Annotated in this window: 47 protein-coding genes, 1 tRNA gene and 1 riboswitch (2 of these 49 cut by a window edge); of the genes, 21 read left to right on the top strand and 27 right to left on the bottom strand. The window is 63.0% G+C overall.

The genetic code is table 11. From position 1 onward, the window contains the following. A protein-coding gene (locus tag NKI73_RS12980; RefSeq protein ID WP_352630120.1) for a ceramide glucosyltransferase crosses the window boundary here: on the top strand, window positions 1–707 show its 3' portion. 445 nt of this gene lie to the left of the window's left edge; 707 of the gene's 1,152 nt are visible here — the last part of the coding sequence; the start codon falls outside the window, past its left edge; the stop codon is at window positions 705–707. Window positions 708–721: 14 nt separating this feature from the next. On the opposite strand, the gene NKI73_RS12975 is transcribed toward NKI73_RS12980, so the two are convergent. Further along, entirely contained in the window at window positions 722–1,909 is a 1,188-nt protein-coding gene (locus NKI73_RS12975; protein WP_352630118.1) for an O-succinylhomoserine sulfhydrylase, read from the bottom strand. Between the two features lie 57 nt (window positions 1,910–1,966). Continuing rightward, window positions 1,967–2,044: riboswitch (SAM riboswitch) on the bottom strand. A 98-nt stretch (window positions 2,045–2,142) separates the two neighbouring features. Between NKI73_RS12975 and NKI73_RS12970 the strand changes: the two genes are divergently transcribed. Next, window positions 2,143–3,237 (top strand): 2'-deoxycytidine 5'-triphosphate deaminase, encoded by a 1,095-nt coding sequence (locus NKI73_RS12970; RefSeq protein WP_352630116.1) that lies wholly within the window; start codon window positions 2,143–2,145, stop codon window positions 3,235–3,237. Window positions 3,238–3,336: 99 nt separating this feature from the next. Further along, window positions 3,337–4,110, top strand: a complete 774-nt coding sequence (locus NKI73_RS12965; RefSeq protein ID WP_352630114.1) for an ABC transporter substrate-binding protein — start codon at window positions 3,337–3,339, stop codon at window positions 4,108–4,110. Window positions 4,111–4,315: 205 nt separating this feature from the next. On the opposite strand, the gene araD1 is transcribed toward NKI73_RS12965, so the two are convergent. The 4 genes from araD1 to chvE form a co-directional block, all read right to left on the bottom strand. After that, complete coding sequence (gene araD1, locus NKI73_RS12960) at window positions 4,316–5,308, bottom strand: AraD1 family protein (RefSeq protein WP_352630112.1); 993 nt, start codon at window positions 5,306–5,308, stop codon at window positions 4,316–4,318. A gap of 219 nt (window positions 5,309–5,527) precedes the next feature. Continuing rightward, window positions 5,528–6,820, bottom strand: a complete 1,293-nt coding sequence (mmsB, locus tag NKI73_RS12955; protein WP_352630110.1) for a multiple monosaccharide ABC transporter permease — start codon at window positions 6,818–6,820, stop codon at window positions 5,528–5,530. Further along, a complete protein-coding gene (mmsA, locus tag NKI73_RS12950; protein ID WP_352630109.1) occupies window positions 6,817–8,349 on the bottom strand; it encodes a multiple monosaccharide ABC transporter ATP-binding protein in 1,533 nt (510 codons plus the stop codon). Before mmsA ends, mmsB begins: the two co-directional genes overlap by 4 nt. 122 nt (window positions 8,350–8,471) lie before the next feature. Continuing rightward, window positions 8,472–9,542, bottom strand: a complete 1,071-nt coding sequence (gene chvE / locus NKI73_RS12945; RefSeq protein ID WP_224699047.1) for a multiple monosaccharide ABC transporter substrate-binding protein — start codon at window positions 9,540–9,542, stop codon at window positions 8,472–8,474. Window positions 9,543–9,857: 315 nt separating this feature from the next. On the opposite strand from chvE, the gene NKI73_RS12940 reads away from it, so the two are divergent. Then, window positions 9,858–10,847, top strand: coding sequence for a LysR family transcriptional regulator (locus tag NKI73_RS12940; RefSeq protein WP_352630107.1), 990 nt, complete (start codon window positions 9,858–9,860; stop codon window positions 10,845–10,847). Window positions 10,848–10,851: 4 nt separating this feature from the next. Here the strand turns inward: NKI73_RS12940 and NKI73_RS12935 are convergent. The 6 genes from NKI73_RS12935 to NKI73_RS12910 form a co-directional block, all read right to left on the bottom strand. Then, window positions 10,852–10,925 (bottom strand) — tRNA-Gly (locus NKI73_RS12935). Between the two features lie 81 nt (window positions 10,926–11,006). Further along, on the bottom strand, window positions 11,007–12,926 hold the full coding sequence (locus tag NKI73_RS12930; RefSeq protein WP_352630105.1) for an acyltransferase family protein: 1,920 nt from the start codon (window positions 12,924–12,926) through the stop codon (window positions 11,007–11,009). A gap of 217 nt (window positions 12,927–13,143) precedes the next feature. Further along, on the bottom strand, window positions 13,144–14,625 hold the full coding sequence (locus tag NKI73_RS12925; RefSeq protein WP_352630103.1) for a hypothetical protein: 1,482 nt from the start codon (window positions 14,623–14,625) through the stop codon (window positions 13,144–13,146). Between the two features lie 38 nt (window positions 14,626–14,663). After that, window positions 14,664–15,098, bottom strand: a complete 435-nt coding sequence (locus NKI73_RS12920; protein ID WP_352630101.1) for a GtrA family protein — start codon at window positions 15,096–15,098, stop codon at window positions 14,664–14,666. Between the two features lie 10 nt (window positions 15,099–15,108). Next, window positions 15,109–15,810 carry a class I SAM-dependent methyltransferase gene (locus tag NKI73_RS12915; protein ID WP_352630098.1) on the bottom strand — a complete coding sequence of 234 codons (702 nt, stop codon included), beginning with the start codon at window positions 15,808–15,810 and terminating at the stop codon, window positions 15,109–15,111. Further along, window positions 15,803–16,822, bottom strand: coding sequence for a glycosyltransferase family 2 protein (locus tag NKI73_RS12910; protein WP_352630203.1), 1,020 nt, complete (start codon window positions 16,820–16,822; stop codon window positions 15,803–15,805). The genes NKI73_RS12915 and NKI73_RS12910 overlap by 8 nt, the downstream gene beginning before the upstream one ends. A gap of 254 nt (window positions 16,823–17,076) precedes the next feature. Between NKI73_RS12910 and NKI73_RS12905 the strand changes: the two genes are divergently transcribed. Continuing rightward, on the top strand, window positions 17,077–17,340 hold the full coding sequence (locus NKI73_RS12905; RefSeq protein WP_352630096.1) for a DUF6460 domain-containing protein: 264 nt from the start codon (window positions 17,077–17,079) through the stop codon (window positions 17,338–17,340). Here NKI73_RS12905 and NKI73_RS12900 read toward each other — a convergent pair whose 3' ends face one another. Next, window positions 17,341–18,246 carry a histone deacetylase family protein gene (locus NKI73_RS12900; RefSeq protein ID WP_352630094.1) on the bottom strand — a complete coding sequence of 302 codons (906 nt, stop codon included), beginning with the start codon at window positions 18,244–18,246 and terminating at the stop codon, window positions 17,341–17,343. 132 nt (window positions 18,247–18,378) lie between these two features. Here NKI73_RS12900 and NKI73_RS12895 point away from each other — a divergent pair, with 132 nt between their 5' ends. Next, entirely contained in the window at window positions 18,379–19,716 is a 1,338-nt protein-coding gene (locus NKI73_RS12895; RefSeq protein ID WP_352630092.1) for an MATE family efflux transporter, read from the top strand. Window positions 19,717–20,144: 428 nt separating this feature from the next. On the opposite strand, the gene NKI73_RS12890 is transcribed toward NKI73_RS12895, so the two are convergent. Continuing rightward, window positions 20,145–21,221, bottom strand: a complete 1,077-nt coding sequence (locus NKI73_RS12890; RefSeq protein WP_352630090.1) for a quinone-dependent dihydroorotate dehydrogenase — start codon at window positions 21,219–21,221, stop codon at window positions 20,145–20,147. After that, a complete protein-coding gene (locus tag NKI73_RS12885) occupies window positions 21,218–21,568 on the bottom strand; it encodes a DUF952 domain-containing protein (RefSeq protein ID WP_352630088.1) in 351 nt (116 codons plus the stop codon). The genes NKI73_RS12890 and NKI73_RS12885 overlap by 4 nt, the downstream gene beginning before the upstream one ends. Window positions 21,569–21,732: 164 nt before the next feature. Between NKI73_RS12885 and NKI73_RS12880 the strand changes: the two genes are divergently transcribed. Together NKI73_RS12880 and NKI73_RS12875 are read left to right on the top strand one after the other, a co-directional pair. Next, window positions 21,733–22,161: a hypothetical protein gene (locus tag NKI73_RS12880; protein ID WP_352630086.1), complete on the top strand. Its 429-nt coding sequence runs from the start codon at window positions 21,733–21,735 to the stop codon at window positions 22,159–22,161. 140 nt (window positions 22,162–22,301) lie between these two features. Next, entirely contained in the window at window positions 22,302–22,961 is a 660-nt protein-coding gene (locus tag NKI73_RS12875) for a response regulator transcription factor (protein WP_352630084.1), read from the top strand. A gap of 35 nt (window positions 22,962–22,996) precedes the next feature. On the opposite strand, the gene NKI73_RS12870 is transcribed toward NKI73_RS12875, so the two are convergent. After that, window positions 22,997–24,508 (bottom strand): MFS transporter, encoded by a 1,512-nt coding sequence (locus NKI73_RS12870; RefSeq protein ID WP_352630082.1) that lies wholly within the window; start codon window positions 24,506–24,508, stop codon window positions 22,997–22,999. A 145-nt stretch (window positions 24,509–24,653) separates the two neighbouring features. On the opposite strand from NKI73_RS12870, the gene NKI73_RS12865 reads away from it, so the two are divergent. Beyond that, window positions 24,654–25,562 carry a LysR family transcriptional regulator gene (locus NKI73_RS12865; RefSeq protein WP_352630080.1) on the top strand — a complete coding sequence of 303 codons (909 nt, stop codon included), beginning with the start codon at window positions 24,654–24,656 and terminating at the stop codon, window positions 25,560–25,562. Between the two features lie 170 nt (window positions 25,563–25,732). Here NKI73_RS12865 and NKI73_RS12860 read toward each other — a convergent pair whose 3' ends face one another. Further along, window positions 25,733–26,389: an O-methyltransferase gene (locus NKI73_RS12860; RefSeq protein ID WP_352630078.1), complete on the bottom strand. Its 657-nt coding sequence runs from the start codon at window positions 26,387–26,389 to the stop codon at window positions 25,733–25,735. 93 nt (window positions 26,390–26,482) lie between these two features. On the opposite strand from NKI73_RS12860, the gene NKI73_RS12855 reads away from it, so the two are divergent. Next, window positions 26,483–27,118 carry a TetR/AcrR family transcriptional regulator gene (locus NKI73_RS12855; RefSeq protein WP_352630076.1) on the top strand — a complete coding sequence of 212 codons (636 nt, stop codon included), beginning with the start codon at window positions 26,483–26,485 and terminating at the stop codon, window positions 27,116–27,118. A gap of 31 nt (window positions 27,119–27,149) precedes the next feature. Here the strand turns inward: NKI73_RS12855 and NKI73_RS12850 are convergent, their stop codons facing one another. Then, window positions 27,150–30,659 carry a PAS domain-containing hybrid sensor histidine kinase/response regulator gene (locus NKI73_RS12850; RefSeq protein WP_352630074.1) on the bottom strand — a complete coding sequence of 1,170 codons (3,510 nt, stop codon included), beginning with the start codon at window positions 30,657–30,659 and terminating at the stop codon, window positions 27,150–27,152. Between the two features lie 267 nt (window positions 30,660–30,926). Here NKI73_RS12850 and mscL point away from each other — a divergent pair, with 267 nt between their 5' ends. Then, window positions 30,927–31,349, top strand: a complete 423-nt coding sequence (mscL, locus tag NKI73_RS12845) for a large conductance mechanosensitive channel protein MscL (RefSeq protein WP_056588266.1) — start codon at window positions 30,927–30,929, stop codon at window positions 31,347–31,349. A 111-nt stretch (window positions 31,350–31,460) separates the two neighbouring features. After that, on the top strand, window positions 31,461–32,627 hold the full coding sequence (locus NKI73_RS12840; protein ID WP_352630071.1) for a pyridoxal phosphate-dependent aminotransferase: 1,167 nt from the start codon (window positions 31,461–31,463) through the stop codon (window positions 32,625–32,627). 10 nt (window positions 32,628–32,637) lie between these two features. Here the strand turns inward: NKI73_RS12840 and hemA are convergent, their stop codons facing one another. Then, window positions 32,638–33,915, bottom strand: a complete 1,278-nt coding sequence (gene hemA, locus NKI73_RS12835; protein ID WP_352630069.1) for a 5-aminolevulinate synthase — start codon at window positions 33,913–33,915, stop codon at window positions 32,638–32,640. Window positions 33,916–34,180: 265 nt separating this feature from the next. On the opposite strand from hemA, the gene galE reads away from it, so the two are divergent. From galE to NKI73_RS12820, 3 genes are all read left to right on the top strand, one after another. Next, window positions 34,181–35,176, top strand: a complete 996-nt coding sequence (gene galE / locus NKI73_RS12830; protein WP_352630067.1) for a UDP-glucose 4-epimerase GalE — start codon at window positions 34,181–34,183, stop codon at window positions 35,174–35,176. A gap of 106 nt (window positions 35,177–35,282) precedes the next feature. Further along, the gene (locus NKI73_RS12825) at window positions 35,283–36,533 is read left to right on the top strand and encodes a D-amino acid dehydrogenase (RefSeq protein WP_352630065.1); all 1,251 of its coding nucleotides are present in this window, start codon (window positions 35,283–35,285) and stop codon (window positions 36,531–36,533) included. A 1-nt stretch (window position 36,534) separates the two neighbouring features. Further along, the gene (locus NKI73_RS12820; RefSeq protein ID WP_352630063.1) at window positions 36,535–38,361 is read left to right on the top strand and encodes an alanine racemase; all 1,827 of its coding nucleotides are present in this window, start codon (window positions 36,535–36,537) and stop codon (window positions 38,359–38,361) included. Here NKI73_RS12820 and NKI73_RS12815 read toward each other — a convergent pair whose 3' ends face one another. The 7 genes from NKI73_RS12815 to NKI73_RS12785 form a co-directional block, all read right to left on the bottom strand. Further along, window positions 38,362–39,738, bottom strand: a complete 1,377-nt coding sequence (locus tag NKI73_RS12815; protein WP_352630061.1) for an FGGY-family carbohydrate kinase — start codon at window positions 39,736–39,738, stop codon at window positions 38,362–38,364. Next, on the bottom strand, window positions 39,735–40,052 hold the full coding sequence (rhaM, locus tag NKI73_RS12810) for an L-rhamnose mutarotase (protein ID WP_352630059.1): 318 nt from the start codon (window positions 40,050–40,052) through the stop codon (window positions 39,735–39,737). The genes NKI73_RS12815 and rhaM overlap by 4 nt, the downstream gene beginning before the upstream one ends. Then, on the bottom strand, window positions 40,052–41,047 hold the full coding sequence (locus NKI73_RS12805) for an ABC transporter permease (protein ID WP_352630056.1): 996 nt from the start codon (window positions 41,045–41,047) through the stop codon (window positions 40,052–40,054). The genes rhaM and NKI73_RS12805 overlap by 1 nt, the downstream gene beginning before the upstream one ends. Then, window positions 41,044–42,024, bottom strand: a complete 981-nt coding sequence (locus NKI73_RS12800; RefSeq protein WP_352630054.1) for an ABC transporter permease — start codon at window positions 42,022–42,024, stop codon at window positions 41,044–41,046. The genes NKI73_RS12805 and NKI73_RS12800 overlap by 4 nt, the downstream gene beginning before the upstream one ends. Then, on the bottom strand, window positions 42,021–43,562 hold the full coding sequence (locus tag NKI73_RS12795) for a sugar ABC transporter ATP-binding protein (protein WP_352630052.1): 1,542 nt from the start codon (window positions 43,560–43,562) through the stop codon (window positions 42,021–42,023). Before NKI73_RS12795 ends, NKI73_RS12800 begins: the two co-directional genes overlap by 4 nt. Before the next feature lie 86 nt (window positions 43,563–43,648). Continuing rightward, the gene (rhaS, locus tag NKI73_RS12790) at window positions 43,649–44,644 is read right to left on the bottom strand and encodes a rhamnose ABC transporter substrate-binding protein (protein ID WP_352630050.1); all 996 of its coding nucleotides are present in this window, start codon (window positions 44,642–44,644) and stop codon (window positions 43,649–43,651) included. Window positions 44,645–44,699: 55 nt separating this feature from the next. After that, window positions 44,700–45,503 carry a DeoR/GlpR family DNA-binding transcription regulator gene (locus NKI73_RS12785; protein ID WP_352601277.1) on the bottom strand — a complete coding sequence of 268 codons (804 nt, stop codon included), beginning with the start codon at window positions 45,501–45,503 and terminating at the stop codon, window positions 44,700–44,702. Window positions 45,504–45,689: 186 nt separating this feature from the next. On the opposite strand from NKI73_RS12785, the gene NKI73_RS12780 reads away from it, so the two are divergent. From NKI73_RS12780 to ggt, 3 genes are all read left to right on the top strand, one after another. Further along, entirely contained in the window at window positions 45,690–47,792 is a 2,103-nt protein-coding gene (locus NKI73_RS12780; protein WP_352630048.1) for a bifunctional rhamnulose-1-phosphate aldolase/short-chain dehydrogenase, read from the top strand. 120 nt (window positions 47,793–47,912) lie between these two features. Continuing rightward, entirely contained in the window at window positions 47,913–49,205 is a 1,293-nt protein-coding gene (gene rhaI, locus NKI73_RS12775; protein ID WP_352630046.1) for an L-rhamnose catabolism isomerase, read from the top strand. A gap of 116 nt (window positions 49,206–49,321) precedes the next feature. Beyond that, entirely contained in the window at window positions 49,322–51,061 is a 1,740-nt protein-coding gene (gene ggt, locus NKI73_RS12770) for a gamma-glutamyltransferase (RefSeq protein WP_352630044.1), read from the top strand. Window positions 51,062–51,154: 93 nt separating this feature from the next. On the opposite strand, the gene NKI73_RS12765 is transcribed toward ggt, so the two are convergent. Together NKI73_RS12765 and NKI73_RS12760 are read right to left on the bottom strand one after the other, a co-directional pair. Then, window positions 51,155–51,502, bottom strand: a complete 348-nt coding sequence (locus NKI73_RS12765; protein WP_352630043.1) for a hypothetical protein — start codon at window positions 51,500–51,502, stop codon at window positions 51,155–51,157. A gap of 455 nt (window positions 51,503–51,957) precedes the next feature. Continuing rightward, entirely contained in the window at window positions 51,958–54,099 is a 2,142-nt protein-coding gene (locus NKI73_RS12760; RefSeq protein WP_352630041.1) for a TonB-dependent siderophore receptor, read from the bottom strand. A 224-nt stretch (window positions 54,100–54,323) separates the two neighbouring features. On the opposite strand from NKI73_RS12760, the gene NKI73_RS12755 reads away from it, so the two are divergent. The 3 genes in view from NKI73_RS12755 to NKI73_RS12745 are tightly spaced (at most 25 nt apart) and all read left to right on the top strand, a layout consistent with a single transcriptional unit that may run on beyond the window. Next, window positions 54,324–55,244, top strand: a complete 921-nt coding sequence (locus NKI73_RS12755; protein WP_352630039.1) for an ABC transporter substrate-binding protein — start codon at window positions 54,324–54,326, stop codon at window positions 55,242–55,244. Then, window positions 55,237–57,288: a Fe(3+)-hydroxamate ABC transporter permease FhuB gene (gene fhuB / locus NKI73_RS12750; RefSeq protein ID WP_352630037.1), complete on the top strand. Its 2,052-nt coding sequence runs from the start codon at window positions 55,237–55,239 to the stop codon at window positions 57,286–57,288. Before NKI73_RS12755 ends, fhuB begins: the two co-directional genes overlap by 8 nt. A 25-nt stretch (window positions 57,289–57,313) precedes the next feature. Further along, on the top strand, window positions 57,314–57,671 hold the beginning of the coding sequence (locus NKI73_RS12745; protein WP_352630036.1) for an alpha/beta hydrolase. The gene runs 536 nt beyond the window's last position; the window shows 358 of its 894 coding nt (coding positions 1–358); it begins with the start codon at window positions 57,314–57,316; its stop codon lies off the right edge, out of view.

Here is a 57,671-nt window from a genome sequence, read left to right as displayed (position 1 = left end):
TGATGGCTGCATGGCGGCCGGACACCGGCCTTGTCTGCTCGACGCCGATCGGTTCGCGGCCGGCCGGCTTCTGGGCTGAAGTCGAATGCGCTTTCCTCAACACGCTGCAGGCACGCTGGCAATATTCGGGCGAGGCGCTTGGCCTTGGCTTTGCCCAAGGCAAGAGCATGCTCTGGAACAAGCCGATGCTCGATGCCAATGGCGGCATCCGCGCGCTGGCCGCCGAGATCGCCGAGGACGCCGCCGCGACCAAGCTGGTCAATGGCCTCGGCCTGCGCGTCAATCTCGTCGCCGCGCCCTTCGAGCAGCCGCTCGGTCTGCGCACATTTGGCGAGATCTGGTCGCGCCAGGCCCGTTGGGCTCGCCTGCGCCGCGTCACCTTCCCGCTGTTCTTCGCGCCTGAAATCCTGACTGGCGCGGTGGTGCCGCTGGTGCTGGCGCTGATTGCGACGGCAAGCGCCGGCTTCAGCCTCTGGGCAACCGCCATTGCCGTGCTGGCAGCCTTCTACCTTCCCGAGTGCATTCTGGCCCGCTCAAAGGGCTGGTACCTGTCGCCACGCATGGTCGCGGCGATGGCAATGCGCGACCTGATTCTGCCGGCGATGTGGGCGCGCGGCTGGCTCGGCGGTGCCGTCGAGTGGCGCGGCAATGCGATGACGATCGGCACCAAGGCGGCCGAGCTGGAAGAGACGCCATCCGGCGCCTGAAAGCCAAAGGCCTCCTATTTGGCCTTCAGCGCTTGCGCGATATCCTCCAGCAGATCGTCGGTGTCTTCCAGGCCGACCGACAGCCTGAGCGTGCCCGGCCCGATGCCGAGTTCAGCACGCGCTTCGTCGCTCAAATTCTTGTGCGTCGTCGTCGCCGGATGGGTGATCAGGCTCTTGGCGTCACCGAGATTGTTGGAGATCAGCACGATGTCGAGCGCGTTCTGCAGGGCGAAGGCCGCCTGCTTGCCGCCCTTGACGTCCAGGCAGATCAGAGTCGAGCCGCCCGACATCTGCTTCTTGACGACATCGGCCTGCGGGTGGTCGGCCCGGCCGGGATAGATGACGCGGGCGATTTCCGGCCGCTCGGCCAGGAAATCCGCGATCCGGCCTGCGCTTTCCGTCTGCTGGCGTACGCGCAGCGGCAGCGTCTCCAAGCCCTTCAGCAGCGTCCAGGCGTTGAAAGGCGACAGGCTAGGCCCGGTGTGGCGAAAATAGTCGTGCAGGTTCTCGTCGATCCACTTCTTGTCCGACAAGATGACGCCGCCGAGACAGCGCCCCTGGCCGTCAATGTGCTTGGTCGCCGAATAGACGACGATGTGGGCGCCAAGCTGCAGCGGCTTTTGCTGCAAGGGCGTGGCGAAGACATTGTCGACGATCAGCCTGGCACCGATCGAATTGGCAAGCGAGGCAACCGCGGCGATGTCGACGACTTCCAGCGTCGGGTTGGTCGGGCTTTCCAAGAAGAACAGCTTGGTGTTCGGCTTGACCGCCTTTTCCCAGTTGGCGATGTCGGTGCCGTCGACCAGTGTTGCCTCGATGCCGTATTTCGGCGCCAGCGTCTCGACCACCCAGCGGCAGGAGCCGAACAGCGCGCGCGCCGCCACGATATGGTCACCGGCCTTGGCGCTGCACAGAAGCGCTGCCGTCACCGCAGCCATACCGGAGGCGGTGGCGCGGGCGTCCTCCGCACCTTCCAGCGCGCACATGCGCTTTTCGAACATGTCGACGGTCGGATTGGCGTAGCGCGAATAGATGAAGCCCGGCTCCTCACCCTTGAAACGGGCTTCGGCGGCCTGCGCCGTTTCGTAGACGTAGCCCTGGGTGAGGTAAATCGCTTCCGACGTTTCGCCGAAACCGGAACGCAGCGTTCCGCTGTGCACGAGTGCCGTCTGAGGCTTCCAGTTGCGCTTGTTGGTGCTCATCGCTCTTCTTCCAGACACAAAAAAACCGGCCGCGAAAGTCGCAACCGGTCCATACGGCCTTGCGGCCCGACGGTCCTTTAGCGACTTGTTTAACGTGGCTGCAAGCCGACCGGCCAAATCACCACGGGATAATGACCCTTTAGACCCGTGCCACGCTTGCGTCAATTGCCGGCTTCATTAAGAGGTTTGTACCAAGCAGGTTCCGAAAAAGCCTGCCCTCTAGGAGCAGAGCCTTGCGGCAGACAGGCATTCTTCCCGATCAGGACATCTCGGCGCTGTTCCAGTCCGGCGCGCTGAAGTCGGCGCGTGCGCTCGATGCCGACCAGATCCAGCCGGCCAGCCTTGATCTCAGGCTCGGCGACAAGGCCTGGCGTGTGCGTGCCTCCTTCCTGCCGGGTCCCAACCACAAGGTTTCGGAAAAGCTCGACCGGCTGCAGCTGCACGAGATCGACCTGGCCGAGGGCGCGGTGCTGGAGACCGGCTGCGTCTATATCGTGCCCTTGCTCGAAAGCCTGGCATTGCCGGCGGACATTTCGGCTTCGGCCAATCCCAAGAGTTCGACCGGGCGGCTCGACATCTTCACCCGCGTCATGACCGATCGCGGCCACGAGTTCGACAAGATCGCCGCCGGCTATCACGGGCCGCTCTATCTGGAAGTCAGCCCGCGCACCTTCCCGATCGTCGCGCGCACCGGTTCGCGCCTGTCGCAGATACGCTTCCGTACCGGCAATGCGCTGTTGTCGGAGGCCGAACTGCACCAGTTGCATCGCGCGCAGATCTTGGTTGCCACCGAGCCGCCCAACATTTCCGGCGGCGGCATCGCGCTGTCGATCGACCTCAACGGCGATCAAAACGGGCTTGTCGGCTATCGCGGCAAGCATCACACCGGTCTCGTCGACGTCGACAAGCGCGCCGCACAGGAGGTCGTCGACTTCTGGGAGCCGATCCACAAGAGCGGCGCCGGCGAGTTGGTGCTCGACCCTGATGAATTCTACATCCTCGTCAGCCAGGAAGCGGTGCATGTGCCGCCGCTCTACGCCGCCGAGATGACGCCTTTCGATCCGCTGGTCGGCGAGTTCCGGGTCCACTATGCCGGCTTCTTCGATCCGGGCTTCGGCCATTCGGCGTCCGGCGGCACAGGCAGCCGGGCGGTATTGGAAGTGCGCAGCCACGAGGTGCCGTTCATCCTCGACCATGGCCAGATCGTCGGCCGGCTGGTCTACGAGCACATGCTGAAGCGGCCGCAGGCACTCTATGGCACCGATCTCGGCTCCAACTACCAGGCGCAGGGCCTGAAGCTGTCCAAGCATTTCCGCCCCGCACGCTGAACCCATCACCCCCAGGCAAAATACTTGCCTGCACTGGCTCGCCATGCTTGGCTGCCTTGCTGGTCGTCAAGCTGGCGGCGTTCAAGGGGAACCAAGAAAATGCAGATTTCGAAATGGATCATATCGGCAGCAGGCGCTGCCATGCTGGTGTTGGCGGCCGGCTCTCTATCGGTGCAGGCAGCCGAGAAAATCAAGATCGGCACCGAGGGCGCCTATCCGCCGTTCAACACCATCACTTCGGACGGCAAGGTCGAAGGCTTCGATATCGACATCGCCAATGCGCTGTGCGCGCAGATGAAGGTCGAGTGCGAAATCGTCACCCAGGATTGGGACGGCATCATTCCCGCCCTGCAGGCGAAGAAGTTCGACGCCATCATCGCTTCGATGAGCATCACCGAGGAGCGCAAGAAGCAGGTCTCCTTCACCAACAAATACTATACGACACCGCTCGCTTTGGTGGCGCCGAAGGACAGCGATCTCGCCTCGACCGAACCGGCAGCGCTTGCCGGCAAGACGGTCGGCGCGCAGGCCTCGACCACGCAGGCCGACTATGCCCAGAATGAATATGGCAAGGCGGGCGCCGAGGCAAAACTCTACCCGACCCAGGAAGAAGCGATCACCGACCTGACGAACGGCCGGCTTGACGCTGTGATCTCGGACAAGTTCGTGCTGATGGACTGGCTGAAGAAGGCAAGCGACGGCTGCTGCAAGCTGGTTGGCGACGTCAAGGGCACGGAGACACAAGCCGGCATTGCCGTCCGCCTGGAAGACACGGCACTACGCGACAAACTCAATGCGGCCATCGACGCGATTGTTGCCGACGGCACCTACAAGAAGATCCAGGCCAAGTATTTCGACTTCGATATCTATTGAGGCGTTGAAGCCGCCAATCTCCCCCCTCGTGGGGGAGATGCCCGGCAGGGCAGAGGGGGGCGCGAAGGATCGCCAGCCTCTCTGCATCAGCAGACTGGTTCGAAAGAAAAACCAAGTAGGATGGAGACATTGGCGGGACAGCGCCCCCCTCTGGCCTGCCGGCCATCTCCCCCACGAGGGGGGAGATCACGCTGTCATCGACGCCTCACAGCGCCTTCACCGCCACCTGCACCGGCTGTTCGATCTCGAGTGGATTGCGCAGCGGCAGGCCGAAATCCTTGGCCTCGATCTCGAACACGTCGCCGGCTTCAGTACTGATGCCGTCGGCGAAGGACAGCGTTGCCGTGCCGAACATGTGCACATGCACGTCGCCCGGCTGGCGGAAAGCCGCATATTTGAAGTGGTGATGTTCGAGATTGGCGATGGTGTGCGACATGTTCGCTTCGCCGGACAGGAACGGCTTTTCCCACAGCACATCGTTGTCGCGCACGATGCGCGAGGTGCCTCTGATATCGGACGGCAGATCGCCGATCAGGATCTCCGGCCCGAACGAAGCGTTGCGCAGCTTGGAATGGGCGAGGAACAGATAGTTCACGCGCTCGGTGACGTGGTCGGAAAACTCGTTCGACAGCGTGAAGCCGACGCGGAACGGCGCGCCGTCGTCGCCGATGACGTAGATGCCGGCGACCTCGGGCTCTTCGCCGGCGTCCTTGGCGAAAGCCGGTGACAGGAGTGCCGCACCTGGCGCCACTGCCATCGTGCCGTTGCCCTTGTAGAACCATTCCGGCTGCACGCCGATCTGGCCTTTCGCGGGCTTGCCGCCCTCCAACCCCATGCGGAACATCTTCATGGAATCGGTTAGCTGTTCTTCACCGTCGGCACTGAGCTTCTTGTGCATGGAATCGCGTGTCGCCGCTGAGCCGAGATGCGTCAGTCCGGTGCCGGTCAGGTGCAGATGCGCCGGGTCTGGATGGTTGATCGGCGACAGCAGCCGGCCCTTCTTATAGGCGGCCTCGAGATCGACCGTCTCGCCAAGCCCCTTGCGTTCGATCAGCGCGACAAGGCCGACGCCGGTGCGGGCGGCCTCCATCGCCAGCGAGTAGACGCTGCGGGCGCCGTTGATGATCCGGGTCTTGCCGCCGTTGCGGGCAACGACGCGGATGGTCTCGGCGTCATCGAGAATCTGGGAGATCAGCATGATGAATCCTCTCTTTGTCTTGACCCGGTTGCCATTTGGCAAACCCTAACCTGCGCGGCACGGACCTCGCCGCGCCACGGGTTGAACTCTTCGTCCGGATTGCGCTCGCGAGCTTGGTCCCTGAGGGACTTCTTGACGCCGGCGGGTTGCCGGCAGCATCGCGATCTGGACCCGTATGCCTTCCTCGTTGCCTCGTTGCCTCGTTGCCTCGCTGGCCCGTCAGGCCTTGTTCTTGTTGTAGACGTCGAAGATCACGGCGCCGAGCAGCACCAGGCCTTTGACCACCTGCTGCCAGTCAACATTGACGCCCATGATCGACATGCCGTTGTTCATCACGCCCATGATGAAGCCGCCGACCACCGCGCCGATGACCTGGCCGACACCGCCCATCGCCGAGGCACCGCCGATGAAGACGGCCGCGATCACATCGAGCTCGCTGCCGAGGCCGGCAGCCGGAACCGCCTGTCCCAGCCGCGCCGCGATGATTAGGCCGCCAAGTGCCGACAGCACGCCCATGTTGACGAACACCATCAGCGTCAGCCGTTCTGTCTTGATACCTGACAGTTGCGCGGCTTTGGCGTTGCCGCCCATTGCATAGATGCGGCGGCCGATGGTCATGCGCTTCGTGACGAAGACGAATAGCGAGATCAGCACGCCCATGACGAGCAGCACCACCGGCAGGCCCCTGTAGCTGGCGAACTGATAGACCAGGAACAGCGCCAGCGCGCTACCGACCAGCGTCTTGATGACGAACAGGGGAAAGGGCTCGGCCTCATAGCCATGGCGTTCGCGTTTGCGGCGTGTTCTCAGCCCGAAATAGGCGTAGGCCAGCACGGCGATCAGGCCCAGCACGATCGTCGTCATGTGCAGCGTCAGGCCGCTGCCGATGATGGTCTTGCCGGCCGCGTTCACTGTCGGCGGGATGAGCGTCAGGGGCCCGATGACATCCGGGATGAAGCCGGAGCTGAGCGCCTTGAAGCCGGCGGGAAGCGGCCCCACCGAGGACCCGCCGCCCAGCAGCGCCTGGCAGATGCCGCGGAAGATCAGCATGCCGGCCAGCGTGACGATAAAGCTCGGTATTCGGTGATAGGCGATCCAGTAGCCTTGCGCCGCGCCGATCGCGCCACCCACGATGAGGCAGATGATCGACACCACCAGCGGATTGCTCAATGGGCCGAGCGGCCAGATGACCATCATCATCGCCGCCAGTGCGCCGATAAAGCCGGCGACGGAGCCTACGCTGAGATCGATGTGGCCGGAGACGATCACCAGCAACATGCCCAGCGCCATCACGATGATGAACGAGTTCTGCTGCACCAGGTTGCTCAGGTTCACCGGCTTGAACAGCGTTCCGGAAGTGGTGAACTGGAAGAACACCATGATGGCGATCAGCGCCAGGATCAGGCCGTATTCGCGCAGGTTCGTCGTCAGCGCCGAGACGGCGATGCGTGGACGCTGCGGCACGTCTTCGGCGACGTTGCTCTGCGGGGCGGGGGCGCTTTCGGTGCTCATGCTGCTTTTCCTTCTCCCCGGACGATGGCGCGCATTATTTTTTCCTGGCTCGCGTCCGCCGCGGGCATTTCGCCGACAATGCGGCCTTCGTTCATGACGTAGATGCGGTCGGTGATGCCGAGCAGTTCTGGCATTTCCGACGAGATGACCACGATCGCCTTACCTTCGGCGGCGAGGCGGGCGATGATCGTGTAGATTTCGTATTTGGCGCCGACATCGATGCCGCGCGTCGGCTCGTCGAGAATCAGCACTTCCGGGTCGGCGAACAGCCATTTCGACAGCACCACCTTCTGCTGGTTGCCGCCGGAAAGATTGCCGGTCATTTGGTAGACGCTGGAAGCGCGGATATTGGTCTTCTTGCGATAGTCGTTGGCGACGGAGAGTTCGCGCAGGTCGTCGATCACGCTATGGCGTGAGACGCCGCCGAGATTGGCCAGCGTGATGTTGTGCTTGATATGGTCGATGAGGTTGAGACCGTAGGTCTTACGATCCTCGGTCACGTAGGCGATGCCGTGTTCGACCGCCTTGCTTACTGAGGAGACGTCGATAGGCTTGCCCTTGAGCAGCACCTCGCCGGTGATGCGGCGGCCATAGGAGCGGCCGAACAGGCTCATTGCGAATTCGGTGCGGCCGGCGCCCATCAGTCCGGCAATGCCGACCACTTCACCCTTGCGCACATTGATGTCGATGCCCTTGATCACTTGCCGGTCGGCATGGAGCGGGTGATAGACCGACCAGTTCTTCACTTCGAACACGACCTCGCCAATCTTCGGCTCGCGCGGCGGATAGCGGTCGTCGAGCGAACGGCCGACCATCGAGGTGATGATGCGGTCTTCCGAGATGTCCTTCTTGGCCAGTGTCTCGATGGTGCGCCCGTCGCGGATGACGGTCACCTTGTCGGCGACCCGGTTCACTTCGTTGAGTTTGTGCGAGATCAGGATCGAGGTCATGCCTTGCCGCTTGAATTCGAGTAGAAGGTCGAGCAGCGCCTGGCTGTCCTTTTCGCTGAGCGATGCAGTCGGCTCGTCGAGGATCAGCAGCTTGACTTCCTTGCTCAGCGCCTTGGCGATTTCGACCAATTGCTGCTTGCCGACGCCGATATTGGTGATCAGCGTCTTGGGGTCCTCCTTGAGGCCCACTTTCTTCAACAGGGCGCTGGTGCGCGCTTCGTTGGCATTCCAGTCGATAACGCCATATCTGGCGTGCTCGTTGCCGAGGAAAATGTTTTCGGCGATCGACAGCATCGGCACCAGGGCAAGCTCCTGGTGAATGATGACGATGCCCTTGTGTTCGCTGTCGTGGATGCCTTTGAAATGGCATTCCTGGCCGTTGAAGATGATCTGGCCGTCATAGGTGCCCGTGGGATAGACGCCCGACAGCACCTTCATCAGCGTCGACTTGCCGGCGCCGTTCTCGCCGACCACGGCATGGATCTCGCCTTCCTCGACACTGAGGTTGACGTTCGACAGCGCCTTCACGCCGGGGAACGTCTTGGTGATGTCGCGCATCTCCAAAATCGTCGAGGCCATGGGACTACCGCTCCTTGAGAGGTCGGCAAACACTGCCGGCGAGGTCGGTAAACAATACCGGGCTCGCTGGTTAACGAAAAGGGGTCCTGCGTTGCGCAGGACCCCTGACTTTGTAACCGGGGTTACTTCAGTTCGTCGGCCTTGATGTAGCCGGAGTCGACGACCAGTGCCTGGTAGTTCGACTTGTCGACTTCATGCGGCGTCAAGAGGATCGAGGGGACGACCTTGACGTCGTTGTTGTAGGTCTTTTCATCGAGGCCGTCCGGCTTGCCGCCCGAGAGCACCTTGTCGACGAGTTCGACGGTGGCCTTGGCCAGTTCGCGGGTGTCCTTGAACACGGTCGAGTACTGCTCGCCCGAGATGATCAGCTTGACCGAGGCGGTCTCGGCATCCTGGCCGGTCACGATCGGCCAGGGCTGAGCGTCCGTGCCGTAGCCGACGGCGCGCAGCGAGGCGGTGATGCCGCGCGACAGGCCATCATAGGGCGACAGAACGCCATCGACGCGGCTGCCGTCCGAGTAGTTGGCCGAGAGAAGGTTGTCCATGCGGGCCTGCGCTGTGGCAGCGAGCCAGCGCAGCGTGCCGACCTTGTCCATGCCGGTCTGGCCGGACTTGATCTTGATCGAGCCGTCGTCGATCAGCGGCTGCAGGACGGAGATCGCACCATTGTAGAAGAAGAAGGCGTTGTTGTCGTCGGGCGAGCCGCCGAACAGTTCGACGTTCCACGGCTTGGTGTTCGGGAAACGCTCCTTGAGGCCCTTGACCAGCGAATTCGCCTGGATGACGCCGACGCCGAAATTGTCGAAGGTGGTGTAGTAGTCGACATTGGCGGTCTTCTTGATCAGGCGGTCATAGGCGACGACGACGACGCCCGCGTCAGCGGCCTTCTGCAGCGCATCCGACAGGGTGGTGCCGTCGATCGAGGCGATGATCAGCGCCTTCGGGCCTTTGGTGATTTCGTTTTCCAGCTGGCTGAGCTGGTTGGGGATGTCGTCCTGCGCGTATTGCAGGTCGACGGTGTAGCCGAGAGCCTCGAGCTGGGACTTGACGGCGTCGCCGTCGTTGATCCAGCGCTGCGAGGTCTTGGTCGGCATCAGCACGCCGACAAGACCCTTGTCGGCTGCGTGTGCCGAGTAGGTCATGGCAGCGATGCCAAGGGCCGCGACGGCGGCCAGTGTCTTGATGATCTTCACTTTAACTCTCCCTGGTTGATGGACGCGGCACCCCGGGGGTCGCGGGCCGCGCAATCGTGCAGAAGTGCCAAGGCACTGCTGCCGTCATATCGATCTCCGGTATCCTCCCATGGCCCCGAGGCGCTGATTTTCAATCGATACGATTTTTCTCGTCAGCGACCGTCGCGTCTCGGAACGCGCGGAGGGTGTGGCTCTTTGCCATAACTGTCAAATGCGATCTATGATGATTGCTATATCATGTTTGGTATGTGCTATTGAGCCGAGACGGGCCGCCGCGACCACCGGCCGGCAGTGAGCGGAAGCAAGGAGAATGGGATGGCGGCGTTACGAAATTCGGTTGCGATTTCAAACGGCTACAGAGAAATGCCGGGCGACGGCGAAACCCTGCTACGCAGTGGTCTCAGTCTGCGCCACATGCGCATGATCGTCGCACTCGACGACCATGGCCGCGTCAGCGCCGCAGCCCAGGTCATGAACATTTCGCAGCCGGCGGCCTCGCGCATGATCGGCGAGATGGAGGCGGTGCTCGAGGTCAAGCTGTGTGAAAGGCTGCCGCGCGGCATCACGTTGACCCCCTATGGGAAGGCGTTGGCAAGGCGCGCGCGCTCGATCCTGCTGGAGATGCGCGAGGTCGACCGCGAGATATCCGAGCTCAAGGCGGGCAAGGGTGGTTCGGTGTTCCTGGGGGCGGTCACAGCACCGGCGATCGAGCTGGTGGTGCCGGCAATTCGCGAGATCCGCCGCATCCATCCGCGCATCGAGATCACCATGCAGGTCGAAACCTCCAACGTGCTGGCGCGCGAGCTGATCGCCACGCGCCATGATTTCATCATCGCGCGCATCCCCGACGACCTCAATCCGCGGCTGTTCGAGTCCCGCGTCATCGGCGTCGAGAAGGCCTGCCTGATCGTGCGCCGGGGCCATCCGCTCACCAAGGGCAAGGCGGCGCGGCTGGAGGACACCGCCGCCTATGACTGGGTCTTCCAGTCCGGCGGCTCGCCCTTGCGCCAGGCGATGGAGAGCAATTTCCTCAACCGCAACATCGCCTTGCCGGACCGCATCCTCAACACCAGTTCGCTGCTCCTGACGCTGGTCATGGTCGCGCAGTCCGATGCCATTGCGCCGGTTTCGGTCCAGGTGGCGAAGTTCATCCAGAATCCCGACGGGCTGGCCGGCGCCATCGATGTCGTCCAGACCGAATTCGACATTGAGGTCAGGCCCTACAGCCTGATCACGGTCAGGAACCGCGTGCTGTCGCCGGCCGCCAAGATGCTGCACGATTTCATTCTGAGAGAGGTGGGATGACAGCTGGAGCGGGTAGCGGGAATCGAACCCGCGCGTTCAGCTTGGGAAGCTGACAAGCTACCATTACATCATACCCGCGCGTCTCCTCGTTACCATGAGGGTTAGCCTTCGGGCAATCGCAAAGCGGTCCGTTCTCGCACGACGCGGGCGTGCCGCGGATCACCGCGTACCTGCGGCCGTGAGTTGCTGTTTTGCCTTAGCGATATCGTTGCTTGCGGCAAAGCTCGGCCAATACTTCGAGATGGCCAGCGTCGCGCCGGTGGAGGAGAAGTGACCATAGTCGAAGTAGAGAAATTGCCTGGTGTCGGCATCGGCGTACGAACAGCCGGCCGCGTCGCATAGATATTCCAGCGGGTCTATGAAACTGGCTCCTGTGGCGAACGGCAGCACCCGCTTGTTGATGTCCGGGTCCATGGCCATCGGCCAGGACGTATTCCCGACATGCTCCCGTCTTGCGAAGAAAGCGATTTTCTGGACATCGGCGATGAATTCCGGAGACTGGCCGATGACATAGACCTTGACGCCCATGTCGCGAAGCCGGTCGATCGTCTTCCGCAGGCCATCGAAGCCTCGGACCTCGTAGTCGGTCCATCGGCCGCTCAGGATCACCGCCTGGATGTTGGCGTCGTGGATAATCGACAAGGCCCGTTCGTTGAAGCGGGTGCAGGCAGGTCGGGCATAGGAAAAATAGGTGAGGTCGGGAGGGCAGCCGGCGTAGGTGTACTGGATGACATTGGCCTGGATTTTCTGGGCGTTGGCCTCAAGTCCCGAGACATAGTGGGCAGCGAAGGAATCGCCCCATAAAAGGACATTGGTGGAAAAGCCCCGCGTGCGGGTGCAGTCGGCAAGGGTCCAGTCTTCGATCCGGGTCGCGCCTTCGTTGAAACAGACGCCGTTGCGCCAGTCGCCGACCCGGATGCGTTCTGTCGAAAAATCCGGGAAACGTTGTGGAAAACCACTGCCGAGTACGCCGGCCAAACCACCGACGCAGAGCAGGGCGATCGCCGCCCCCGAAAAGGCGAAGATGGGCAGCGGGGCGGTGAACGCCCGCTTTTGGCGAAAAGGCTGCTCGACATATTTCCACGAGAATGTCGCCAGCGCGAAGCTGGCCACCGTCATCGCGATGATCGTCGGCACGCCGATGGCCTTCAGGGACAGATAGTGGACGAACGAGTTGATCGGCCAGTGAACAAGGTAGAGCGAATAGGAGATGAGGCCGACCCAGACCAGCGGCGCGAGCCGAAGCACTCGCGTGGGCATGGGCGCTGACCTGTCCGCCCCCGAGTGATCCTGGCCCGCATAGATGAGCAGGGCCGTTCCGATGCAGGGGAAAAGGGCATTGTAGCCAGGAAACGGGTCGCTCTCCGAAATCGTCACAAAGCCAAATGCGATCAGGGCAAAGCCGGCGAGGCCGATCAATTCCATCGCCAGCCGGCTGGCGAGAGCCGGGGGCCTCCTCAGCATGAGCATGGCGCCCAGCGCCAGTTCCCAGAGGCGTGTCGGCAAGAGATAGAAGCCCGCCGTTGGCGCCATCGTGGTTGCCATGACCGCCAGGGCAAAGCTGGCGATAGCTATCGGCAGGAGTACCGTCAGCCAGCGCTTCGAGACATATCGGTGGATCAGATACAGGAGGATCGGCGCGAAGATGTAATACTGCTCTTCGACCGAAAGCGACCATGTGTGCAGCAATGGCCGCAGCTCGGCGTCGATGGAGAAATAGTTCGTCGTCTTCCAGAAATAGATGTTTGACCAGAACGTCGAGGCCGCGATCATGCTGAGGCTGAATTCATGGAGGTCCGACGGCAGAAGGATGAACCAGGCAGCAACGCTGGCGAGCAGGATGACGAAGGTCAGCGCTGGCAGGATGCGCCTCGCGCGCCGCCAATAAAAGCGGCCGATCGAGAACTGACCGCGCTCAAGATCGTCGAGCAGGCTGCCGCTGATCAGATAACCCGATATGACGAAGAAGATGTCGACACCGGTGAAACCGCCGGGAATGGCGGACAGGCCGAAGTGGAAGAGCACAACGGGCAGCACCGCCACGGCCCGCAGGCCATCGATATCGCGCCTGTAATTCATCCGGGCCGGCTCGCGCGCTGTGGCTGGCGGCACTGGTGCAGCGGAACCCGACACGCGTTCATACGGCGATGTTCCGCTCGTGCGAAGAATCCTGGCTCATCGATGTCACAGGCCCGTCCTCTGTGAGGCAATTTTGTTGCACTGCAATATGAGAGTCAAGCCTAATGCCAAGGTTCGAATGCTTGGCGAAGCCGGTTCGCGCCGGCACGCGGCAGGATCAGGTGCCAGGCAGGTAGATCACGGCGTAATCGTCCGCATAGGCTCGCTTCCAGCCCAACTGGTCGAAGAACGGAATGCGGCTGTCGCGGGTCGACAGCAGTGCCCAGCCTATCGCGTATTTCTTCAGCCGGGCTTCGAGGAGCGGCTTGCCGCCGCTGTGTCCCGTCTCGTCATCGGTTTTTGTGAAACCGCCCAGGAACAGCTGGTCCGTCCGCCCGTCGATATAGGTCTTGATCCCGTGGAAAATCAGCGTGCCGCCGAAATTGTAGGAATTCAGCACGTTGCCGGACAGATGATGACTTTCAGCGAATGCCAGCGCCCCGCTGGCCGACGTCTTCGGACTCGGCGCGACCTGATAGGCATTGCCGAGCACGGCGACCACGCCGATCGTCAAAACGGCTGCCGCGCCACAGATCGCGTAGAACCGCCTTGCGAGGAATTTTTCCAGTCCGTCGCGCTTTTCCGCCAGCCATGCGGTGGTTGAAAGCGAGGGATATTGCTGTGCGACCTCTGCCGCGATCACCAGGGGAACCAGCAGGAAGAACAGATACATGAAACGCACATGGGCGAGATAGACATGCAAGGTGAAGACGACGAACAAGGCCTTGACCCAGCCAATTCGCAACCGTGACACCAGAAGCCCGAAAAGCGCCAGCAGGATCGCAACCTCCTGGACGGGGCTATCCGGCTGGCTGAACGGTTTCCATTCCATGATCAGCGACACCGCCTCATTGCCATAGGCCACGGCGAGCGTCGCCAGGATGGCCTGGACGCCATAGGGGTGGATCAGGCTGACCAGCGGGCAAAGCAGGCCGAAGGCGATCCATTTCGCCAGGAGGGCTGGTTTTGACAGGCCCGTGCGCGCCAGCAGATCGAGACCGGCGAAACCCGCGATTAGGAAGCTCAAGGTGAAGGTGGCGTGCAGGTTCGCCCACAACACAACCAGTACAAGCGACCACCAGGGCGGCGCCCGTTCTTCCCTTGCCGCGCCAAAGAGCACCGCCGTCCAGATGACGATGATCGGGAAAGTGAGAACATGCGGACGCGCCGTAAAGATCGGGTTGATCAGGAAAACCGCGGCGAAGGCCAGCGTAATCGCCAGGATCGGCTTCAGCCATGCGCTGAGAAACCACCCCATCAGGAAGACCGTCAGCGAAATCGAGGCGATGATCAGCGTGACCACCCCGTTCCAGCCTCCTGCCCGGTAGGCAAGGGCCAGCAGGACCTGCCCCAGCCATTCCTTGATAATCCACGGCTGGCCGGCAAAAGTGTGGGAATAGGGGTCGACTGTCGGAAATGTCCGGTTTGCCAGGAAATCCAGCCCGACCTTCACTTGCCACCAGCTGTCGGGATCCTGCAGGGTGGAACCGGCTTGGGCAGCCAGTGCCGCCGCCATCGCCCAGGCCGCGAGCAGGCGGAAGATCAGCCTGTTCCGCTCGTTGTATGTGGCGGCCTCCACGCAGGCCCGAGCGTCGTTCATGGTGCGCCGCCTCTAATCGTTTCCGATGACAGTTTGGTTCAAGGTGTTCGACTGGCCGGCTGCCGCCGGGGCCCATCGGCCACCCGAACTGTCCGGTCGGCGCTGTCGTCTCCGCGACCCACAAATACGAAGCGAGCCGAACCGAGGTAGAAGACAACCGAATAGACGCAGATGCCGGCGAGGTGAACCAGGGGGTTTTCGATGATGCCTGCCGAGCGGGCGGCGATCACGACGGCCAGATTGATGCTGTAGGCGACCAGAAAGACGCTCCCATAGCGCAGCGCGGTTCCGGGCCGGAAGCCATCGGCCCTGGTGAAGGTCCATTGGCGGTTGAGGAAGAAGCCGAGGACAAGGCCGGCGGCATAACCCGTGGCATTGGAAACGATGTCGCCAAGACCCAGCGCAAGGCCGGCCAGAATGACCGCGTATCCCAGCGCCGTGTTCAACAGGCCGACGGCGCCAAATCGCAGCATCCTCGGGAAGTCAAACGGCAGGCTTGACCACATGCGCAAAATATTGGGCTCCGACAGGTATCTTGGTGAGGAAGCGCTCGAACGGCCTCAGCCTCGCCAGCAGCCGAGGAAAGAAAATCCGGTAGATAATCCTTGTGTTGGCAAGGCCCGCCTCGGCCATGCGCCTGCGCATCTCGCGGGAGGTTATCAAAACCGCGTTTTCGTCGAAGGCGCAGTTTCTCACCGCGTGCGTGGTCAGCGGGTTCCACGGATTGTGTTCGAAAAGAAAGAAGCTGCCGCCATCGGCCAGCACCCGACCGATCTCCGCGAGCAGCCCGATCTGCAGGTCCTCGGGAATATGGTGGAAGACGCAAGCCGCGAAGGCGAGGTCGAAGCTGCCGTCGGCAAAAGGAATTGTCTTGCCGTCGAAATGCATGAAGGCGGCCTGGCCGGGAAAGCGCTTGCTGGCGATGTCGAGCGATTCCCGCGAGGGATCGAGCAAGGTGATCTCTGCGTCGGGAAACGCGCTGCGCATATGGCCGAGCGAATTGCCGACGCCGGCGCCGAAGTCGAGTATCCGCCGCGGTTTCACACCAGCCCGCCGCAACGTCGCGGCAATGTCGTCGATCTTGTACCTGGCGAAGAATTCCGGCGTTTCGCCGCTCAGCCTTATGCTCGCGGCATGCTGCTCCTGATATTCCCGCGCAAACTGGTCGAACTCCGCCTCAAGCACGTGCCGCCCTCTTTGCCATCTCCTGCAGGCGATGGACGGGCAGTTCCCCGTCCTCGGCCGCCTGGCTGCGCGAAACGATCTCGTTGACGAAGTAGAGCGGCCGCCGCTTTGTCTCCATGTACATGCGCCCGAGATACTCGCCGAAAATGCCAAGCACCATAAGCTGGACGCTGCCGAGGATCAGCACGATCGCGGCAAGGCTGGTCCAGCCGGGCAACACGTTTCCGATCGACCATTCGAACAAGGTGTAGCCGAGCACGACCAGTCCCAGAAGCCCGAACATCATTCCGAGCAGCGAGGCGAACCGCAGGGGCACGATCGAGAAGCTGGTCATCGCGTCGACCGCCAGAAGAACCATTTTCTTCAGGGGATAATGTGTGGTGCCGACAAAGCGACGGTGTCTTTCATAGGGGAAAGCCACCTGTTTCAGCCCGATCCAGCTCACCATGCCGCGAATGAACCTGTAGCGTTCGGGCATCGCGTTCAGATGGTCGAGCGCGCGGCGGTTCATCAGGCGGAAATCGCCGGTGTTCGGCGCTATGTCGACGTCGACCATCCGGCGCAGCAGGCGATAGAACATCGAGGCGGAAGCGAGCTTGAACCAGCTTTCGCCGTCGCGCGTCAGCCTCTGGCCGTAAACGACATCGAAGCCTTCGTTCATCTTCGTCATCATCGCGCCGAGCAGTTCAGGCGGATCCTGCAGGTCGGCATCGAGAATGAGAATGCGCTGGCCGCGACAGAATTCGAGACCCGCGCTCAACGCGATCTGGTGGCCGTAATTGCGGGCAAGGTCGATGGCGACGACATGGTCGTCCTTTTCTGCCAGCTGCAAAATGGCCTCGCGCGTACCGTCGGTCGCGCCATCGATGACAAGGACGATCTCGTAGGAAGAGCCTTGTTCCAGGCATGCGGCCGTTACCCGCCGATGCAGTTCCCCCAGCCCGGCCACCTCATTGTAGCATGGGACGACCACCGACAGCATGACTGCGCGTCGCGCGGTGTTTTTCTCCATCTCCACCAAAAGCCTTGCTCCCGCTATTCGATTGGGAATAGCGGCAATTGGTTAGAAAACAGATAAGCCAGCGGGATCGGCCGCGGTCGTCGGTCGGCGGTCTGCCATGCGCCCTTGGCACTGCTCGCGGCCATGCAATGCCTCGCTCGAGGTGTTCGGCATCCCGTATAATTGTCGGCTTGAAGCCGGCAAGCCAAGTGCGTATGTCTGGGCCGACGCCCTCGAGTCTGGGTACCTCAATCTGGAGACGGGCCTTGTCCGCACTGACGCGCTTTCTCGGCGACTCGCCGCTCAAGGTGATCCTGAAACTGCTGGTCGTGTCTTTCCTCGTCGGCCTGGTCATGAATGCCTTCGGCTGGTCGCCGATGGATGTGTTCTACGGCATCCAGAAGTTCTTCATCGATCTGTGGAATCTAGGCTTCCACGCCATCGACCGTTTCCTTGGCTACATCCTGCTGGGTGCGGCCATCGTTGTGCCAGCCTTCATCCTGCTGAGGCTCGCCAACTACCGGAAGTAGCTATCGGGCGTAGTCCGACGCCACCTCGAACAGGATGGCGTGGCGCGCTGCGAGCGATGCCACATCGGCTGAATAACCGCCGCCGATGACGCCGCAGACCGGAATGCCCTGCGTGCGAAAGTGGCGGATGACCGTGTCGTCGCGGGCGCGCAGTCCGTCATCCGACAGCGACAGCCGGCCAAGCCGGTCCTCGGCATGGACATCGACGCCGGCATTGTAGAAGACGATGTCCCAATGCACTTGAGCGGGCAGTTCCGGCAGGATGGCGGCGAGCCTCTCCATGTAAGCCGCGTCACCCGTGCCATCCGGCAGCGCGACATCGAGGTCGGAGGCGATCTTGCGCACGGGGTAGTTGCGATCGCCATGCATGGAAAAGGTGAACACGCGCGGATTATCAACGAGAATATCCGCCGTGCCATCGCCCTGATGCACGTCGAGGTCGACGACCAGGATGTTTGTGGCAGCGCCTTCGGCGAGCAGGACCAACGCGGCGACTGCGACATCGTTGAAGGTGCAGAAGCCCGCACCTTGCGCGCGCCGCGCATGATGGCTGCCGCCGGCGGTGTTGCAGGCGATGCCGTGGCGCAGGGCGAGCCGCGCCGCGAGCACCGTGCCGCCGGTGGCAAGCTGCGCGCGCAGCGAGACACGGGGCCCGATCGGAAAACCAATCTCGCGTTCGATCTTTTCGGGCACGCGGCAGCCGATGACCTGGTCGACATAGTCGGCCGCGTGGGCAAGCTTCAGCCATGACGCCGGCGCCGGTTCGGTGGTGTTGAGTGCGTCGGGTCCGGCCAGTCCGCGTGCGTGCAAGGCATCCATCAGCAGCGGATATTTGCTCATCGGAAAGCGATGGTTGACCGCGAAGCCGGCATTGTAGTCGGGGTGATGGACGATCTGCAGAGGCATGAACTGGATCCGGCGGGCTCGCGCCAGACCGGGGAATTCGGTTGGCCGTCACGGGAAGAGTGATTGCGCGGTGGCGGGAAAATGGGGCACATCGGCAGTTCGATCAAGCCGCAATCAGCAAGGCAGCAATCCTTGGACAAGGGTGCAACCCCAGCCGACGCCAGATACTTTGTCGTCACCAACCGGTCCGTGCTCGCCATCGCGGTGCCAATGACGCTTGCCTATCTGACGACGCCGATGCTCGGCCTGGTCGACACGGCTGTCGTCGGACAGTTCGGCGACGCCGCCTTGCTCGGCGGCCTGGCGGCCGGCGCGCTTATCTTCGACGTCGTCTTCACCACTTTCAATTTCCTGCGCTCGGGCACCACTGGCCTCGTCGCCCAGGCGTTCGGGCGCGGCGATGCCCTGGAGGAACAGGCGGTGTTCTGGCGCGCCGTGCTGATCGCGGTTGTCGCCGGCATCGTGCTCGCGGCACTTGCGCCCCTGGTCGCCATCGCCGGGCAGAAATTCATGGGCGCCGAACCGCGCGTCAGCGAGGCGATGGGCGTCTACATCAGGATCAGGCTGCTCGCCGCACCCTTCTCGCTGATCAACTATGCCATCCTTGGCTATGTGCTGGGACGCGGCGAGGGTGGGCTCGGGCTGATGCTGCAACTGGTGCTGAACGGCATCAACATCGCGCTCTGCTTCCTGCTCGGGCTGGAGCTCGGCTGGGGCGTCGCCGGCGTCGCCTGGGCGACCGTCACCGGCGAATTGCTTGCCATGCTGCTCGGCCTGGCGATCGTGATCCGCCGGTTCCGGGCGGCCCCATCCTTGCCGCGCCATCGCCTGCTCGACATGGCCGCCTTCCTGCGCATGCTGTCGCTCAACCGCGACATCATGATCCGCTCGTTCTCGTTGCTCGCCGCCTTCGCGCTATTCACCCGCCAGGGCGCGCAGTTCGGCACGGTGACGCTGGCCGCCAACGCCGTGCTGATGAATTTCTTTCTCGTCGCCGGCTATTTCCTCGATGGCTTTGCCACCGCCGCCGAACAGCTGGCCGGCCGTGCCGTCGGCGCGCGTGCTGCCGCGCCATTCCGCCAGGCGGTGCGGCTGACCTTGTTCTGGGGGTTTGGGCTGGCGGGTGCCGCGACGCTGGTGCTGCTGTTTGGTGGCGCCAGTCTGGTCGCCCTCGTGACGACGTCGCAGGAAGTCCGTTCGGTGGCCGACATCTACCTGCCGTGGGCGGCATTCACAGCACTCAGCGGTGTGCTGGCGTTCCAGATGGATGGTGTCTTCATCGGCGCCACATGGTCGCGCGACATGCGAAACATGATGCTGCTGTCGTTTCTCGTTTTCGCGGCCGCGCTGCTGACCCTTGCGCCTGCCTTCGGCAACAATGGACTTTGGGCGGCGTTGCACGTTTTCCTGCTAGCACGCGGCTTCAGCCTGCTGACGATCCTGCGGCTCAGGGTACGAACCGCGTTCTAGACAGTGACCCCGGAAGGCCCTGCGCCCTCCAGATCTCCGAACCCCAGGTTAGCAACAGCCTGGCGGCAGCCAGTTCGGTTGTGCCGGCAGCTTTTGTGCCGGCAGCTTTTCATGATAGGAATTTTTTCTTGACTTCGTGCCCTCAGCTATGGTACATATTTGTCCATGGTGTTGATTTGCGCCAGTGACCCGCCGCTCAGGCGGGTTTTTCGTTTCCGTCAGCCTACGCGCCGGCGAAGGCTCCGAAGGAACCCGTTAAACCGAATTCGTTGCCCTGCCGCGCCGTCGGATGAACTTGCACTTCCAGTCGACTTCCAACAGACTTGATGCACCAATTGTTCCAGGGCGAGCTTATGCGAAACTATCTGGCATCGGCGGCACCATCTGCGAGCGGGCCGTCAGTCGCAATCTACGCTCCTGAGAGCACTTCAGAGTTGCTTGGACGCCCAGAAGTCGAGGCGGCTGTCGCGCAACTCGCGAATGGATCCGAACCGTTCTGTGTCGGCAAAGCGTGCCATCCCGGCGACAATCCGGCCCGGCAGTGCCGGTCCGGCATAGATCATGCTGGTGTAGAGCTGGACGAGATCAGCGCCCGCGCGGATCTTTTCCAGTGCCGTCTCGGTGGAATCGACACCGCCGACGCCGATGATGGCGCGGTCCGCGCCAAGCAGCTTGCGCATCTTCGCCAGCACGATGGTCGAGCGTTCGAACAAGGGTTTTCCCGAGAGCCCGCCGGTTTCGCGCACCGCAGCGCCGCTGCGCAGCGGCGGTCGGGAGATGGTGGTGTTGGAGACGATGACACCGTCGATCCGTTTCTCGGTGACCTCGGCGGCGATGTCCTCCAACTCCGCCTCGAGCAGATCCGGGGCGATCTTCAGGAAAATCGGCGGCTGCGCAGCGCCTGCTGCACGCGCGGCCATGACCCGCGACAAAAGCTCGCCAAGCTGTTCGCGCGCCTGCATGTTGCGCAGGCCCGGCGTGTTGGGCGAGGAGATGTTGACGGTCAGATAGCTGGCGTATTGCGCAAATCGGGCGACGCCGCGCTCATAGTCGCCGATGCGATCGCCGCTGTCCTTGTTGGCGCCGATGTTGACGCCGACGATGCCGCCACGCCCCTTGCGTGCGGCAAGGCGTTTTTCAGCCGCTGCATGGCCCTCATTGTTGAAGCCCAGCCGGTTGATCACCGCGTCGTCGGCCGTCAGCCGGAAGATGCGCGGCTTCGGGTTGCCGGCCTGCGGCAGCGGCGTGATCGTGCCGACCTCGGCAAAGCCGAAACCCAGGCCGAGCAGTGCGTCGGGCACTTCGGCATTCTTGTCATAGCCCGCAGCCATGCCGAGCGGATTGGGAAACTCGAGGCCGCGGACCGTCACCTTCAGCCGGGCATCGCGCGTCGCCGATGCCCCAACCGGCAGACCGCATCGCAGCGCCGCGATCGACAGGCCATGCGCGGTTTCCGGATCGAAGGTGAACAGCAGCTTCTGGCCAAGCCGGTCGAGCACGCTCATTGCCCCTCCAGTGCCGGGAACTGGTGCACCCCATCGGCGCCAAGCGGCAGTGGTCGGACCCACAGCACGGCCTTGAGGTCGAGCGGACCATAAAGATGCGGAAACAGCGCGCCGCCGCGCGAAACCTCATATTTCAGCGCTGCGCCCAGGTTGGCGCCGTCGATGGCGACCAGCAGAAGGTCGGTCTGGCCGGCAAAGTGCCTTGCCGCCGTTCCCTTGACCTGCGCCGCCGTGGAAAAATGGATGAAGCCGTCGGCGACATCGATCGACGCGCCGGTGAAGCGGCCATGTGTTTCGGCCTCGCGCCAAGGCGCTTGCGGGGTTATCTTGTAGATAATCTGAGACATGGTTGCGCTATAGAGCAATTCCAGGAAAAGTGTGAAACGGTTTTCCGTCCGGAAATTGCGTCAAAATGCGTCCGAACCAGCCACGCGGGAAAGGCCACGCCAAGGGTCTTCCCCATTTCCGGCGCAAACATGCGATATTTCAGGCCTTGGCCATGGAGGACAACATGCGTCTGCAGCACATCTTGATCCCCGCCGCGCTCGTTTCGCTGGTCGCGGCTTCAGCATACTCGGAAGAAACCGACCGCTACCAGCTGGAAAAGTCTGATAATGGCTACGTCCGTATGGATATGCAGACCGGCGCCATGTCGATTTGCGAGGAGCGCTCCGGCCAGCTCGTCTGCAAGATGGCAGCCGACGAACGTGCCGCTTTCCAGGACGAGGTCGACCGCTTGCAGACCTCGATGAAGGCAATGGACGAGCGCGTCACCAAGCTCGAAAATTCGCTCTCCGCCCGCCTCGAATCGAAACTGCCGAGCGAGGAGGATTTCAACAAGACGATGAGCTACATGGAACGCTTCCTGCGCGGCTTCATGGGCATCGTCAAGGATATGGACAAGGACAACGGCGCCCAGCTCAATTCGCAGAAGACCTGAGCGTCGCTGTAGCATTTTGATTTCAGCAGGGAAAACGCGGCGCGCTGGCTTTGCCGCTTGAAAACAGCGCGCAGCCCCTCATAATCGTCCAACTGATCCCGGAAAAACTAAAAATCATCGGGGGATTCGGGGAGGGACATTTGCCGGCAGGCTATTCTTTCGTCATCGCCGACGATCACCCGCTGTTTCGTGGCGCGCTGCGCGAAGCACTTGCCGGCATCGGCAATGTCGCCGCCATCCACGAGGCCGGCGATTTCGAGAGCGCCAAGGCGCTGGTCGTTGCCAACGAGGATATCGATCTGGTGCTGCTCGACCTGTCGATGCCGGGCGCCAGCGGCCTCTCCGGCTTGATCTCGCTGCGTGGCATCCATCCGGCGGTGCCCCTGGTGGTGGTGTCGGCGCATGACGATCCGGCGACCATCAGGCGGGCGCTCGATCTCGGCGCCTCCGGCTTCATCTCCAAATCGGCCAGCATGGAAGAGATCCGCAGCGCCGTGCAGTCAGTGCTTGCCGGCGATATTGCGGCACCCGTCGGCGTCGATCTCGGCGTCGAGCGCGATCCCGAAATATCCGACCTGATCAAGCGCCTGCAGGCGCTGACGCCGCAGCAGACCCGCGTGCTCGGCATGCTGGCCGAGGGCCTGCTCAACAAGCAGATCGCCTATGAACTCGGCGTCTCCGAGGCCACCATCAAGGCGCATGTCTCGGCCATCCTGCAGAAGCTCGGCGTCGACAGCCGCACCCAGGCGGTGATCCTCCTGTCCAAGATCGGCAGCGACCCGCTGCAGCCGGCGGGTTGATCGCCAGGGCGGTCCCTGTTCAATCGGAACATTGTTCAATCAGAGCACTGAACTTCCGTCCTCCGCATCGGCCTGGGGTTGAAGCTCGCGAAACTGATAGCGGCCATGATCCAGACGCCGATCCCGCCATAGAGCATGACCCAGCCAAAGCCGTTCCGCAGCGCATCCTGAGCGACCGAAGCGGCGAGGCCGGAGATGGGATTTCCAGCAGCGATCGCTTCGGCGACGAGACGCAATTGGGCGGCGTCGAGGTCAGGCAACGCTTGCCCCAGATGCGCCAGCACACCGTTCGCCAGGATGAAGCCCATCACCGCGATGTTCAGCGCCAATGACACCATGCGAGCGCTCATGTCGATGCCGGAAGCCATGCCGGCGCGGTCGCTCGAAACGGACCCCGTCGTCGTGTTGGTGACAGGTGTATTGGTTATTCCCAGACCTGTCCCGGCGATCAGGCAGCCGGGCAACATAGTCAGCCAATCCGGTTGCGCGGCGGCGCTGCCGAACTTCATCAGGATGAACCCGACGCCGATGATGACGAGGCCTGCCGGAATGATGATGCCGGGCTTGTAACGCAGCGTGAGTCGCTCTGCCACGGGCGGCAGCACAAGCGTCGGCAGCGTGTAGGCAAGCAGGGCAAGGCCGGTGGAGACGCTGTCATAGCCGAGCCCGGCGTGGAACCAGATCGGCAGGTAGATCATGAAAGGCCAATAGCTGAGGTTCATCGCCGTCGAGCCGACGATGGCGCCGGAAAAGGGCCGGATCCGGAAGACCGAGAAGTCGAACATCGGCCGCTGGCTGACCTTCTCGGCAATGAGGAAGGCGATGAAGCTCGCTATCGAGATACCGAGGATCGCCAGCGCGGTTGGGCTGGAGAAACCCAGATCCGGCCCCTGGATGATGTAGAAGACGAGACAGAAGACCGACGGCGACAGCGTCAGGATGCCCGCTATGTCGAGCTTGCCCGCCTGCGGATCCTTCGATTCGTGGACGCCCATCAGAGCGAGGGCGAATGCCAGCGCAGCAACCGGCACGTGGACGAGAAACACCCATTGCCAGCTCGAGACCGCGACGATGCCGCCGCCGATGATGGGGCCGAAGCCGAGGCCGGTGCCGAAGATGACGCCCCACCAGCCCCAGGCGACAGCGCGTTCGCGTCCTTCCCTGAATTCATGCGACAGCACGGCAAGCTGGCAGATCAGCATGGCACCGCCGCTCAGCCCCTGCAGAAACCGGGCGACGATGAGCGTGGAGACGCTTTCGGCGACGCCGCAGATCAGTGATGTCAGGCCGAAGGCGGCGATGGAGACCAGAAAGACACGCTTACGGCCGTAACGATCGGCGATCGTGCCGACCGCCATCAGCACCGTCGTGACCGCGATCGTATAGGCGTTCATCACCCATTGCAGTTGCTTGAAGTCGGCGTGCAGCACCTGCTCCAGTGTCGGCAGGATCGTGGGAACGCTTGAAATCTCCAGACCGAACATCAGGCACGCCAGGCAGGCGGCAAACAGAACGATGATGCCTCGGCGGGTCAGTGCAGTAGGCATGGTTCAACCTTTCGAACGTATTGGGCGGCAATCGGCGAATCCATCACAGCTCGCCCGGCGCGCGTATGGCCAGCGTAGGCGAGGCTTGATCATTTTAGAATTGCATGGTTGGCTATTTCAGAGACAACAAGTGCGGATAGCTGACATGACGCTGGACGTAGATGCTGTGAAAACATTCGTTGCCATCGCCGATCTTCAAAGCTTCACGCGCGCGGCCGAGGCTCTTGGCAGCACGCAAGGGGCGATCAGCGTGAAGCTGAAGCGGCTGGAAGAGCGCGTCGGCCAGAAATTGATCGAGCGCACACCTCGGCTGGTGCGCTTGTCGGCGCAGGGCGCGGTGTTTCTTCAACCCGCGCGCGACTTCCTCGCCGCGCACGACCGCGCCATTGCCAGCCTGTCTTCGGTTCGCCGCCGCTTCACGCTGGGCATCGCCACCCATGTCGGAGGCGCGGAGGTCCCGACATTGCTGGCGCGGCTCAATGCGCATGACCCGGCGCTCACCATCGAAGTGAGACTCGATGATTCGCGCGACCTGCTGGACGCCTTCGATCGCGGTGAGATCGATGCGGCGATCATCCGCCGGGAGGACGACCGGCGCGATGGTGAAGTGCTGGCGCCCGAACATTTCGGCTGGTACGCCGCCCCGAACTTCGTCCACCGGGCCGACGAGCCGCTGCGCCTGGCAGCATCCTCGCCATCCTGCGGTATCCGCAACATCACGACCCGCGCGCTCGACGCTGTCGGAATACCGTGGACGGAAGTGTTCCTTGGCTGCGGCTCCTTCGCCGTTGCCGAAGCCGTCTCGGCCGGCCTCGCAGCCTCGGTATTTTCCTGCCGGCTTGCCCCTTCCGGCACCATCGAGGTCAGCCGGAAGTTCGGGCTGCCGGCGCTGCCACCCTCCGAGATCGTGCTGCTTTCGACGCTCACGGACGCCAAGTCCCGCGAGGCGCTGAGGACCCTTGCAATGGCCTTTCGCGAGCATCGCCCGCCCGTGGGGGGCAATGCCGGGCGGCCTCGGTTCCGCAGTTCCCAGATGGTCGACAGCCTGACCTAAAGCAATTCCAGGAAAAGTGTGAAACGGTTTTCCCGGGAAAAGCGCATAGCGCTTTCCCTTGGGAATCGCGTCAAAACAAAGAGGCTAGAGGTGAGTGCCTGCCGACATTTTGGACCTTTCGACATGGAGGTTTGAGCCGCGTGTTGAATCCTATGCGGCGGTGAGACCGTTCAGCCGAGCCGCACGGACAGCTCGACGTCCTCGCCGAACGGCGTGGACATGTAGCCCGATGCCGGGGAGCGCACGCGTTCCAGATATTCGGGCGAGAAATCGGCGTTGTCAGCGATGACCAATGCGCCCGGCCTCAGGCGGCTCTCGACCAGGCTCAGGATCTCCGGGTAGATCGCCTTGGCGCCATCGAGAAGCAGCAGGTCGATCGTATCCGGCAGGTCGGCGCTCAGCGTCTGCAGCGCGTCTCCCTCGCGGACCTCCACCAGGTCGATGAGGCCGCCCTCAGTCAGGTTGGCCTTGGCCCGCGTGACCTTGGACGGCTCGAACTCGGTGGTGATCAGACGGCCGCCGCCATTGTCCCTCAGCGCCGCGGCAAGATAGAGCGTCGAGATGCCGAACGAGGTTCCGAACTCGATGATGATGCGGGCGCCGCTGCCCCGTGCCAGCATATAGAGCAGCGTGCCGGTCTCCGGCGAGATCGCGAGCCAGAGATCCTTCAGCCGTCCGTAGAAATCGACATATTCGGTCTTGCTGTTGAGCAGGCGCGCCCGCTCTTCGTGCGAGAGTGCGGCCACCGCCGGACTGGTCGCGGCATTGGCTTCCTTGAACAGGCGGGCGAGCAGGGGTGCCAGCGGGGCATCGGTCAGCGTCGTCATGAAAGTCTCCGGTCGAAATGGCTGCGTGCTTGTGCTGTGCCGAAAAATACGAATAATCCTTCAGGTTTCCAATTCGCATTGCCGGGCCGAGCCATGACCGGACGCCCAAGTCCTTCGATTTCCTCACGAAAACAGCCCAAACAGGCCCGTGCCACGGACCTTGTCGCGGCGATTTTGGAGGCTGCCGTTCAGGTTTTGGCGAGCGAGGGCGCGCAGCGTTTCACCACCACACGCGTCGCCGAAAGAGCCGGGGTGAGTGTCGGTTCGCTCTATCAGTATTTCCCGAACAAGGCCGCACTTCTGTTCAGGCTCCAGAGCGACGAGTGGCGGCAGACGGGTGGCCTGCTGCGCACCATACTCGAGAATGACCAGCGACCGCCGCTCGAACGGCTGCGCGCACTGGTCCACGCCTTCATCCGCTCGGAGTGCGAAGAGGCTGCGCTGCGCGTGGCGCTCAACGACGCCGCACCCTTTTACCGTGACGCGCCCGAAGCGCACGAGGCGAAAGCCTCGGGCGAGCGCACCGTCCAGACCTTCCTGCGGGAGGCATTGCCCGAGGCTGGGGAAGCCGTCCGTGCCTTGGCGGGCGACCTGATCATCACGACACTCAGCGCGGTGGGTAAGGACTTTTCGGGAAGTCCTCGAACGCCAGGCGAGATCGAAAGCTACGCCGACGGCATGGCCGACATGTTCTGCGCCTACCTCGAAAGCCTCGGACACCGGCGCTGAGATCGCCGACTCCGGCCGGGCGCCTTTGATGCTATTCGGCCGCGGATGCCAGCGGCCTGACCCTGGCCATCATTGAACGCAGCACCGCAGGTTTTAGCGGCTTGTTGATCACCGGAATCTCGAGCCCGCCGGCGGCCGTGCGCACCTCGTTGGAGCGGTCGGCGGTGACCAGCACGGCCGGAAGGGTGTCGCCATGGATCGTGCGCAGCCTGGCGATGATGTCGAGACCGGTTTCGCCGTCGAGATGATAATCAGCAAGGACGATGTCCGGGCGGTGCATTGCGGTACTACCCAGATCCTTTGAGCCGGACACGGTGTCGACATTGCAGCCCCAGCCTTCGAGCAGGAGCCGCATGCCTTCGAGGATACGGGCATCATTGTCGATGCAGAGCACGTGCAGCCCGGCCAGCGAAGCGGTCGCGCGGGCAGGAACCCTGGTTTCGATTTCGCGTCGCGGCTCCTGCACGGCGGCCACGGGCAGGATGACGGAGAAGCGCGTGCCCTTGCCGGAATTGGAAAAGATCCGGATCTCCAGGCGCAACACCCGGGCGATGCGGTCGACGATGGAGAGGCCGAGACCGAGGCCCTCGGCTTCGCGCGCGCCTTCGTCGAGCCGGGTGAATTCGCGAAAGACTGTGTTCAGCTTGTCGCCGGCGATGCCGATGCCGGTGTCGATCACCTGGATCTCGGCCAGTTCGCCGCGCCGCCTGACGCCGACCAGCACGCGGCCGTGTCTTGTGTATTTGATGGCGTTTGAGACGAGGTTCTGGATCAGGCGGCGCAAAAGGTTACGGTCCGTGGTCACGGTCAGCGACGACGGCATGATCGTCAGCTCGAGCTTCTTTTCGGCGGCGAGCGGCCGGAAGTCGTTGCCGATCTGGCGCAGCAATCCGTCAAGGTTGAAGGCGCTATCGTCCGGCTTCATCGCGCCGGCATCGAGGCGGGAGATGTCGAGCACGGCGCCGAGAATGGTCTCGACCGATTCCAGCGAGGATTCGATGTTGACCGCTGCCTTGCCGGCAGGCCCCTTGCCGGCTTTCTCGATCAGCGACGAGCAATAAAGCCGGGCGGCGTTCAGCGGCTGCAGGATGTCGTGGCCGGCGGCGGCGAGGAAACGTGTCTTGCCGAGATTGGCCTCCTCGGCCAGCATCTGCGCCTGCGCCAGTTCCTCGTTGACGCGGGTCAACTCCTCGTTGACCCGAGTCAGCTCGATGGTGCGGGTCTTGACGCGCTGCTCCAACGATTCATTGGCGCGTTTCAGCGCCAAATCCTGCTCGACGCGCCCGGAAATGTCGGCATAGGTGGCGACGATGCCGCCGTCCGGCATCGGGTTGGAACGCAGTTCCAGGATGCGGCCGCTGGTCTTCAGTTCCATCTGCCAGGGGCTGACGAAGCTGGTCAGCCGGTTGAGCATCGCCACACGCTGATCGGCAGGGATATCGCCCCGCTCGGCAAGATGGCGCAGGATGCGGTCGAGCGAGACGCCGACCTGGCCCATCTCATCGGGCAGGTCGAACAGCGCCCGGTACTGGCGGTTCCAGCAGATCAGGCGGAAGTCGCGATCGAAGACAGTGATGCCTTGTTCCATCTGGTCGAGCGCGATCTGAAGCAGGTCGCGGTTGTGCTGCAGCGCCTCGGTGGCGTCGTCGAGCAAGCGGAAGGCGTCCCTGGATTCGCGGTCGTGGCGCCGAAACAGCAGCGACAGGATCAGCCGCGCCGACGAGGAACCGACGGCGCTGGCCAGCAGTTGCTCGGAGAAGCGGATGACGTCCATGCTCGCCTGCTCGTTGCCGTGCAGCGAGGTTCCGTTGGTCTTTTCGAACGACTGGAAGGAGCGCTCGGTGCGCTCGACGCCGAGATAGCGCCCGATCGTGTCCTTGAGGTCGTTGACGGTGATGGCGGTGCGGAAGCGGCGCAGGCTGGGCATCGGGCCGGCCTCGCGCGGCACGAAGATCGACGCCTGGATGCGCTCCAGCGGCACCGACGCGCGCGAGAGTGAGCCCAGCACAAAAAACACCGCGTTGATCGACAGGCTCCACAACACGCCGTGGTTCAGCGGTTCGGCGACGGTGCCGAACAGTGCCTGCGGCCGCAACGCCTCGAAGCCGAACAGCCCGTGCACGATGATGCCGGTATCGGGTGCGACAAGCGACGGAAATAGCAGCGTGTAGCCCCAGATGAGGATGCCGGCGACCATGCCAAGTGCTGCCCCCCGGCCGTTCGCACCGCGCCAGATCAGCCCGCCGATCAGGGCGGGTGCGAACTGGGCGATGGCCGCGAACGACATCAGGCCGATCGACGACAGGCGCGCGCTGTTGGTGCTTTCGCGATAGTAGAGGAAGGCGATGAACAGCAGGATGAAGATCGCCCCGCGCCGCACATTGAGGATGAGCGTCGACCAGTCTTCGTTCTCTGAGGTCGAGGTCTTCAGCAACCGGCGCACGAACAGCGGAATGACGAGGTCGTTGGAGATCATGATCGACAGCGCCACGCTCTCGACGATAACCATCGCGGTCGCCGCCGACAGCCCGCCGATGAAAGCCGCCATCGCCAGCACGTCATGGCCGCTGAACAGAGGCAGCGACAGCACATAGAGATCGCTGCTGGTTCCGGTGCCGACCAGCGACAGGCCGGCAAAGGCGATCGGCAGCACGAACAGATTGATCGCCACGAGGTAGAGCGGAAACACCCATGTCGCGGTGCGCAACTCGGCCTCGCCGCGGTTCTCGACGATGGTGACGTAGAACTGTCGTGGCAGCATGATGATGGCAAAGCCGCTCAGGCAAGTCAGCACCAGCCAGGTGGCGAGCGAGGTGTTGTAGCTCATCGCCTGCCGAACCTGTGCATTCTGGGCGAGCTTGTCGACCATGTCGCCAGGGCCGCCGAAGATCAGAAAGGTGACCATCAGGCCGATGGCGAGGAAGGCGGCAAGCTTGACCACCGTTTCGACGGCCACCGCCAGCACCAGCCCGTCCTGGTGTTCGGTGGCGTCGGCGTGGCGTGTGCCGAACAGAACCGCAAACAGCGCCAGCAGCATGGCGACGACCAGCGAGATGTCGCTGACGAAGGGATCGAAGGAGGGCGGCGATCCCGTATAGTGCTCGACCATCAGGCTGACAGAACCGGAGATCGCCTTCAACTGCAGCGCGATATAGGGGACCGCGCCGATGGTGGCGATCAGCGTGGCGATTGCAGCGACAGTAAAACTCTTGCCGTAGCGGGCGCCGAGGAAGTCGGCGATCGAGGTGATCTTTTCGGTCTTGGCCAGCCGCATGATGCGGTTGAGCAATGGGAAGCCGAACACGAAGACCAGCACCGGGCCGGTATAGATGCCGAGGAATTCGAGGCCGCGTTCGGAGGAGAGGCCGACCGAGCCGAAAAACGTCCAGGACGTGCAGTAGATGGCGAGGCTGAGGGCGTAGATGAAGGGCCGGGCCCGGCTTGGCTCGGAAATGGCCGAACGGCGGTCGCCCAGGCTGGCGATGGCGAACAGCAGCGTCACATATGCGATCGCGATGATGACGATAAACAAGCCCTGCACGCTTGGAATTTCCTCCTATGCCGTCTTTTTATCCGGCTTGCCCGGACGCAATCACAGCTTGGCGTCCGAGTCCATCGCGGCTTTGGAAGCATGATCGCGGCCGCGACATGCGGATAAGCAGAACCAGGGGTGCCACAGCTAAGGAGAAACCGGTTGCTTCCTGCTTTTTGCCGATGTTGCAACCGGAGGTTTTTGTTATGTTGCCCTTAGGTCGATGCCCGCAGGGACGGAAACGGCAGTTCGGCCTGTCATGACAAGGAGGGTCGAATGCTGAAAGAATTCCAGGAATTCATTTCCAAGGGCAATGTGATGGACCTTGCGGTCGGCGTCATCATCGGCGCGGCCTTCGGCAAGATCGTCGATTCCCTTGTCAACGACATCATTATGCCGATCGTCGGCGCGATTTTCGGCGGCTTGGACTTCAACAACTATTTCCTGGGGCTCTCCTCGGCCGTCAACGCCACGTCGCTGGCGGACGCCAAAAAGCAAGGCGCTGTTTTCGCGTATGGCAGCTTCATAACCGTCGCATTGAACTTCCTTATTCTCGCTTTCATCATCTTCCTGATGGTCAAGGCGGTGAACAACATGCGCAAGCGGCTTGAGCGCGAGAAGCCGGCTGCACCAGCCGCTCCGCCGCCGGCCGATGTCGCGCTGCTCACCGAAATTCGCGACCTGCTCGCCAAGAGATAATTCGGCAAAGCCTTGCTGGACCAAAACCCCGGTCGTTCGCGGCCGGGGTTTTCTGTTTTCGCATCTGGTAAGGAGCGCTGATCAACGCCCGAGATTGGAACGGACCCGCCCATGACCCTGATCGACAGCCTGCGCACGGAGGCCCGCGCCGCGCCCGAAAGCGGCATTGTCGCCGTCGTCAATTACGGCCGCCTGCGCGAGGGCATGATCCCGCTCTGGGCCGGCGAGGGCGACCTACCGACGCCGGCCTTCATCACCGATGCCGCGTCGAAGGCGCTGGCCGGCGGCGAGACGTTCTACACCTGGCAGAGAGGCATCCCCGATCTCAGGCAGGCGCTTTCCCGCTACTATGCCAGGCATTTCGGCAAGACCTTCCCCGAGGAGCAATTCATCGTCACCGGGTCCGGCATGCACGCTATCCAGCTGGCGCTCGACGCGCTCGCCGGTGCCGGCGACGAGGTCATCTACCTGTCGCCGGCCTGGCCGAATTTCGACGCTGCAGCAGGGATATCGGGAGCCGTTCCGGTGGCTGTCACGCTCGACCATTCCGGCAATGGCTGGTCCTGCGACGTCGAGAAGATTGCGGCGGCGATTACGCCTCGCACCAGGGCGCTGTTCATCAACACGCCATCCAACCCGACCGGCTGGACCGCCGATCCCGAAACCTTGCAGGCGATCCTCGATCTGGCGCGCGCGAAGAACCTCTGGATCATCGCCGACGAGATTTATTCACTGTTCCACTACAGCCATGGCCGTGCGCCGTCCTTCCTCGATATCGCCACGGCGGAAGACCGCATCCTGTTCGTCAACAGTTTCTCGAAGAACTGGGCGATGACCGGCTGGCGTGTCGGCTGGATCAAGACCCATCCCGCCTTGCAGCAGGTGTTCGAGAACCTGATCCAGTATTCGAACTCCGGCGTTGCCCAGTTCATGCAGCGCGGCGCGGTAGCAGCGCTCGATGAGGGCGATGCCTTCGTTGCCGAACAGGTGGAGCGGGCGCGCAAGGCGCGTGATCTGGTCTGCGGCATTCTCGGCGCCACAGGCCGCGCCCGGTTCACCGTGCCGCAAGGCGCGTTCTATCTCTTTTTCACCGTCGACGGCATCACCGATTCACGCACTGCCGCCTTCGACATCGTCGACAAGGCCAATGTCGGTCTGGCGCCCGGCACCGCCTTCGGCCCCGGCGGCGAAGCCTTCCTCAGGCTGTGCTTCCACCGCCGCCTCGACCAGATCGAGGAAGCGGCGCATCGTCTGGCGAATTGGATGAAGACTGTCTGAGCAAACGGCTTCAGCCGCCTGATTTCGGCACCAGCAGCGGAATAATCCGGTCGCTCTTGGCCACAGATGGCCGACCGGCGGAGCCGTAGGGAATGCCGAGTGCATCCCAGGTCTCGACCAGCGCATCCTGCAACTCGGCGATCAGTGCATCGGAGTGGAACGGCGTCGGGGTGATGCGCAGCCGCTCGGTGCCGCGCGGCACGGTCGGGTAGTTGATCGGCTGGATGTAGATGCCGTGCACGCCGAGCAGCCGGTCGCTGGCCATCTTGCAAGCTTCCGGATCACCGACCAGCAGCGGTACGATATGGGTCGGCGAGTCCATCACTGGCAGGCCGGCGGCAGAGAGTATCTGCTTGGTCCTCGCGGCCTGCTGCTGCTGGGCGTCGCGCTCGGCCTGCGAGCGCTTGAGATGGCGGATCGACGTGGTCGCGGCAGCCGCGATCGCCGGCGGCAGCGCCGTGGTGAAGATGAAGCCCGGCGCATAGGAGCGCACGGCGTCGATGACAGCACTTGTGCCGGTGATGTAGCCGCCTAGCGTGCCGAATGCCTTGGCGAGCGTGCCTTCGATGATGTCGATGCGGTCGGCCAGGCCCTCACGTTCGGTGATGCCGCCGCCGCGCGGTCCGTACATCCCGACGGCATGGACCTCGTCGATATAGGTCATGGCGTTGTAGCGCTCGGCGAGTTCGACGATCTGCTTGATCGGCGCAATGTCGCCATCCATCGAATAGACGCTTTCGAAGACGATCAGCTTGGCGCGTTCGCGGCCAGCCGCCTGCAGCAGGCTTTCCAGATGCGCGACATCATTGTGGCGGAAGATCTTCTTCTCGGCACCGGAGCGTCGCACGCCTTCGATCATCGAGGCGTGGTTCAATTCGTCCGAGATGATCAGGCAATTGGGCAAAAGCCGCGCGATGGTCGAGATCGAGGCTTCGTTGGAGACGAAGCCAGAGGTGAAGACGAGTGCGGCTTCCTTGTCGTGCAGGTCCGCGAGCTCCAGTTCGAGCTCTACCAGCGGATTGCTGGTGCCGGAAATGTTGCGGGTGCCGCCGGCGCCCGACCCCATTTTGCCAGCCGCATTCTGGAACGCGGCGATGACGTCGGGATGCTGGCCCATGCCGAGATAATCATTGGAGCACCAGACGGTGATTTCCTCGGCGCGGCCATTGGAACGCCAGATGGCGCGCGGAAACTTGCCCGCGATGCGCTCGAGGTCGGCGAAGACGCGGTAGCGACGCTCTGCATGGAGCTGGTCGATCGCTTCCTCGAAAAACCGCTGATAGTTCATGTCGACTTCCCAATTTTGCGCGGGATCATAATCATTGCCCTATTGGTCGTCCACCGGGCCATTTTGGTCAAAATGCCACGCCCCGGACCTGTTCCTAACGACCACGGATCGTGGCCTATTCCGTTGATGTGGATCAATTTTGTTTCAGGACGATGCCACATGCCGACAATATCGGTTACCACGAGTTCTAATGGCTATCAGGCAGGCTTTCCAGTAGAGCGGGGTTGAGACAGTTTCCGATAAATCTTGAGATGCGAGGTCGCGGATGACAGTTTTGGTAACAGGCGGCGCCGGCTATATCGGCAGCCATATGGTCTGGGAGCTGCTGGATGCCGGCGAGAGCGTGGTCGTTCTCGACCGTCTTTCGACCGGCTTCGAATGGGCGGTAGCGCCGGAGGCGAAGCTGGTGGTTGGCGATGTCGCCGACAGGGAGTTGGTCGGCTCGATCATCAGGGAAAACAAGGTCGACGCGATCATCCATTTCGCCGGTTCGATCGTGGTCCCGGAATCGGTCGCCGACCCGCTTGCCTACTACGAGAACAACACCAGCAAGACGCGCACGCTGATCGAGACCGCGGTGCGCGAAGGCGTGCCCAATTTCATCTTTTCCTCGACTGCGGCCGTCTATGGCGGCGCCGGGCTGGAGCCGGTGCGCGAGGATGCCCGCCTGGCGCCGGAATCGCCCTATGGCCTGTCCAAGCTGATGAGCGAATGGATGCTGCGCGACGCGGCGATAGCGCACGGCCTGCGCTATACCGCGCTGCGCTATTTCAACGTCGCCGGCGCCGACCCGAAGGGCCGCACCGGCCAATCGACGCCGGGCGCCACCCATCTGATCAAGGTCGCCTGCGAGACGGCGCTCGGGAAGCGGCCGTTCATGCAGGTGTTCGGCACCGATTATCCGACGCCGGACGGCACCTGCATGCGCGACTACATCCATGTCAGCGACCTGGCGGCGGCGCATCGCCTGGCCCTGCAGCGGCTGCGCGCCGGGGGCGCGAGCCTCGTCGCCAATTGCGGCTACAGCCATGGCTACTCGGTGCTCGAGGTCATCGACAGCGTGCGGCGCGCCTTTGGCCATGATTTCGAGGTGAAGATGGGCGATCGTCGTCCCGGCGACGCCGCGGCGGTGGTTGCCAATTCGGATCTCGCCCGCGCCGAACTCGGCTGGACCCCGCAACGCGACGACCTCGACCAGATCGTTGCCGACGCGCTCGCCTGGGAGCGCATCCTGACCGGCAAGAACTCCGCGCGGGGCTGAGCCGGGTTCTCCCAAGGGCTCGCAAGGCGGGCAGTGAAGCGCTATTGAAGGTATTCGCGGCTCGACGTGGAGGCGCTGCGTCGCGTCGAGCTTTTGGGGGAATGGCATGAAAATAACGGTGCTCGGGGCCGGTGTCGTCGGTTCGGCCGCCGCCTATTATTTGGCGAGCGACGGCCACGAGGTCACCGTGATCGAGCGCCATGCGGCGCCGGCGCGCGGCACCAGCCAATCGAACGCCGGTCTGGTGTCGCCGGGCGATGCCACCGCCTGGGCTTCGCCGGCGGCCCTGAAGACATTCCTGCGTGCGCTCTACAACCATGATCTCGGCATCAAGGTCCGGCTGCGCTTCGATCCCTATTTCCTCGCCTGGAGCCTGCGCTTCCTGCGCCAGTGCACGAAAGAGCGCCTGCGCGCCAACAGCAGGGTCAAGCTGCGCCTGGCGCTCTATTCCCGCGACTGCATCAACGCCATCTCCGCCGAGACCGGCGTTCGCTATGACGAGCGCAAGAAGGGCATCCTCTATTTCTTCCGCTCGCAGCACAGTCTCGACACCGGCACCGACAATTATCGCTATCTGGCCGAGCATGGCCTGCCGATCGAGATCGTCGGCCGCGAGCGGCTGGTCGAGCTTGAACCGGGTCTTGCCGGGGTGAAGGAAAAGATAGCCGGCGGCGTCTATTCGCCGATCGACCAGACCGGCGATTCCCGGCAGTTCGTGGAAAAACTCGCGGCCTATTCAGCCGAAAAGCTCGGCGTGAACTTTCTCTATGGAACGACGGTCGAGGGCCTCGCCATCGAGGGCGACCGGGTGAGTGCGGTGATGACTTCGGCCGGACCAATCACTGGGGATGCCGTGGTCATCTCGATGGGACCGGAAAGCGGCCTGCTCGGCCGCCGCTACGGCATCGACCTGCCTGTCTATCCGGTGAAGGGTTATACCGCGACCATTCCGCTGGAAGACGAGAGCAAGGGGCCGACCATGGGCGGCGCCGACGAAGACCAGTTGATCGCCTATTCCAGGCTTGGCAACCGGCTGCGGCTCGCCTCGACCGCCGAATTCACCGGCTTTGACCGCAGCCATAAGCCCAGCGACTTCGCTGCCATGTTCAGGACCGGCAAGGACCTGTTTCCCGGTGCCTTCGACGAGAAGAAGGCGGAGCTGTGGGCAGGCCTGCGGCCGATGATGCCGAACTCCGTGCCGGTCATCGGCCGGGCGCGCTATGGGAATCTCTATCTCGACACCGGCCACGGCCATGTCGGCTGGACCATGGCCTGCGGCTCGGGAAAATTCCTTGCCGACCTCGTCGCCGGCCGCAAGCCGGAGATCGACCCGCAAGGGCTGGTCTACGGAGGCTAGGATGTCGGGACCGCAAGTCGCCATCGACCTCGGCCGCATCGAGCGCAATGCGCGCACCATCGTTGGGCGTTGCGCGCTATCGGGCATCAAGGTATTCGGCGTCACCAAGGGCACCTGCGGCATGCCGCAAGTGGCGCGCGCCATGCTGCGTGGCGGCGTTGCCGGCATCGCCGAATCGCGTTTCGAGAACATCCGCCGGCTGCGCGACAGCGGCATCAACGCGCCGATCATGCTGCTGCGCAGCCCGCCGATGGCGCGTGTCGAGGAGGTGGTGCGCACCGTCGATATCAGTCTGCAGTCGGAACTCGCCACAATCCGCGAGATTTCGCGCATTGCCGAACGCATGGGCCGCGTCCACGACATCATGCTGATGATCGACCTCGGCGATCTCCGCGAAGGCATCTGGCCGAATGACCTGATCCCGACGGTTGAGCAGATCCTGCAATACAAAGGCGTGCGCATTGCTGGCATCGGCACCAATCTCGGCTGTTTCGGCGCCATCATGCCGACGCCGGAAAACCTCGGCCAGCTCGTCGCCCATGCCTACAAGACCGAGCGCCTGTCCGGCAAAAGCCTCGACTGGATTTCCGGCGGCGCCTCGTCGTCGCTGCCGTTGCTGCTCGAAGGCAGACTGCCGGCCGGCATCAACAATCTGCGAGTCGGTGAGGCGATCCTGCAAGGCGGCGTCGAGACTTTCCGCGACACGCCATGGGCCGAACTCGAACCCGATGCCTGCCGGCTGACCAGCGACATCATCGAGGTCAAGCTCAAGCCGTCACGGCCGATCGGCCAATCCGGCTACGACGCCTTCGGCAACCAGCCGATCTTCCCCGACGAGGGCGACAGGCTGCGCGCCATTGCCAATATCGGCCGCGAGGATGTGCTGGTCGAGGGGTTGACGCCGATTGCCAACGGGATACGGGTGCTCGGCGCCTCCAGCGACCATCTGTTGCTGGATGTTGCCGATGCCGATCCGCCGCCGACCGTTGGCGACCGCGTCGCCTTCCGCATGAGCTATGGCGCCATGCTGCTGGCGATGACTTCGGAATATGTCGAGAAGGCTCCGATGCATGACGTCGAGGACTTTTCCGGCCGCAAGATGGTGCAGATCACGGCCGAGCAGGGGGCTGCCGGCATCCTGGCTCGGGAAGGCACCGGCGCGCGGCTGGAAGCGATGAATTTCGACGTCGTGGAACTCGCCGATGTCGAACGGCCGCCATCGGGGCTGATCCGGCTGACGGCCGGCGCCGACCGTCGCATCGCCCACAAGGCGCTGACCGCAACGGCGCGCGCGACGCATTCCTTCGGCCTGATCTGGATCGATTCCATCGCCGCCCTGATGCCCGAGGAAGAGGACGGCATCGACCTGCCGGAAGGCTCGGTGCTGGCGCGCACACTCGGTCTCGACCATAAGGCGGGCGCGTTGCAGCCGCAAATGTCGCCGGAGAATGTCGTCATCGTTGGCCTGCGCCATGCCGATCCGGCTGAAGCGAGGGTGCTGAAGGATTCGCGCGTGTCGGCCTTCACCATGACCGATATCGACGCCATGGGCATGCGCGACCTGATGCATGAGGCGATCCGCATCGCCACCTCCGGCACGCAAGGGTTTCACGTCAGCTATTCGCCGACCGCAACCGAATTCGCAGGCTGGGCGGCGGGCTCCGGCGGCCTCACTGTGCGCGAAACGCACCAGGCGATGGAGGCGATCGCGCTCTCCGGCGGACTGCTGTCGATGGATGTTTCGAGCCTGACCGCGGATCTGGAGCTACGGATCGGCGCCGATGTCGTCAACTTCGTCATGTCGGCCTTCGGCAAGCGAATTTTGTAGTCAGCTCCGCGCTACGACCGCGGCGCGCCAGGCACTGACGTAGTCGGACCAGACCGGGTCGGTAGGCCGCTCCATTCTTTCGCCTTTGCCCTGCGCCATCAATTGACCGGTTGCCAGCAGCGCGGCGCCGATGCTGGTGCCGGTGGCGGCCTCGGACGCAACGACGGCGCGTCCCGTGCTGGCTGCCAGCATGCCAACAAAGAGGCGGTTGCGGGCAAAGGGCCCTTCGACTGTGGTCGGGCCGTCGGCGCCGATCAGGTCGAGGCAGGTCGCCGTCATCAACGCCAGATAGAACGAGATGGCGGCAAAGTGCTGGCCGCTGTTCATGTCGTCGGCGTTGAGCCATGTCGCGGCCTGGTGCGGGAACGGCCCCGACCCTTGCTGGGTCGATGGCAGCAGCAGCACCTTTCGTGCCAGCACGGCGCCGACATCATCTTCGCTCCACTGCTCTGGTTGGTCCTTCGTCAGCACGGAAAATTCGCGCCCGCCCATGAAGCGAGCCGAAGGCACAGGCGCGCCCAATGCGTTGACATTGACCAGCGTGTCGCGTGCCGCATCCAGCGCAATCTGTTTGCCGCCGACCGCCATCGACACCACCCAGGTGCCGGTCGAGACGACGGAGAAAGGCGGTTTGTCGGAGAGAAGATGCGGCAGCAGCGACGCGTTGGAATCATGCAGGCCGCAGAAGACCGGCGTTTGCGGGTCAAGGCCGGTTCGCGCGGCAAGCGCCGGCAGGATCGGGCCGAGGCGATCCCTGGCTGGCCGCACCGGCGCCATCAGATCGCGCCATTCCAGGCTGTCGACCAGTGATGAAAAATCCGCCGTCCATGGGTTCCACAGATCCGTGTGGCAGCCGAGCGAAGTCACCTCGTTGGCAGCGACGCCGGTCAGGCGCAAGGCCCAATATTGCGGATACATCAGCATCGCGGTGGCCTTGGCGAATTCCGCCGGGAAGCTTTTCTGCTGCCAGAAGAATTGTGCACCGAGATTGAGGCCGAGCGGCAGGCGCGGCGTGCCGGTCTCGGCGAAAGGTGGGCGGATCGTGTCATAGTCCGCCGCCAGCCTGTCGGGGCCGTCGAACTCATAGTCGAGCACCGGCAGCACCAGTTCGCCCGCGGCGTCGACCAGCGCGCCCGTCGCGCCATGGGTCGTAATCGAAATGGCGTCGATGCGCTGCTCGCGGTTGAGGCCGGCAAGGCTTTCGAGGATGAACGTCCACAAGGCCTCGACATCGTGGTGCGGGTAGGGCGCCTGCCGCACCGGCGCATTCGCCATGCGGCGCAACGCCACCTCGCTCAACGTCGCGAGGTCGACCAGCGCCACCTTGGCGTTGGTCTTGCCGATGTCGATGACGGCGATGTGGCGTATCGCGCTCATGCCATATGGAACACGGTTTCCAGCGGCACGGCCACCGGTTCGTTGTCCGGCTTGGTTTCCATGATGTCGGCCATGTGGGCCCACCAGCGCTGCATCACCGGATGCTTCGGCAATTCGCCCATGCCGTGGTCGTCTCGCCGCCACAGCACGCCGAACAGAATGCTCGTCTCTTCGTCGAGATGGATGGAATAATCGGAGACGCCGGCCTGCTTCAGCAGTGCGACCAGCGACGGCCAGATCTCGTCGTGGCGCTTCTTGTACTCGGCCTTCATGCCGGGCTTCAGCTTCATCTTGAACGCATATTTCTGCGACATCAGCTGTTACCACGCAGCCGCCGCCAGACGATCGGCAGCGCGATGACGATGATCAGCAGCAGGCCGATGAAGATCGACATGACGATGCCGGGCACGTTGAGGAGGCCAAGCCCGAAGGTCACCAGCCCCATGATGAAAGCGGCGAGCACGACGCCCAGGATGCTGCCGGCACCGCCGAGGATGCTGACGCCGCCGAGCACCACCATGGTGATGACTTCCAACTCATAGCCCTGTGCGATCGAGGGCCGCGTCGAACCCAGCCGCGAGGTGATCAGCACCGAGGCGATGCCCGACATCAGCCCGGTCAGGCAGAACAGGATGAACTTGGTGCGGCCGACGCGCACGCCGGAAAATTGTGCAGCTATCGGATTGTTGCCGATGGCAAAGACGCGTCGGCCGAAACTCGTGCGGTGCAGAAGGAACCAGTAGACGACGGCCGCGATCAGGAAGAGCACAAGTTCGAACGACACCACCCACCAGACATAGCCTTGGCCGAAGAAGGCGAAGCTCTCGGAGTAGCCCTTGTAGGCCTGGTCGCCGAGAATGATGAAGGCGATGCCGCGAAACAGGCTCATCGTGCCGATGGTGACGACGATGGAGGGCAGGCCGAGCCTTGTCACCAGCAACCCGTTGAAGGCGCCGCAGCCGAGCCCGACGACGATGCCGATCAGCACCAGCACCGGTGTGTCGGCGCCGGCCTGCACCGCCATGCCCATCATGGTCGACGCCAGCGCGATGATGGCCGCCACCGACAGGTCGATCTCGCCTGAAATGATCAGCAGCGCCATGGCGAACGCGATCAGGCCCTTCTCGGTGAAATTGAAGGTGAGATCGGACAGCGAGTACGGGTCGAGGAAATAGGGCGAGGCGAAGCTGTTGATGGCGAAGATCGCCACCGCCACCACGACCAGCAGCGCTTCCCAGGAAAAGATCGCCGAACGCAGCGGCTTGTCGAGCCGGTCGGGAATGTGGCGCGGGGCAGGGATGTCGGTCATGTCACCGCCTCCATCTTTCTCAGGATGATGCGGCCCTGCCGGCGTTCGCCGCGCGCGTTGAGCACGACGGCCAGAATGATGGCGCTGCCCGAGATCGCCATCTGCCAGAAGGGCGAGATGTTTATGACCGGCAGTGCGTTGGAGATGATGCCGAGGAACAGCGCGCCGAGCACCGCGCCGCCGACCGAACCGATGCCGCCGGCGATCGATATGCCGCCGATGACGCAGGCGGCGATGATGTTGAGCTCGTAGCCGTTGGCGACCTCGACCGAGGCGATCACATAGCGCGAGATCCAGAGATAGCCCGAGAGGCCGCCGATCATGCCGGAGATGCAGAAGACGATGAACTTCGTGCGGCCGACATCGATGCCGGCATAGACCGAGGCCGTCGGGTTGACGCCGATGGCATAGATCGAGCGGCCGAGCGCGGTGCGCGTCATCAGGACGAAGAACAGCGCGATGACCAGGATGGCGATCCAGGACAGCACTGGGATGCCGAGGAACGCTGCACGCTGGAAGCCGATGAAGTCCGGGCTCATCTTGTCGGCATTGACCCAGGCGCCGCCGGACAGGACGAAGGTGGCGCCGCGATAGATGGTCAGCGTGCCCAATGTCACCACGATCGAGGGGATGTTCAGCCGCCAGACCAGCAGGCCGTTGATGGCGCCGAGCAACAGGCCGACCAGCAGCGCAATAACGATCAGCAGCGGGATCGGGATTGCCGGATGCGCGGCGTTCAGCATCGCCACCACCATGCCGGTGAAGCAGAGGTTGGACGCCATCGACAGATCGATCGACCGGGTCAGGATGACCACCATCTGGCCAAGCGCCAGGATCATCAGGATCGAGGTGTCGTTGAACACCTGGCGCAAATTGCCGGAGTCGGCAAAGGCTGGGAAGCGCGTCGAGATCAATCCGATCAGCACGATGATGGCCGCGAACAGCCAGATTTCACGGTATTTGAAAAACGCTTTCATGCCGCGATCCCTGCTGCCGTCCTGACCAGCGTCTCGGCGTCCAGCCCCTTGTTGTCGTAGACCGCTGCAACGAGACCCTCGCGCATGACGACGACGCGGTCGGACATGCCGAGGATTTCGGGCAGTTCGGATGACACCATGATCACCGACAGACCCTGCGCCACCAGCTCGGCCATGAAGCCGTGCACGGCGGCCTTGGAGCCGATGTCGATGCCCTTGGTCGGCTCGTCCAGGATGATCACCTTGGGCGCGGTCGCCAGCCATTTGGCGATGACGATCTTCTGCTGGTTGCCGCCCGACAGCGTGCCGACATCCTGGCTGAGCGAGGAGGCGCGCAGGTCGAGCCGCTCGGTGTAGGAGCGGGCGAGCGAAAACTCCTCCGCCAGCCGCAGCAGGCCGGATCTTGAGGTGCGCTTGAGCGAAGGCAGCGAGATGTTCTGGAAGATCGGCAGGCCGATCACCACGCCCTGCTTGCCGCGTTCCTCGGGCACGTAGACGATGCCGGCATCGATCGAATCCGCCGCCGATCTCGGCGCGATCACATTGCCTTCCAGCGTGATCGTGCCGGCTGACGTGCGGGTGATGCCCGATATCGCCTGCATCACCTCGCTGCGCCCGGCGCCGACAAGGCCGTAGAAGCCGAGGATCTCGCCCTTGTGCAATTCGAAGCCGATGTCGTTGAACTCGGTCGGATGCGACAGGCCGGAGACGGACAGCACCGGCGCGCCGATCTCGGCTTTGCGCTGCGGAAAGATGTGGTCGACCGCGCGGCCGACCATCAGGCGCACGATCTGGCTCTGGCCGGCATCCTTGATGAGACCTTCACCGACCATCTCGCCGTCGCGGAACACCGTGTAGCGATCCGCAATGCGGTAGATCTCGTCGAACTTGTGGCTGATGAACAGGATCGCCTTGCCTTCGCTTTTGAGGAATTCGATCAGCAGGAAAAGCTCCTCGATCTCCTTCATCGAAAGGGCGGCGGTCGGCTCGTCCATGATGACGATCTGCGCATCGATCGACATGGCCCGCGCCACGGCGACCAGATGTTTGTTGGCGATGCCGAGGTCCTTCAGCCGCGCGTCGGCGTCGATATGGCCGGCATGCATGATGTCGAGCACTTCGCGTGCATTCTTGCGCATCGTGCGCCAGTCGATGGTGCCGAAACGCGTACGTGGCGCGTGGCCGAGAAAGATGTTTTCAGCAACCGTCAAATCGTCGAACAGCACGGTTTCCTGGTGGATGGCGGTGACGCCATAGCCGAAGGCGGCATGCGCGCTGGGCAGCGTGACCGCCTCGCCGCCGATGCTGATCGTGCCCGTGTCGGGTTGGTAGATGCCGGTCATGATCTTGACCAGGGTCGACTTGCCGGCACCGTTCTCACCGATCAGCGCGGTCACCTGGCCCGGATAGAGCGACAGGCTGACATTGTGCAGCGCGCGCACGCCGGGAAAGTTCTTGGAGATGCCGGACAGCGTCAGGCGTGGAGCCAAGGCCGGAGGCCGTTCGGTTGCCGCGCTGTGTTGGGCTGTCGTGTCCATAGTCGTATCAAGCCCTGAAACAAGGTTCGTTTGAAGTCGCGGCGGGATTTTTGGGACCGCCGCGCCAGTTTGAAGAGCGTCCGGGATCAATAGATCTTGGAGAACTTCTCGATGTTCGACTTGTCGAACTGGAAGGGCGGAGCCATCGCAGCCGAGTTGGTGTCGTCGAGCGTAACTTTGCCGACGCGGCCGATCGACAGCGTGGCACCAGGCTTGGCCTCTTCCTTCTTCACCGCCAGATCATGGGCGAGGTAGATGGCAGAGTAGCCGAGGTCGATCGGGTTCCACAGTGCGACCGCCTGGCTGGAACCGTTGTCGATGAACTTCTTGAACTCGGACGGCAGCGCCAGACCGGTGACATTGACCTTGCCGATCAGGTTCTCGTCGGTGACGACCTGGGCGGCGGCGACAACGCCGACGGTGGTCGGCGCGATGATCGCCTTGAGATTCGGATAGGACTTCAACAGGCCCTTGGCCTCGTCCGTGCTCTTGGCCGAATCGTCATCGCCATAGACGGTGGCGACGAGCTTGATCTTGGGGAACTTCTCCGGCAGGATTTTCTTGGCCGCATCGATCCAGGCGTTCTGGTTGGTGGCGGTCGAGGAGGCCGACAGGATGGCGACTTCGCCGCCTTCCGGCAGGTAATCGGCGGCAAGCTTGATGATGGTCTCGCCGATCAAGCCGGTGTCGGACGGGTTGAGATGCAGCTGGCGGCCTTCCTTGGCGACGCCCGAATCCCACGAGATGACGGTGATGCCGCGATCCATGGCCTTCTTCAGTACTGGCACCAGCGCGTCGGCGTCATTGGCCGAAATGGCGATGGCGTTGACCTTCTGGGCGATCAGCGAATTGACCACTTCGATCTGCGCTTCGGCGGTTGCCTTGGTCGGGCCGGTATAGATGACGTCGACATCGCCGAGTTCCTTGGCCGCCTCTTCGGCGCCCTTGTTGGCGGCGTCGAAGAAGCCGTTGCCGAGCGATTTTACCACCAGCGCGATCTTGACGTTTTCGGCGTAGGCGGCATTCACGAACATGGCGGCTGAAAAGGCCGCCGTTACCATCAATTTCTTCAAGAAGCTCATCGTATATCCTCCCTTGAGCGTTGCATTCCATCACCGCTGCGGGCGTGAGGGTGTCTCAGGCCTGCAGTGAAGATTCTTCCTTTGCCGACTTGCGGGCGACGATCAGCGTCACGCCGGCGGTCTCTAACATCTTGGCTTCGCGATCCTCGATACCGTCATCGGTGATGACCGTGGCGATGCGCGACAGGCCGCACAGGATCAGGCTGGAGCGTTTGCGGAATTTCGAGGAATCGACCAGCACCACCAGTTCGTCGGCCTGGTCGATCAGCTTCTGCTCCGCCTGGATCAGCAGCGGGTCGCCTTCCATCAACCCGAGCGGCCCAAGCCCTTGCGCGCCCATGAACATGCGGCGCGCATAGAAATTGCGCGTCACGTCATTGTCGAAGGGCGACAGGATGATGTTCTGCTCGCGATAAATGGTACCTCCAGACAGCATCACCGTATTCTTGGAGTGCTTGAGCAGGTGCTCTGCGATCGGGAACGAATTTGTGAAGATCGGCATGCGGCGGCCGGTCAGGAAATGCACCATCTGGAAGGTGGTGGTGCCGCCATTGATGATGATCGGCTCACCGTCCTTGCACAGCTCGACCGCTTCACTCGCGATTGCCCGCTTCTGCGAGGCGTTGATCGTTTCGTTCACGGAAAAGGGCCGGCCGGCCAGCCCAATGAACTGCGGCGGCGAGATTGCTTCAGCGCCGCCACGCACCCGGCGCAGGCGCTTCTGGACATGGAGCGCCGCGATGTCACGCCGGATCGTCGCCTCGGAGGACTCCGTCAGGTCGACCATCTCCTGCACCGTCACCACAGGTTTTTCCTGGACGGCGGACAGAATGATTCTGTGGCGCTCTTTTTCGTGCATGGTTCCTCCCTGCCTGAACATCTAGGCACCCAAAACGCGCAGTGTCAATCATTTCCGATCATATAATTTCATTGTGCAGTGCAATATGATCGATATTGATCGTTTGTGATTGACAAACCGGCTGCTTCCGTGGAAATTCGGGCCAAATTGGCCGCACCGTTTGCGTGCCTTTCGGGAGGATTGCATATGCTCGACAAGCGCACCGGCGCGCGCCTCGCCAATCTGTGGGACGAGGCCAAGGCTCAAGCGATGAGCGAGCCCGAACGGCTCGTCTATCGCTCCAATGTGCTTGGCTCGGACAAGCGCGTCACCAACTATGGCGGCGGCAACACGTCCTCGAAGATATGGCAAAAAGACCCGCTCACCGGCGAGGACGCCGAAGTGCTTTGGGTCAAGGGCTCGGGCGGCGACAGCGCCTCTATCAAGCTCGACGGCTTTGCCACCCTCTACATGGACAAGCTGCGCGCGCTCAAAGGCCTTTATCGCGGCGTTGAGCACGAAGACGAAATGGTCGGCTTCCTGCCGCACTGCACCTTCAATCTCAATCCGCGCGCGGCTTCGATCGACACGCCGCTGCATGCCTTCGTGCCGAAACCCTATGTCGATCACATGCATCCCGATGCCATCATCGCCATTGCCGCTGCCAAGGATTCCAAGGCGCTGACCAAGGAGATCTTCGGCGACGCCATCGGCTGGCTGCCGTGGAAGCGTCCGGGCTTCGAACTCGGCCTGTGGCTGGAGAAGTTCTGTCTCGAACATCCCGCGGCCAAGGGTGTCATCCTGGAAAGCCATGGCCTGTTCACCTGGGGCGACACCCCTCGGGAATGCTACGAGACGACGATCTCGGTGATCAACCAGGCGATCGAATGGTTCGAGCGCCGCTCCGAGGGCCTCGCCATCTTCGGCGGTGAGATAGTCAAGTCGCTCGACGCGGCCGAACGTCGTGCCATCGCGGCAAAACTGATGCCGAAAATCCGCGGCCTGATCTCGGAAAAGAGCCACAAAACAGGCCATTTCGACGATTCCGCCGCCGTGCTCGAATTCGTCAACTCCAGGGATTTGCGGCCGCTGGCGGCACTCGGCACATCGTGCCCTGACCATTTCCTGCGCACCAAGATCCGTCCGCTGGTCATCGGGTTCGATCCGGCAAAACCCGATGTCGACGCCGTCATTGCGCGCCTCGCCGACGACGTTGCGGCGTATCGTGTCGGCTATCAGGCCTATTACGACAGCTGCAAGCATGCCGACTCGCCCGCCATCCGCGATCCCAATGCCGTCGTCTACCTGATGCCCGGCGTCGGCATGTTCACTTTCGCCGGCGACAAGGCGACGGCGCGCATTTCGGGCGAGTTCTACGTCAACGCCATCAACGTCATGCGCGGCGCCTCGACTGTCTCGTCCTATGTCGGCCTGCCCGCACAGGAAGCCTTCGACATCGAATACTGGCTGCTCGAGGATCTGAAGCTGCAGCGCATGCCGAAACCAAAAGCTCTTGCCGGCCAGATCGCGCTGGTCACCGGCGGCGCCGGCGGCATTGGCCGCGCGACGGCCAACCGGCTGCTGCGCGAAGGCGCCTGCGTCGTGCTGGCCGACATCGACGAGACAGCGCTCGCCAGCGCCAACGACGAATTGTCCAAAGCCTATGGCAAGGATTTCGTCCGGCCGGTGCCGATCAACGTCACCTCGGAGGAGCAGGTTATCTCCGGCTTTGCCGAGATGGCGGTCGAGTTCGGCGGCATCGACATTCTGGTGTCGAACGCAGGCCTCGCCTCCTCGGCGCCGATCGAGGAGACGACGCTGGCGCTGTGGAACAAGAATATGGATATCCTGTCGACCGGTTATTTTCTGGTCTCGCGGGAAGCGTTCCGGCTGTTTCGCGTGCAGAACATCGGCGGCAACGTCGTCTTCGTCGCGTCCAAGAATGGCCTTGCCGCCTCGCCCAACGCCGCCGCCTATTGCACCGCAAAGGCCGCCGAGATTCATCTCGCCCGCTGCCTGGCACTGGAGGGCGCGGAAGCGCAGATCAGGGTCAATGTCGTCAACCCGGACGCGGTGCTTCGCGGCTCGAAGATCTGGACCGGCGAATGGAAGGAACAGCGCGCCGCCGCCTACAAGATGTCGACCGACGATCTTGAGGAGCATTATCGCTCGCGTTCGATGCTGAAGCGTTCGGTCTTCCCGGAAGACATCGCCGAGGCGATCTATTTCTTCGCCTCCGACATGTCGGCCAAGTCGACCGGCAACATCATCAATGTCGACGCGGGCAACGCCCAGAGCTTTACGCGATAATCGTTTGAAGGCGCCGCCGCCGATGCCGGAGCGCTTCCCTTCTCCCCCGTTTACGGGGAGAAGATGCCGGCAGGCGGATGAGAGGCAGCGCTGACTGAACGCATTTTGGGAGGAACAGCAGTGTCCGAATCCATCATCTCCGCCGACATCGTCGACAAGGACAATGCCGCGCGCAAAGCCAACCTTGAGCGCGACTACACCTCGCTCGGCGAGCGCCTCGACCGCCGCGGCATCGCCATCGACGCCATCCGCGACAAGGTCGAAAAATTCGCCGTGGCGATCCCGTCCTGGGGCGTCGGCACAGGCGGCACCCGCTTTGCCCGTTTCCCCGGTGCCGGCGAGCCGCGCGACATCTTCGACAAGATCGAGGACTGCGCCGTCATCAGGCAATTGACGCAGGCGACCCCGACCGTCTCGCTGCACATTCCTTGGGACAAGGCCGATCCGAACCGACTGAAACAGGCGGCAGCACGCTTCGGCCTCGGCTTCGACGCCATGAACTCCAACACCTTTTCGGATGCGAAGGACCAGACGCTCTCCTACAAATTCGGCTCGCTGTCGCATGCCGATGCCGGCACGCGCCGGCAAGCGGTCGAGCACAATCTCGAATGCATCGAGATCGGCAAGACGCTGGGTTCCAAGGCGCTGACGGTGTGGATCGGCGACGGTTCGAACTTTCCCGGTCAGGTGAATTTCGCCAAGGCGTTCGAGCGCTATCTCGACGCCATGAAGGAGATCTATGCTGGGCTGCCCGCCGACTGGAAGCTATTCAGCGAGCACAAAATGTACGAGCCGGCCTTCTATTCCACCGTTGTGCAGGACTGGGGCACCAACTACATCATCGCTAGGGAACTGGGCGACAAGGCATTCTGCCTCGTCGACCTTGGCCACCATGCGCCCAACGTCAACATCGAGATGATCGTCTCGCGGCTGATCCAGTTCAAGAAACTCGGCGGCTTCCACTTCAACGATTCGAAATATGGCGACGACGATCTCGATGCCGGCTCGATCGACCCCTACCGGCTGTTCCTTGTCTTCAACGAACTGGTCGATGCGGAGCTTTCGGGCGCCGAGGGTTTTGATCCCGCCCATATGCTTGACCAGAGCCACAACGTCACTGATCCCATCGAAAGCCTGATGCTGTCGGCAGTCGAGGTGCAGCGCGCCTATGCGCAGGCGCTGCTGGTCGATCGCAAGGAGCTGGCAGGCTTCCAGGACGCCAACGACGCCCTGATGGCGACGCAGACGCTGAAGGCCGCCTACCGCACCGATGTTGAGCCGATTCTCGCCATGGCGAGGCTGAGGACGGGCGGCGCGATCGATCCGGTCGCGGCCTATCGGGCGGCGGGCTACCGCGCCAAGGTCGCCGCGGAACGCCCGGCGGTCGCTGGCGGTTCGGGCGGCATTGTCTGAGGCGAACTCCCAGCCGATATTGCCCTCACCGTTTTGCTTCGTGAGGGACCATTTTGTGAATGGACTCGATTGATTCCAGGGGCTCTTCTAGGCGCACCCCCGCCCGGAGAACCGCCATGCCTCTCAACCGTCGAACCCTGATCGCCGTCAGTCTCTCCATCACTTTCGCCCTGGCGCCGCTGACGAGCGTCTTCGCCGCCTCACCGGCGCCGGCCAAGGGCGAGCACGGGATGGTGGTTACGGCCCAGCACCTGGCGTCCGAAGTCGGCATCGAGGTCTTGAAGAAGGGCGGCAATGCTGTCGATGCGGCGGTTGCCGTCGGTTATGCGCTCGCCGTCGTCTACCCCAATGCCGGCAATATTGGCGGCGGCGGCTTCATGACCATCCGCTTCAAGGACGGCAAATCGACCTTTCTCGATTTCCGCGAACGGGCGCCACTGGCGGCGACCAAGACCATGTATCTCGACAAGGATGGCAACCCGGTGAAGGGTGCCAGTCTCGACGGCTATCTCGCCGTCGGCGTGCCGGGCTCGGTGGCTGGTTTCGAGATGGCGCGCGAAAAATACGGCACATTGTCCCGACAGGATCTGATGGCGCCGGCAATCGGCTATGCCAAGGACGGGTTCGTCCTCAATCAGGGCGACGCCGCCTCGTTTGCCGGCAGTGCCGACAGGCTGGCCAAGGACCCCGCGGCTGCCGCCATCTTCCTGAAACCCGACGGCAAGCCCCATGGCATTGGCGAGCGCCTGATCCAGCCTGACCTTGCGGCGTCGCTCGCCGCCATTTCCGAAAAAGGTCCGGATGCCTTTTACAAGGGCGCCATCGCCGATGCCATCGTCAAGGCGAGTGGTGCCAAGGGCGGCATCCTCGCCAAGCCGGACTTCGAGCAATATGCGGTCCGCGAACTGAAGCCGGTAACCTGCACCTATCGCGGCTACGAGATCACCTCTTCGCCGCCGCCGAGCTCCGGCGGCGTCATCATCTGCGAAATCCTGAACGTGCTGGAAGGCTATCCCTTATCCTATCTCGGTGCAGGTTCCGCCGAAACGGTGCATGTCATGGTCGAGGCGATGCGCTACGCCTATGTCGACCGCAATTCGGCGCTCGGCGATCCCGATTTCGTCGACAATCCGGTCTCGAAATTGCTTGATAAGGCCTATGCCAAGGATATCCGCGAAAAGATCGACCCGTTCCGGGCCGGCGTGTCGCAGGATCTGATGCCCAAGGGTTTTGGCGAGAGCAAGGAGACGACCCACTATTCGATCATCGACAATGATGGCAACGCGGTCGCCGTCACCTACACGCTGAACGGTTCCTTCGGCGCCGGCGTCGTCGCCGACGGCACCGGCATCCTGCTCAACAACGAGATGGATGATTTCACCCAGAAGCCGGGCGTACCCAACCTCTATGGCCTGGTCCAGGGCGAGGCCAATGCCATCCAGCCGAAGAAGACGCCGCTTTCATCGATGAGCCCGACTGTGGTGGCCAAGGACGGCAAGCCGTTCATGGTCATAGGCAGCCCCGGCGGCTCACGCATCATCACCATCACGCTGGAAGCCATCATCAACGTCATCGACCATGACATGAACATCCAGGAGGCGATCGACGCGCCGCGCATCCACCATCAGTGGCTGCCCGACAAGGTCTATGTCGAGCCGTTTGGCCTCTCGCCGGATACCGAAAAGCTGCTGGCCGGCATGGGCTATCACCTTGATCTCGCTGACCAGACCTGGGGCCAGGCGGCGGGCATCCTGGTTGGCGGCAAGAGCCTGGCGGAGATCGAGAAGGGTGGCGGTGCGCGCTATAACGGCGCCATCGACAGCCGCGCGGCCTCTGGCGAAGCGCTCGGATATTGAGGTTAGCGAGGCTGGAGATGGGCTTGGAGCAGCGTAGCGATTCGGGTTGATCGCTCGCTGCTCAAGCGGCTTGGCGCATAGAAGCGATGGTCGTCACAAGACCAGCGTGATGGTGGAGGCAATCAGCATCACGGCGGCAATGCCGACGAACAGGGCGTAGATGCGCGGCCGGTCGAGCAGCAGCGCGTTTCCGGATATCCAGGCAGACGTGGCGCCGCCAAGCGCGAAGAGGAAGCCGTTGCGGTGCCCGAAGACCATCGATGCGGCCATCAGCCCGCCAATGATCAGCGCGCCGAACACGATGATCACGGCAACGGCGTATTTCTCGAAATCGTTGCCGCTTCCCATGCTCGGACCGATCGCGTTCAACGTCGGCAGGTCGTCCGGATCGAAGGGGTTCGTCGACCCGTATTCGTCTTGACCGGCAGGCTCTCGCATCATTCGTTCTCCGTATAGCGGCAACAAATCATCAAGCCTTGCCGAGCGCAACCCGATCCGCGCTGCCTTGATGCGTTCGACCGGTCCTTGACGTCTTCAGGCCTCGGCTTGCCGCCGGCTTTTTTTGATTCGTGTCCTGGCCGTCTTTGGTCTCAGGCAACCCAGGACACGGCTGCCCAAAGGCGAACCGTGGACCCCTCTATCATGGAATGCGTTCGTGGAGGAAAAATGATGCGGGACGTGGATTGGCCTTTGCGGGCAGTGATTTTTGGCGGGGATGAAGTCGCACAGGGCCGTGACGAGCCGAATCGCTTGACCGCCAGTGCGGATGGAGAACAGGGTCGCGTCCAATCGCGGCCTGGACGCGTCGCATCGCCACGGGTTCATGCGACGCGCTTCAGACGGCTGTTCGATGCATGCCAGATCACTGCCAGTCGAGGCGGGCAGGCCGACATGCATCAGAACTTCATGCTGAGGCTGCCCTTGATGACACGGCCTTCGCCATAGATGCAGCTGAGGTCGGGATTGCTGCCGGCCTCGTAGCAAGTCGAATAGTAGGTCTTGTCGAACAGGTTGGAGACATTGAGCGCCGCCTGCCAGCCATTCTTCTTGTAGCGCAGCGCCGCGTCGACCAGCGCATGGCCGGGCACGCTGACTGTGTTCGCATTGTCGCCGAAGCTGGCGCCGATGTAGCGCACGCCGGCGCCGACGCTCAGGCCTTCGAGCACGCCGCTGCCAACCTCGTAATTGGCCCATAGCGATGCCTGGTGTTCCGGTACCCTGGCCGGGCGGTTGCCGATGATGTCGGCGGCATCGCTGGTTATCTCCGCGTCGAGATAGGTATAGGCCGCAATCATGCTGAGGCCGAAAGCCAGATCGGCATTGGCCTCGATCTCCAGGCCACGATGGCGGACTTCTCCGGTCTGCACCTGGTAGACGGGATTGGCTGCTGCCGTCGGCACGTTGGTCTTGCGCAGGTCGAACAGCGAAGCGGTGATGAAGCCGGGGAAGAAGGTCGGCTCGTATTTCACGCCGACTTCGTACTGCTTCCCCAGCGAGGGCAGCAGCGCGTCTCCCGACTGGGTTGGGCCGATATTGGTGGTGAAGGATTCGGCATAGCTGGCGTAGGGCGTCAGGCCGTTGTCGAAGAGATAGCCGATGCCGACATTGCCGGTGAAGGCGTGGTCCTTCTGGTCGTAGCTTCCCGTGCCAATCCGGTCCAGATTGGTGGTGTCGATCCAGGCCTGCCGCCCGCCGAGGGTCAGGACCCAGTGGTCGGCGATCTTGGCCTGGTTTTGTGCATAGAGACCGACCTGGCCGATCGTTTGCTTGCGGTCTGTAATGATGAGACTCGGTGCCGTGACCGGGATCGAGTAGTCCGGGTTCTGGGTGTCCAGCGGTGGACCCTCACCGTAGCCGTTCCGCCCGTCGACCGACTGTCTGCTGTAATCGAGACCGAACAACAGCTTGTTTTCGACCACACCGAAGTCAGCCTTGTATTCGGCCTGGTTGTCGACGTTGAACAGCGTTGCCGTCTCATCCACGGTGAACAGGGTGCGCGACATCGTATGGTCGTCGATCATGTCCGGGCCACCAAGCCATTCGCCATAATAGAGCTGCCGGTAGTCGGTGTCCTGCTGCGAGTAGCGCAGGTTTTGCCGCACCGTCCAATGGTCGTCGAACTCATGGCTGAACTGATAGCCGATCGAACCATGGTTGGCATCGAAGCGGTCGAAGTCGGGCGAGCCGCTGAAGAAACTACGCGGCAGATTGCCATACTGCGCCGGCAGGAACTGAATCGGGGCCAGCTTGTCCCACTGGTAGTTGGCCAGGATGGTCAGGGAGGTCTGCGCATCCGGCTGCCACTTCAGCGCTGGCGCGACGAAGATGCGGTCGTTGCGGGAATAGTCGGTTTCGAGCTCACCGTTGCGAACCAGACCGGTCAGCCGGTAGGACCACACGCCGGCATCGTCGATCGGGCCTCCGATATCCAGCCCGGCCTCGACCGTGTTGAAGCTGCCATAGCTGAGGAAGCCGTCATAGATCGGCTTGTCGGTCGGCCGTTTGGTGACGGCATTGACCATGCCGCCAGCCTCGTTCTCGCCGTAGAGCACCGAGGACGGTCCCTTCAGCACCTCGATTCGCTCCAGCCCATAGGGCTCGATCTTGAAGCCGGAGAAGTCGACCACCTTCTGCGGCAGCCCGTCGCGATAGATCGCCGAGGTACAGAGGTCGAACCCACGAATCAGGCATTGGTCGAAGCGATCGTCGATGCCCCATGGCGAAATGGTAACGCCGGCAAGATAGGACAAGGCGTCCTCAAGCTGCCCCGGCTGGCGGTCGTCGAGCTGCTTGCGGGTCACCACCGAAATCGACCGCGGAATTTCCTTCAGCGGCGTGTCGGTCTTCGAGCCGGTGGTGGTATTCTTGGCGATGTAGCCGTCATCCGGGCCAATGGAGCTGTCGGCCTGTCCCTCGACATTGATCGGGTTGAGTTCGGTCGTGGCATCCTGCGCAAGGGCTTGGGTGCAAAGCAGGGTCGAGAGCGATGCGACCACCAATCCCTGGACCCGCCGATGCGCCGCACGATTTGCACTCAACTCCATCTCGGTACCCTCACTGCCTGCAATGTGCGCAGGGGCCCTGCGCCAATTTCAAATTGTTGACTCATTTAATCATCTTCAATGTTGACTATTAAAGTCATGTTTCATAGTCAACCGGCCATCGGCTGTCGGCAGCCAGATTTTTGAACTGCGTCGTGTTGGAGAAAAACCGTGCCCGAGATCCACGCCCAGCTGGCTTTCCGCACAGGCACCGCGCGGTGATGGCGGCCCTTGAATCCCACAGGGCTGAACGTCTCTGCGGCCGGATCACCCGGCGCGGCGCGCTAGGACTTTTCGTTCTGCCCTTTACCGGAATTGCATCGCCCTCTGCCGCTGCGAAGCCGCTGCGCATCGTCTGCCTGGATGACGGGCTGGCCGAGACCTTGCTCATGCTCGGCGTCAGCCCGGTCGCCATTGCCGGCCGCGACATCTGGGAGAAATGGGTGGTCGAGCCGCCGCTGCCGCCTGAAATCTCCGATGTCGGCACGCTGCTTGAGCCCAATCTCGAATTGCTGCAGCAACTCAGGCCCGACATCATCCTGGCCATGCCGTATCTCGACGGCATCAAGCCGCTGCTCGAACGCGTGGCGCCGGTGACGACGATCGGGCTCTATACCGAAGCCGGGCAGCCCTATCAGCGCGCCGTCGAGGCGACGCGCCAGCTCGCCGGGCTTGTCGGCAAGGAAAGCGACGGTGAGACGCTGATCGCGGCGACAGGCGCTTATTTTTCAGAGGTCCGCCAGCAACTGGCGCCGCTTTCGGCGCGGCCGATCTATGTCGTCAGCTTCATGGATCCGCGCAATGTGCGCGTCTACGGCAAGAAAAGTCTGTTTCAGGAGGTGTTCGACCGCATCGGGCTTGGCAACGCCTGGACGGCCGAGACCAATTATTGGGGATTTTCGACCGTTGGCATCGACGGGCTGGCGACAGCGAGCGACGCGCGCCTCGCCTATCTCGAACCCTTGCCCGAGGGGGCCGGCGGCACGCTGACCGAAAGTCCGGTCTGGAACGCCATGCCTTTCGTGCGCAATCGCTCGATCATGCGCCTGCCCGCCGTCCATATGTTCGGCGCGCTTCCGTCCGCCACCCGTTTTGCTCGGGTCCTGGCGTCGGCAATGACCGCGGAAGCTGCCCATGGCTGACGGTGCTGCGACGATCGTCCAAGAGGGAAAGCCTGCGTCGGCCAGCCGGACCTTGGCAGGGGGCTTTCTCGGCAACCAGCCGATAGGCGCGATCCTGCTTTGCGCGATGCTGCTCGCGGCAGCGTTAGCGGCAACCGTCTCAAACCTCACGGTGCAGCTGCCATCGGCGCTCTGGCTCCAATCGCTCGCCGCTCCCGACATCGCCGACATGCGGCAGGTGCTCGTCCACTACGCCTTCCTGCCCAGGCTTGCCGTCAGCCTTCTGTGCGGCGCGGCACTCGGCCTTGCCGGAACCGTCCTGCAACAGGTCCTGCGCAATCCGCTCGCCTCGCCCGAAACGGTCGGCGTCTCGGCCGGCGCCTATCTGGCCCTGGCACTGGCGACGCTTCTGTCGCCTTCCCTGCTTGCCTTCGGCCGCGAATGGATAGCGCTTGCGGGCGCATTCACGGCCCTTGCCGCCGTCTTCGCTCTGTCCTGGCACAAGGACCTGTCGCCGCTTTCGGTCGTTCTGGCGGGGCTTGTGATCAGCCTTTATGCCGGCGCCATCGGTGCCGCTCTCGTTGTGCTGCGGCATGAATGGCTGGCCAGCCTGTTCATCTGGGGCGCCGGTTCGCTCGGCCAGCAGGACTGGTCGACGACGCTGTGGCTGTTGCCACGCATCGGCACTGCTGCGCTGGCGATCTTCCTCATGGTGCGGCCACTGACCTTGCTTGGCCTCGACGATGAAGGTGCGCGCAGTCTGGGCGTGCCGCTCGGCGCCTATCGCTTCGCCGGACTGGCGGCGGCCGTCGCGCTGATCGCCTTTGTCGTTGCCGCTGTCGGCGTCATAGGTTTCGTCGGCCTGGCCGCAGCGACGCTTGCGCGCATCGGCGGTGCTCGCCGACTGGGCCAGCAACTGGTGATGGCGCCGCTCATCGGCGGGGCACTGCTGTGGGCCGCCGATCAGGGCGTGCAGATCGCGACCGGACCGCAAGGCGACCTGCTGCCGACCGGAGCGATCACCGCACTTCTCGGCGCGCCGCTGCTTCTCTGGCTGCTGCCGCGGCTTGCGCTTGGGTTGGAAACCCCGGCCTTGACGGCCGCGCGCCTGCCTCGCGCAAACCGGCCCGGCTTCCTGCTGGCGGCGATCGGCTTGGCTCTGCTTTTGCTGCTCGGGCTGGCCTTGCTGTACGGGCCGGGACCGCATGGCTGGACCTTCGCTTTCGGCGATGAACTGCAGCCCCTGCTGTCGTGGCGGTGGCCCCGCGTGCTTGCCGCGCTGAGTGCCGGCGCGATGCTGGCGCTCGCCGGGCTGATGATGCAACGGCTGACCGGCAATCCGATGGCCAGCCCCGAAGTGCTTGGCATCAGCGCCGGCGCCGCGCTTGGCATGATGGTGGCGCTGTTCGCGCTCTCCGATGCCGGACGCCCGGTTCAGACGGCGGCGGCAACCGTCGGCGCTTTCGCCGCTTTGCTGGTGACGCTGGCGATCGGCCGCCGTGCCGCCTATGCGCCGGAACGGCTGCTGCTTGCCGGCGTCGCCCTGACGGCTTTGTTCGACGCGCTGATCCTGGTGCTCACCGCCACCGGCGATCCTCGGGCAATGCAGCTGCTCAACTGGCTCACTGGTTCGACCTATGGCGTCGATGTCGGCGCCGCACTGCTGACGGGCGGCATCGCTGTCTGCCTCTTCGCGTTCGCGCCTCTCTTCATACGCTGGCTCGACATCCTGCCGCTCGGCTCCGCCGCTGTTCAAGGCCTTGGCATCAACCTGAAGAGGACGCGGCTTCTCGTGCTGCTGATGGTCGCAGCGCTCACCGCCGCCTCGACGCTGATCGTCGGCCCGCTGACCTTCATTGGCCTGATGGCGCCGCATCTTGCCCGTCGCCTTGGCCTTTCCCGTGCCCTGCCGCAGGCCATTGGCGCGGTGCTCGCCGGCGCGCTGATCATGGTCGCCGCCGACTGGATCGGCCGCACCGCTATCTTCCCGCACCAGATTCCCGCCGGCCTCGTCGCAACGCTGATCGGCGGCCCGGTGCTGATGTGGCTGCTGCGCCGCCGCTGACCTTTTTGTTCCTGTGGAGATATTCATGTCCAAGTCGATGGCGGCGCCAGCCTTGATTGCCGACACGACGGTCCACGACTTTGTCCCGGCACGTGGCGGTGATCCCTGGCGGATATTCCTGCACGTTCCGGCAACTCCGGCACCGGCAGCCGGCTGGCCTGTGCTTTACATGACCGATGGCAACGCCGTCATCGGCACAGCGGTCGACGCCATGCGCGCGCAGGCGTTCTATCCCACGGGCACCAATGTCGGCTGGGGCGTCATCGTCGCCATAGGCTATCCCCTCGAGGGCGCCTATGACCCGCTGCGCCGCTCATGGGATCTCGGCCCACCGCCGGGCAAGACCTATCCGCCCTTCTACGAGGGCACGCCCGAAGTCCGGA

The sequence above is a fragment of the Mesorhizobium sp. M0496 genome (assembly GCF_040321205.1).
In the GTDB taxonomy this organism is placed as follows: Bacteria; Pseudomonadota; Alphaproteobacteria; order Rhizobiales; family Rhizobiaceae; genus Mesorhizobium.
The sequence above is the reverse complement of the archived record's forward strand: the minus strand, read 5'-3'. Positions and strand labels throughout refer to the sequence as shown.

Bases quoted from the DNA above. Each gene is read 5' to 3' on its own strand.
- NKI73_RS12780 (WP_352630048.1), top strand. From the start codon at position 45,690: ATGCTCGACAAGCGCACCGGCGCGCGCCTCGCCAATCTGTGGGACGAG.
- NKI73_RS12880 (WP_352630086.1), top strand. From the start codon at position 21,733: ATGCGTCTGCAGCACATCTTGATCCCCGCCGCGCTCGTTTCGCTGGTC.
- galE (WP_352630067.1), top strand. From the start codon at position 34,181: ATGACAGTTTTGGTAACAGGCGGCGCCGGCTATATCGGCAGCCATATG.
- NKI73_RS12785 (WP_352601277.1), bottom strand. From the start codon at position 45,503: ATGCACGAAAAAGAGCGCCACAGAATCATTCTGTCCGCCGTCCAGGAA.
- NKI73_RS12940 (WP_352630107.1), top strand. From the start codon at position 9,858: ATGGCGGCGTTACGAAATTCGGTTGCGATTTCAAACGGCTACAGAGAA.
- NKI73_RS12765 (WP_352630043.1), bottom strand. From the start codon at position 51,502: ATGATGCGAGAGCCTGCCGGTCAAGACGAATACGGGTCGACGAACCCC.
- NKI73_RS12900 (WP_352630094.1), bottom strand. From the start codon at position 18,246: ATGCCTCTGCAGATCGTCCATCACCCCGACTACAATGCCGGCTTCGCG.
- NKI73_RS12920 (WP_352630101.1), bottom strand. From the start codon at position 15,098: ATGCTGCGATTTGGCGCCGTCGGCCTGTTGAACACGGCGCTGGGATAC.
- NKI73_RS12925 (WP_352630103.1), bottom strand. From the start codon at position 14,625: ATGAACGACGCTCGGGCCTGCGTGGAGGCCGCCACATACAACGAGCGG.
- NKI73_RS12795 (WP_352630052.1), bottom strand. From the start codon at position 43,562: ATGGACACGACAGCCCAACACAGCGCGGCAACCGAACGGCCTCCGGCC.
- hemA (WP_352630069.1), bottom strand. From the start codon at position 33,915: ATGAACTATCAGCGGTTTTTCGAGGAAGCGATCGACCAGCTCCATGCA.
- NKI73_RS12755 (WP_352630039.1), top strand. From the start codon at position 54,324: ATGGCGGCCCTTGAATCCCACAGGGCTGAACGTCTCTGCGGCCGGATC.
- fhuB (WP_352630037.1), top strand. From the start codon at position 55,237: ATGGCTGACGGTGCTGCGACGATCGTCCAAGAGGGAAAGCCTGCGTCG.
- mmsB (WP_352630110.1), bottom strand. From the start codon at position 6,820: ATGAGCACCGAAAGCGCCCCCGCCCCGCAGAGCAACGTCGCCGAAGAC.
- NKI73_RS12930 (WP_352630105.1), bottom strand. From the start codon at position 12,926: ATGAATTACAGGCGCGATATCGATGGCCTGCGGGCCGTGGCGGTGCTG.
- NKI73_RS12855 (WP_352630076.1), top strand. From the start codon at position 26,483: ATGACCGGACGCCCAAGTCCTTCGATTTCCTCACGAAAACAGCCCAAA.
- NKI73_RS12825 (WP_352630065.1), top strand. From the start codon at position 35,283: ATGAAAATAACGGTGCTCGGGGCCGGTGTCGTCGGTTCGGCCGCCGCC.
- rhaM (WP_352630059.1), bottom strand. From the start codon at position 40,052: ATGTCGCAGAAATATGCGTTCAAGATGAAGCTGAAGCCCGGCATGAAG.
- NKI73_RS12820 (WP_352630063.1), top strand. From the start codon at position 36,535: ATGTCGGGACCGCAAGTCGCCATCGACCTCGGCCGCATCGAGCGCAAT.
- NKI73_RS12870 (WP_352630082.1), bottom strand. From the start codon at position 24,508: ATGCCTACTGCACTGACCCGCCGAGGCATCATCGTTCTGTTTGCCGCC.
- araD1 (WP_352630112.1), bottom strand. From the start codon at position 5,308: ATGCTGATCTCCCAGATTCTCGATGACGCCGAGACCATCCGCGTCGTT.
- ggt (WP_352630044.1), top strand. From the start codon at position 49,322: ATGCCTCTCAACCGTCGAACCCTGATCGCCGTCAGTCTCTCCATCACT.
- NKI73_RS12885 (WP_352630088.1), bottom strand. From the start codon at position 21,568: ATGTCTCAGATTATCTACAAGATAACCCCGCAAGCGCCTTGGCGCGAG.
- NKI73_RS12800 (WP_352630054.1), bottom strand. From the start codon at position 42,024: ATGAAAGCGTTTTTCAAATACCGTGAAATCTGGCTGTTCGCGGCCATC.
- NKI73_RS12860 (WP_352630078.1), bottom strand. From the start codon at position 26,389: ATGACGACGCTGACCGATGCCCCGCTGGCACCCCTGCTCGCCCGCCTG.
- NKI73_RS12865 (WP_352630080.1), top strand. From the start codon at position 24,654: ATGACGCTGGACGTAGATGCTGTGAAAACATTCGTTGCCATCGCCGAT.
- NKI73_RS12910 (WP_352630203.1), bottom strand. From the start codon at position 16,822: ATGGAGAAAAACACCGCGCGACGCGCAGTCATGCTGTCGGTGGTCGTC.
- NKI73_RS12815 (WP_352630061.1), bottom strand. From the start codon at position 39,738: ATGAGCGCGATACGCCACATCGCCGTCATCGACATCGGCAAGACCAAC.
- rhaS (WP_352630050.1), bottom strand. From the start codon at position 44,644: ATGAGCTTCTTGAAGAAATTGATGGTAACGGCGGCCTTTTCAGCCGCC.
- NKI73_RS12975 (WP_352630118.1), bottom strand. From the start codon at position 1,909: ATGAGCACCAACAAGCGCAACTGGAAGCCTCAGACGGCACTCGTGCAC.
- NKI73_RS12805 (WP_352630056.1), bottom strand. From the start codon at position 41,047: ATGACCGACATCCCTGCCCCGCGCCACATTCCCGACCGGCTCGACAAG.
- mmsA (WP_352630109.1), bottom strand. From the start codon at position 8,349: ATGGCCTCGACGATTTTGGAGATGCGCGACATCACCAAGACGTTCCCC.
- NKI73_RS12965 (WP_352630114.1), top strand. From the start codon at position 3,337: ATGCAGATTTCGAAATGGATCATATCGGCAGCAGGCGCTGCCATGCTG.
- mscL (WP_056588266.1), top strand. From the start codon at position 30,927: ATGCTGAAAGAATTCCAGGAATTCATTTCCAAGGGCAATGTGATGGAC.
- NKI73_RS12840 (WP_352630071.1), top strand. From the start codon at position 31,461: ATGACCCTGATCGACAGCCTGCGCACGGAGGCCCGCGCCGCGCCCGAA.
- NKI73_RS12890 (WP_352630090.1), bottom strand. From the start codon at position 21,221: ATGAGCGTGCTCGACCGGCTTGGCCAGAAGCTGCTGTTCACCTTCGAT.